This is a genomic window from Aeromonas sp. TW 6 (genome assembly GCF_013168745.1).
GTDB classification, from domain to species: domain Bacteria; phylum Pseudomonadota; class Gammaproteobacteria; order Enterobacterales; family Aeromonadaceae; genus Aeromonas; species Aeromonas caviae.
Map to the genome: position 1 here is coordinate 1 of NZ_JABERS010000019.1, position 57,081 is coordinate 57,081.

Below are 57,081 nucleotides of genomic sequence, written 5' to 3' on the forward strand. Positions count from 1 at the left end.
AGCAGTTCAAGTTACCCGCCCGCCGAGAACGAAGTTACCCAAGGTGCATCAAAGCCAAACCACAGAAGTATGCGACGAGAAAACCTAGTAAAAACAATGCCAGTCAGGCTTAACTGACTGGCATTACCCCGAGGCTCCTCTTTTTCTGCGTGTTGCGGGCCCGTTTGGCTAGAACCAGAAGCCGATGATGAAGGAGCCCGCCAGGGTCAGCATGACGTTGGCCACCGCATAGGTGCCGGCATAGCCGAGCGCCGGGATGGAGCTGTTGGCCGCTTCGTTCACCACGTCCATGGCCGGGGCGCAGGTACGTGCGCCCGTGATGGCGCCGAGCAGCAGGGCTGGGTTCATTTTGAGCACCCAGACACCGAACAGGTAGCCTACCAGCACCGGCAAGGTGGTCACCAGCATGCCGGAGAAGAGCACCACCATCCCCACTTCGCTCAGGTGATCAAGGATGCCGCCCCCCGCCTTGAGGCCGGTACTCACCATGAAGACAGCGAGCCCGAGATCCTTGGCAAGGCGCAGGGCCCCCGGCGGCACATAGCCCACCGTGGGGTGGTTGGCCCGCAGGTAGCCCATCAGGATCCCCGCCAGCAGCAGGCCGACGGCATTGCCGAGGCCGAACTCTATCTGGCCGAACACCAGGGAGACGGAGCCGATGAGCAGCCCCAGCACGAAGAAGGTGGCAAAGGCCACCAGATCCGTGGTCTGGCTGTGGATGCTGATGAAGCCGATCTTGTTGGCCAGCAGCTTGACCCGCTGCTTCTCGCCGCTGATCTGCAGCACGTCACCCTTTTGCAGCATGATATTGCGATCGAACGGCATCTCGATCTGGGAGCGCACCACCCGGTTCAGGAAGCACCCCTTCTCGGTGAGGTTGAGCTCCACCAGGTGGCGACCCACCACGGCATCGTTCTTCACCACGATCTCTTCGGTGACGATCTGGAGGTCAAGCAGGTTGCGATCGAACACCTCTTTGCCGTTGCGGTAGTTGACGTCGAGCTTCTCGTGGCTCTCGGGGTAGCCCACCAGAGCTATCTCGTCCCCTTCCTGAATGACGGCATCACCGTCGGGGCTCGCCAGGATGCCGTTGCGGCGAATGCGCTCCACATAGCAGCCGGTGTGGGGATAGATGCCGGTCTCCCGCAGGGTACGCCCCCCGATCCAGGCGGCGAGCTCTGGGCCGACCCGATAGGCGCGGATGATGGGCAGATAGGTCTTGCGGCTCTCGCTGTCGGACAGCCCCCGCTCGCGCGCAATCTTCTGCGCTTCGGTATTGAGATCCAGCCTGGCCAGGGAGGGGAGGTAGCGCACCACCAGCATCAGCCCCACCAGCCCCACCAGGTAGGTCAGGGCGTAGCCGATGCCCATGTTGTCCAGCACCGACTGCATGTCGGTCTGGTGGGGCAGGTTGAGCAATCCGCTTCGCAGGGCGTCCTGCGCCCCCACCAGGGCCGGCGTGGAGGTGAGGGAACCTGCCAGAATGCCGGCGGCCATGCCGGGCCCCAGATTAAAGAACTTGGCGAGCCCCACGGTCAGCAGCAGGGCCGACAGCAGGATCACCAGGGTCAGGGTGATGTAGTGGATGCCGTCGCGAAGGAAGACGCTGAAAAAGTGCGGCCCCGCTTCAATTCCCACACAGAAGATGAACAGCATGAAGCCGACGTTTTCAGTGGAGGTGGAAAACTGGAATCCCATCTGGCCAAACAGCAGGGCGGTGAAGAGCACGCCTATGGTGTTGCCTATCTGGAAGTTGCCGATGCGTACCTTGCCCAGCAGCAGCCCGAAGGCTAGTACCACGAACAGCAGCAGGGAGTCGCTTTGATGTAGCAGTGTCACGAAATCTATGGTCATGCCCGGAAAAACCGAGGATAAAAGTGAGGCCGATATTGTGCCGGATCCTGTATCAAGAAAGAAGCGCCAAAGCGGATTAACAGCCAGTTAAGTGCTGGTCTCTTCGATGAAGATAGGGATGCGAGGGGGGGGCTGGGGAAAACACCTCTATTTTACGCTGCAAGGCCCGCTGTCAATGAGTGAAATATGCTGTTGAGCAGAGAGGGGATGACGCTCCTGTGGACAATTTATTACCTGCTGCATGGGGAGCAAACGGGCATGTTTTTCAGCATTTTCCACTGAGGAAATTGAAGGGTAACAAAAGAGACTCATGACTCATCCGGCGAGGGCTGACCCGCAGGACGCGGCATAGCGAAAAAAAATCCCCCACAGGCAGCACCGCGAGTCGATTCATCCCATTTAGGGGGGAAGGGAAAAACAGCAGAAAATGGGGAAGAGCGGGGGCAGCCATCGCAAACCGGGGACAATGGCTGCCAGCCCAGATGAACCGTGGCTTTGGTCAAGTTACCCACAGAAACTGTGGATAACCCTGTTTATGAAACTTGGCGATCAGGCTGAAAGCCGCGCCAATACTGGGCTGCAAGGACTGTTCAAAAAATACCTGCAATAAATTGTTTCTATAAAAATCAAATAGTTATACGCAGCAGAACAAAACGCTGCTGGTCAGTAACGGGAGATCAAAAGGGAGTCAGGCCGCAGGGGAGGGCTTGTGCATTAAAATTGGAAGAGGAAAGCACTAAAGTGGATAACTTGCACCGAGATGGTGAGGAATTGGCTCCCCCGACTGGACTTGAACCAGTGACATACGGATTAACAGTCCGCCGTTCTACCGACTGAACTACGGGGGAACATCAGGCAAGGAGGTGCATCATACAGAGGTCGTATTTCAGGGTCAATAGCCATCAGGGAGGGTGAGCGGATACCCAGCTCCTTCAACTCGGGGTACACTGCTCCCTTGCCGTTTTTTGCCGGGAGTCGTCATGAGCAAGTTATTCCAGTTGGCCAGCCAGTTTCAACCCGCCGGGGATCAGCCGAGGGCCATCGCCCAGCTGCTCGATGGCATCGAGTCGGGACTGGCCCACCAGACCCTGCTCGGGGTGACCGGTTCGGGCAAGACCTTTACCATGGCCAACGTCATCGCGACTCTTAATCGTCCCACCATGATCCTGGCCCCCAACAAGACCCTGGCGGCCCAGCTCTATGGGGAGATGAAGGAGTTCTTCCCCGACAACGCGGTGGAGTATTTCGTCTCTTATTACGATTACTACCAGCCCGAAGCCTATGTGCCGACCACGGACACCTTCATCGAGAAGGATGCCTCCATCAACGATCACATCGAGCAGATGCGGCTGTCAGCCACCAAGGCGCTGCTGGAGCGGCGCGACGTGGTGATCGTCGCCTCGGTATCGGCCATCTATGGTCTGGGGGATCCCCAGGCCTACCTCAGCATGATGCTGCACCTCAAAGTGGGGGACGTGATCAATCAGCGGGATATCCTGCGCCGCCTCGCCGAACTGCAGTACACCCGCAACGACATGGCCTTCCAGCGCGGCACCTTCCGGGTGCGGGGGGAGGTGATCGACATCTACCCCGCCGAATCGGACAAGCTGGCCCTGCGGGTGGAGCTGTTTGATGAAGAGGTAGAACGCCTCTCCCTGTTCGATCCCTTGACCGGCGCCATCGAGCAGACGGTGGTGCGTTACACCATCTACCCCAAGACCCACTACGCCACCCCGCGGGAGACCATTCTGGGTGCCATCGAGCACATCAAGGAGGAGCTCAAGGGGCGGCGCGAGCAGCTGATGAACCTCAACAAGCTGGTGGAGGAGCAGCGCATCAGCCAACGCACCCAGTTCGACATGGAGATGATGCAGGAGCTGGGTTACTGCTCCGGTATAGAGAACTACAGCCGCTACCTCTCCGGCCGCGCACCGGGTGAGCCGCCGCCCACCCTGTTTGACTACCTGCCGGGGGACGGCCTGCTCATCATCGACGAATCCCACGTCACGGTGCCGCAGATCGGCGCCATGTTCAAAGGGGACAGATCCCGCAAGGAGACCCTGGTGGAGTACGGCTTCCGCCTTCCCTCGGCGCTGGACAACCGGCCCCTCAAGTTCGACGAGTTCGAGGCGCTGATGCCCCAGACGGTGTTCGTCTCGGCGACCCCCGGCCCCTACGAGCTGGAGAAGTCAGGCGGTGACGTGGTGCAGCAGGTGGTGCGTCCCACCGGCCTGCTCGATCCTGAGGTGGAAGTGCGGCCGGTCAGCACCCAGGTGGACGATCTGCTCTCCGAGATCCGCAAGCGGGTGGCGGTGGAGGAGCGGGTGCTGGTCACGACACTGACCAAGCGGATGGCGGAGGACTTGACCGAATACCTGGCGGATCACGAGGTACGGGTGCGCTATCTGCACTCGGATATTGATACCGTGGAGCGGGTGGAAATCATCCGCGACCTGCGCCTTGGCAAGTTCGACGTCTTGGTGGGCATCAACCTGCTGCGCGAAGGACTCGACATGCCGGAAGTCTCCCTGGTGGCCATTCTGGATGCGGATAAAGAGGGCTTCCTGCGTTCCACCCGCTCCCTCATCCAGACCATCGGCCGGGCAGCGCGCAACCTCAACGGCAAGGTGATCCTTTACGGGGATACCATCACCAACTCCATGAAGGTTGCGATCGAAGAGACCGAGCGGCGCCGCGCCCTGCAACACGCCCACAACCTGGAACACGGCATCGTGCCGAAGGGGCTCAACAAGGCCATCGGCGATGTGATGGACATGGGGGGCAGCCGCACGGCGGGCAAGGCGGGCAAGGGGAGTCGCAAGGCTGCCGAACCGCAAGGGGAGTACCATGCCCGCTCTGCCAGCGAGATCAGCAAGGAGATCAAGCGGATGGAAGAGCAGATGTTCCAGCATGCGCGGGATCTGGAGTTCGAACAGGCGGCGGCGCTGCGGGATCAGATCCAGCGGCTGCGCGGCGAGCTGATCGAGTCATGAGCACCAGACGCTGGCTCATCTGGCGGCGTTTGCGCCGCCTCTATCAAGGCTTTCGCCACCCAGGCACGCCCTGGTGGGCGAAGGGGCTGGTGATCCTTATTCTGCTCTATGGCATCAGCCCGGTGGACGTTGTCCCCGATGTGGTGCCTCTCCTTGGCTGGCTTGACGACGCTACCTTGTTGCTGCTCCTCTTGTGGGGCTGGGAGAAATGCTTGCCCGGCGAGGTGCTGGCCGCTCTGGACAAGGCCGAGTGAGCAGAAGCCTACGTTCAGGGAGAGGGGAAAAGAAGGGGGGACTGAATGACTCCCTTCATGGGATTCGAAAAAGGGGACCATGGGGAGATTGTGAGCCAGGTCTCATTGGCGTAGACTCCACGCCGTTCACTTCATGGGTACCAAAAAATGGATCTGATCCTCTTTGCCATCGACTTTATTCTGCACGTTGACGTGCATCTGAAAGAGCTGTTCGAGAACTATGGCGTCTGGGTATACGCCATCCTGTTTCTCATCATCTTCTGTGAAACCGGGCTGGTGGTGACTCCCTTCCTGCCGGGGGACTCCCTGTTGTTTGCTGCAGGTGCCCTCACCGTGGGCAGCGTGTTGGACGTGCACACCCTAGCCGCCGTGCTGATCATCGCCGCGGTGCTCGGCAACGTGGTGAACTACACCATAGGCCACTTCTTCGGTGAGCAGCTGTTTCGCAACCCCGATTCCAAAATCTTTCGCCGGGACTATCTGGTCAAGACCCATGCCTTCTATGCCAAGCATGGCGGCAAGACCATCATCATCACCCGCTTCCTGCCCATAGTGCGCACCTTCGCCCCCTTCGTGGCGGGCATGGGGGCCATGACCTATCCCCGCTTCCTGGCGTTCAACCTGGTGGGGGGGCTCTTGTGGGTGCTCTCCTTCGTCTATGCCGGCCACTTCTTTGGCAATCTGCCGGTAGTGCGCCACAACTTTACCCTGCTCATCTTCGGCATCATCGCGGTCTCCTTGTTGCCCATGGTGATCGGCATGGTGAAGGCCAGGAGAAGTGCCAGCAAGGCTACCTCCGAAGGCGCGTGACATCGCCGTGCACGACATGAAAGAAGGGAGCCGATGGCTCCCTTCTTGTTGGTAGGCCGAGTGGCAGGTCGCTGCTGCGCCCTTTGACCCGCTTGTGGCCTGTTACGATGATGCACACCCGCAGGCAGCCACTTCATTGGCAGAACAGGGAGAAGGAGATCCGGCCCTCTGGGCATGGGGTCGTGAGGCGATAAAGAGGAAATAAGAAGGGAGCCATGGGCTCCCTTCTTAGGGTCGAGTGACGAACTAGTTGCAGCAGCGCCCTTTTATCAGGTTGCCAGCAGCCACGATGACGAACACCAGCAGATAGGCGGCAAAGATGACCACGAGCCACTGCGGCATGGAGAAACCGAGGAACTGCCAGCTGATCTCGCTGCAGTCGCCGTCCGGGTAGAACATCCAGGGAACCCACTTATCCAGTGGTGCCCAGGCAGGGAAGTCAACAAATCCCTCGCATACGTTGAAGGGGGAGGGGTTCATCTGGTAATCCACATGCTTGAGCGCCAGTTTCAGGCCCCAGAAGGCGCTGTAACCCCACAGGAGCATGGCACTCCAGCGCAGGTACCAGCGCTCTGGCGCGACCATGCCGAGGAGGCCGGCCGTGAGTACGCCGAGGAGGGCGATACGTTCATAAATGCACATCACGCAAGGGTGCAAACCCAACACGTGCTGGAAGAAGAGGGCGCAGAGTTCCAGCGCGAAAGCGGAGGCTGCCAGCAATCCCCAGGCCAGACGATGACTGGCAATGCGGCGAAGATACTCGATCATATGATTGATCTCTCAGAGAAAAATAGTGGCTGAATTAGAGCAGAGCCCCATCTGAAAAGAAAGGGGCCGAACAGCCCCTTTCATGATCAGTGTGTGGACGGGGTGGGCAGTGGCAGTGCCCCATGATCCAGCAACCACCCTGCCTGATAGAACCATTCGGTTGCAGGACCGAGGAGCAGTTCCACGGAGAAAAAGCCGACAAGCCCCAGCACCAGGGTATAGGGCAGCGCCATCCAGACCATACGGCCATAAGAGAGGCGCAGCAGGGGAGCGAGGGCCGAGGTGAGCATGAACAGGAATGCGGCCTGGCCATTGGGGGTGGCGACCGACGGCAGGTTGGTGCCCGTGTTGATGGCCACGGCCAGCAGATCAAAATGCTCCCGGTTGATGGCGCCGTTGATCAGGGCGGTCTTCACCTCGTTGATGTAGACGGTGCCGACGAAGACGTTGTCACTGACCATGGAGAGCAGACCGTTTGCTAGGTAGAAGAGGGCAAGCTGATCCTCCGGCTTGGCCGCCAGTACCCACTGGATCACCGGCTTGAACAGCTGTTGATCGATGATGACCGCCACCACGCTGAAAAAGACGGTGAGCAGGGCGGTGAATGGCAAAGCCTCCTGGAATGCCTTGCCAAGCGCGTGTTCTTCAGTCACGCCGGTGAACGCCGTCGCGAGCACGATGACCGTCAGGCCGATCAGCCCAACTGCAGCCAGATGGAGGGCAAGACCCGTGATAAGCCAGGTGGCAATCAGCGCCTGGACGATCAGCTTGGCCTTGTCCTGCGGGGTACGTTGTGCGTCTTCGTCGCGCTCGTAGGATTCCATGATGTGACGCACGGGCTCGGGCAAGCGGGCGCCATAACCGAACCAGCGGAATTTTTCGACCAGGATGCAGGTCAGCAGGCCGCAGATGAAGACCGGAATGGTGACTGGTGCCATGCGAATGGCAAATTCACCGAAGTGCCACCCGGCCTGTTCACCGATGATGAGGTTCTGGGGTTCGCCGACCAGGGTGCAGACGCCCCCCAGGGCGGTACCGATGGCGGCGTGCATCATCAGGCTGCGCAGGAAAGCACGAAACTCGTTCAGATGCTGGCGGGAGAGCTCGTCAATCTCTTCGTCATCATGATGCAGATTGCCGGACTCATCCCGGGAGGCCACCTTGTGGTAGATGGCGTAGAAGCCGGTGGCGACGCTGATGACCACGGCGATCACGGTCAGGGCATCAAGGAACGCGGAGAGGAAGGCAGACACCAGGCAGAAGGCGAGAGAAAGCAACGTTTTGGAGTGGATGCGCACCAGCATCTTGGTAAAGACGTAGAGCAGCAACTGCTTCATGAAGTAGATGCCGGCCACCATGAAGACCAGCAGCAGAAGCACTTCGATATTGGCCACCAGCTCATGCTTTATCTGGTTGGCGGAGGTCATGCCGATGAGCACGGCTTCGATGGCCAGGAGTCCGCCCGGTTGCAGCGGATAGCACTTGAGGGCCATGGCCAGGGTGAAAATGAACTCGACAACCAGCAGCCAGCCGGCCAGGAAGGGATCAACGTAGAAAATGACCGGGTTGATCAGCAGGAATAGAACGATGGCAATTTTGTACCATCGCGGAGCATTGCCCAAAAAGTTCTTTGTAAACGCGCGCCCTAGGCTGATTGGCATAATGATGGTTCTCTGTTCTGTTGTTGATATCTGCGTCTATGCAGTCGAGCCCGACCCGAGCCGAACATCCGGATATTCACCTGTATCAGATTGATTGCACATGATTTTAATCAAGGGAGCGATAACTATAAATAAGCTCGCCGAACTTGCCCAGCGAGCAAACGCTTATATCCCCATCATTTGGTGTTGGTTGACTCCCCACTTGTTGCTGTATACATATTTTTAACAAAAAGATCGGGGTAATGTGAGCAGAGGACCGACCTTCTGCTTGCCAGCATGACCGGCTTTGCTATTATTCGGGGGCCTTTTTACGCACTACAACAGAGTCATTACATGGTCATTAAAGCGCAAAGCCCTGCCGGGTTTGCCGAGGAATACATCATCGAGTCCATCTGGAACAATCGCTTTCCTCCTGGATCCATTCTGCCGGCGGAGCGCGAGCTGTCCGAATTGATCGGCGTGACTCGCACTACCTTGCGTGAAGTGTTGCAGCGCCTTGCCCGTGATGGCTGGCTCACCATCCAGCATGGCAAACCGACCAAGGTCAACAATTTCTGGGAAACCTCCGGTCTCAACATTCTGGAGACACTGGCACGTCTCGATCAGGACAAGGTGCCGGATCTGGTGGCACAGCTGCTCTCCGCCCGGACCAACATCTGCACCATCTTCATCCGTGGCGCCATTCGCAACAACCCGGAACAGGCCGCCGAGATCTTGCGGGGTGCCGATGATGTGGAGAACACGGCCGAGGCCTATGCGGACTTCGACTACCGTTTGCATCACCAGCTTTCATTTGCCTCGGGCAACCCCATCTATGCCTTGATTCTCAACGGTTTCAAGGGCTTGTACAGCCGGGTTGGCCGCTACTACTTCTCGGACAAACAGGCGCGGGAAACCGCAGATGCCTACTACAAGACGCTGCGCAAGCTGGCCGAAACCAAGGATCACGAAGCCGTGTTCATGACTGTACGCCAGTACGGCATCGAGTCTGGCAAGCTTTGGACCCGTCTGCGTCAGGACATGCCAAGCAACCTGTGTGACAACTGATTGCCCTGATCCAAGAAAAACGCGCCTGATGGCGCGTTTTTTTATGCCCGGCACTGACGTCAGGTCATGCTCTTGCGGTCCGGACAACGGCCGATGATATCTGCGGATAGCTCGCCATTGTCCTGCTCCAGCACCACATCGAAGCCCCACAGCTGATGCAGATGCTTGAGCACCTCGTGGCGTGACTCGCCAAGGGGGATGCGGTTGTGGGGAACATAGCGCAGGGTCAGGGAGCGATCGCCTTTCACTGCCACGTTGTAGACCTGAATGTTGGGCTCCAGGTTGCTCAGGTTGTATTGAGCGGACAGGGTGCTACGCACCAGCCGGTAGCCCTCTTCATTGTGAATGGCGGACACCTTGAGGTAGTTCTTCAGATCGTCGTCATCGATGGCAAAGAGCTTCATGTCGCGCATCACCTTGGGACTGAGGAACTGGCTGATGAAGCTTTCGTCCTTGAAGTTCTGCATGGCGAAATGCAATGTCTCGACCCAGTTGGTGCCAGCGTAATCGGGGAACCAGTATCTGTCCTCCTCGGTCGGGTGTTCGCAGATGCGACGCAGGTCCGTGAACATGGCAAAGCCAAGGGCGTAGGGGTTGATCCCCGAGTAATACCGGCTGTTGTAGGGGGGCTGATAGACCACGTTGGTGTGGCTGTGCAGCACCTCCAGCATGAAGCGATCGCTGATTTTTCCCTCGTCATAGAGGTGGTTGAGAATGGTGTAGTGCCAGAAGGTGGCCCAGCCCTCGTTCATCACCTGCGTCTGCTTCTGCGGGTAGAAGTACTGACTGATCTTGCGCACGATACGTACCACCTCGCGCTGCCAGGGCTCGAGCAGGGGGGCATTCTTTTCGATGAAATAGAGGATGTTCTCCTGAGGCTCGGCAGGATAGCGCCTGTCTTCCACCCCGGCAATCTTGTGCTGCTTGGGCAGGGTACGCCACAGCTCATTGACCTGGGTTTGCAGATAATCTTCCCGCGCCTTCTGGCGTCGCTTCTCCTCGGCCAGAGAAATCTTCTGGGGCCGCTTGTAACGATCCACCCCGAAGTTCATCAGGGCATGGCAGGAGTCGAGCAGTTTCTCCACCGCATCGATGCCGTGTTTTTCCTCGCACTCGGTGATGTAGTTCTTGGCAAACAACAGGTAGTCGATGATGGAGGAGGCATCGGTCCAGGCCTTGAACAGATAGTTGTTCTTGAAGAAGGAGTTGTGACCATAGCAGGCGTGGGCCATGACCAGCGCCTGCATCGGCATGGTGTTCTCTTCCATCAGATAGGCGATGCAGGGGTCCGAGTTGATGACGATCTCGTAGGCCAGTCCCATTTGGCCGCGCTTGTAGTTGCGTTCGGTGTGGATAAAGCGCTTGCCGAATGACCAGTGTTGATAACCGATGGGCATGCCGACACTGGAGTAGGCATCCATCATCTGCTCTGCAGTGATCACCTCGATCTGGTTGGGATAGGTGTCGAGCCGATAGAATTTGGCGACCCGGGCTATCTCCTGGTGATAAAGCTCCAGCAGATCGAAGTTCCAGTCAGGACCATCGTCCAGCGGCGCTATCTTTCTTGCGGTTTCTACCATATGTGATCCCTCAAGCCGCTTGCTTCTTGAACAATTCCCGGAACACCGGATAAATGTCCTCGACCTTGCGAATGTGCTCCATGGCGAAGTGGGCGTATTGCTCTGCCACCGCCTCATATTCGTGCCACAGGGTCTGGTGGGCGCGGGTAGTGATCTCGATGTAGGAGTAGTAACGCACCCGCGGCATGATGTCGCGCATCAGGATCTCCCTGCACTGGGGTGAGTCATCGGCCCAGTTGTCACCATCAGAGGCCTGCGCCGCATAGATGTTCCACTGGTTGGCGGGATAACGTTCGTTGATGATGTCGTTCATCATCTTGAGCGCACTGGAGACGATGGTGCCGCCGGTCTCCTGGGAGTAGAAGAACTCGTGCTCGTCCACCTCCTTGGCCTGGGTGTGGTGGCGGATGTAGACCACCTCGACATTCTTGTAAGTCCGGCTCAGGAATAGATAAAGCAGGATATAGAAACGCTTGGCCATCTCCTTGGTAGCCTGATCCATGGAACCGGAGACGTCCATCAGGCAGAACATCACCGCCTGGCTCGAGGGGACGGGCCGTTTGACAAAGTTGTTGAATTTGAGGTCGAAGGTGTCGATAAAGGGGACCGCATCGATCCGTCGTTTCAGCTCCCTGATCTCTTTTTCAAGTTGCGCCATTTCGGCGAAATGGTCGTTGGGCTCGCAAGCCAGCTGGGCCAGGCGCTCCTCCAGTTCACGCAACTGACGTTTCTTGCCTGCCTGCAGCGCCATGCGCCGCGCCAGCGAATTTTGCAGGGAGCGCACCACGTTGATGTTGGCAGGCACCCCGTTGGAGGTGTAGCCGGCCCGGTAGGTCTTCATCTCCATCAGCTGGTTGAGCTGGGTCTTTTGCAGCCGCGGCAGTTCCAGATCCTCGAACAACAAGTCCAGATACTCGTCCTTGGAGATCTGGAAGACGAAATCATCGACGCCCTCTCCTTGATCCGAGGCCTGGCCCTCGCCACTCCCCTGGCCGCCGCCACCCCCTTTGGGCCGGTCAATCTTGTCACCGGAGACAAACTGGTCGTTGCCCGGATGCACCATCTCCCGTTTACCGCCATGACCCTGATGAAAATGGGGTTCCCCGATGTCCTTGGTCGGGATGCTGATGCTCTCGCCCTTGTCCACGTCCTGAATGCTGCGCTTGGAGACAGCATCCGAGACCGCTTGTTTTATCTGCTTCTTGTAGCGGCGGATGAAGCGCTGCCGATTGACAGCGCTTTTGTTTTTGCCGTTGAGCCTGCGGTCGATAAAATGCGCCATAACTCCCCCTTGAACACGGCAGGGTCAGGATGACTTGCGTACCCTGAGATACCACTCGGAGAGCAGCCGCACCTGTTTGCGTGTGTAGCCTTTCTCCATCATCCGTTCGACAAAGTTATCGTGCTTCTTCTGCTCCTCAGCCGAGGTTTTGCTGTTGAAGGAGATAACCGGCAGCAGCTCTTCCGTGTTGGAGAACATCTTCTTCTCGATCACGGTGCGCAGCTTCTCGTAACTGGTCCAGTTGGGGTTACGGCCTGCATTGTTGGCCCGGGCACGCAGCACGAAGTTGACGATTTCGTTGCGGAAATCTTTCGGGTTGCTGATCCCGGCAGGTTTTTCAATTTTCTCCAGCTCGCTGTTGAGAGACGCTCTGTCAAACAGCTGGCCGGTTTCTGGGTCACGATACTCCTGATCCTGGATCCAGAAGTCGGCGTAGGTGACGTAGCGATCGAAGATGTTCTGACCGTACTCTGAATACGACTCGAGGTAGGCGGTCTGGATCTCCTTGCCGATGAACTCGACGTAGCGCGGAGTCAGGTAACCCTTGATGAACTCCAGATAGCGATCGTGCAGCTCTTGCGGGAACTGCTCGCGCTCTATCTGCTGCTCCAGCACATAGAAGAGGTGCACCGGGTTGGCTGCCACTTCCGCGTGGTCGAAGTTGAAGACACGGGAGAGGATCTTGAACGCGAAACGGGTGGAGAGGCCGTTCATGCCCTCGTCAACCCCCGCATAATCCCGGTACTCCTGATAGCTTTTCGCCTTGGGATCCGTGTCCTTGAGACTCTCGCCGTCATAGACTCGCATCTTGGAGTAGAGGCTGGAGTTTTCCGGCTCTTTGAGTCGCGACAGCACCGAGAACTGGCCCAGCAGCTCCAGAGTACCCGGTGCGCATTTGGCCTCGGTCAGCTCGCTGTTGAACAGCAGTTTTTCGTAGATCTTCACCTCTTCCGACACCCGCAGGCAGTAGGGCACCTTGACGATGTAAACCCGGTCGAGGAAGGCCTCGTTGTTCTTGTTGTTGCGGAACTGCTGCCACTCGGATTCGTTGGAGTGGGCCAGCAGGATGCCGTCGAAGGGGAGGGCGGAGAGTCCCTCGGTACCGTTGTAGTTCCCCTCTTGTGTCGCCGTCAGCAGCGGGTGCAGCACCTTGATGGGGGCCTTGAACATCTCGACGAACTCCATCATCCCCTGGTTTGCCTTGCACAGCGCACCGGAGTAGGAGTAAGCATCGGCATCATCCTGGGCGAAGTGTTCCAGCATGCGGATATCGACCTTGCCGACCAGGGAGGAGATGTCCTGGTTGTTGTCGTCCCCCGGTTCGGTCTTGGCGATGGCGATCTGATCGAGGATGGAGGGGTTCACCTTTTCCACCTTGAACTTGGTGATGTCGCCACCAAACTCGTGAAGGCGCTTGGCGACCCAGGGAGACATGATGGGACGCAGATAACGGCGAGGGATGCCGTACTCCTTCTCGAGGATTTCGCCATCTTCGTCGATGTCAAACAGGCAGAAGGGGTGATCGTTCACCGGTGAGCCCTTGATGCGATAGATGGGCACTTTTTGCATCAGGGATTTGAGTTTCTCTGCCAGCGAGGATTTACCGCCGCCAACCGGTCCGAGCAGATAGAGGATCTGTTTCTTCTCTTCCAGACCCTGAGCGGAATGTTTGAGATAGGAGACAATCTGTTCGATGGCTTCTTCCATGCCATAGAAGTCTTTGAAAGCGGGATAACGCGCGACGACGCGGTTGGAAAAGAGACGGCTGAGACGTGGATTGGTCGAGGTGTCGATCATTTCCGGCTCGCCGATGGCGGTCAGCAGACGTTCGGCGGCAGAGGCGTAGCAGGATTTGTCCTGTTTGCACATATCCAGAAACTCCTGGATGCTGTACTCCTCCTCTCTGGCCTTCTCATACCGCTGTTGATAGTGCTCGAAGATGCCCATAACTTAGCCCTCGTTATAGTCGCTTGCCCTGAAAAAGAGTGGATCACTACTTTTGTTCTGTTTACCTCTTAAGCCTAGTCAACAGCCCCCAGTAATCCATCGCCATCATTGGTTTAAGTTTGTGCGGGAGCTTCCCGATCCTCATGCGGGAAGAAGCAGTAAGTGACATACCTATGTTACTGACTGTTAAATTATTTTTGCCACGACAGTGATGCAAATGTCAAAGACATAAAAAATAAATCTTTGTGTGCCAGAGGGAGAAAATGGTGACGCTCTGTTTTGTCAGGGGGCGGTGCCAGCAAGGGCAAGGGCGGCAGGGAATAGAGGGTGAAAAAACATGTCGCTTACGTCAACGTAATGCTATTTGTTTGGTGTTTTTGCTCTAATTTTTACATTGACGCTACATTCTGACTGCTCTAGATTGGCCCTGTGTCGAGCAGTCATCGCTTTAGCAAGAGAGTGGGTGATTGTGCAGATACTAAGCTCTGTTTAAGCACGTTTCCGTTGGCTTGACCCTCGCATCCGCGAGGGTCTTATTTTTTCAGCGCCTGAACGGCGCCAAACCTGCAAGCTCAGGATTCGGCGGGATAGAGGGCTGACACCGCCGCCAGCACCTCGGCGAAGGGATGGTTCGCCAACTGGCCAAAACCGGCCAGATCCCTGGCCTTGAGACGGGTGGTCAGCGGGGTGGCGATGCCACACAGGAAACGGGTCAGGATCCTGGGATGGCGCTGATGGCAGAGGGCGATCAGCGGGTCGCACCAGGTGCGCAGACCGTGCTCGTTGGGCAAGCCCGGTGATGGTAACGGCGGCAACACGGCGATCTCTCCCCGGCAGACGGAACAGTGCCCGCACCGCTCGGGGGCCGCGTCGTCGGCAAAATAGCGGGCAAGCTCATGGCTGAGGCAGGTGGTCGAGGTGAAAAAGGCCAGCAGCGCCTGAAGGCGGGCCAGTTCGCTCTGCTCTTTCTTTTCAAACAATCCATGCAGCTCTTCGGCCAGGGTCGCGGTATCGATTTGCTGGCTCAGCACCCGATAGACCTCGGTCATCTGCTTGCTTTCAAGCTCGATCCAACCCTGCTGCTGCAGGTAGTCCAGCGCCGCCGCGGCGCGCTGGCGTTCTCCCTGATATCCCTGCCACAGCGCTTCGAAGTCCATGGTGCACCAGGTGCGCGCCTGGGGGGCGCAGGCAAAGACCTGCTCCAGGAACTGGCGGCGTTCGGAATTGAAACGAGCGAGGATCGCCTGTTTTTCCAGTACGAACCTGAAACGGTACTCGGCAAAGTAGCTGTAGGCCGGTGCAATGACCCCCGCCATCTCCAGATAGACCAGCAGGGTCTTGAGGGGCAGTTGGCGAATGTTGGTCTCGTTGGAGAGGCGCAGCAGGCTGAATTCCCACTCGGCGCCGCTCTGGCGCACGATATCGAGTAAGTGCGCGATGGCGTCCCTGTCCGGTGTATCCCCATAGACGAAGTTTTCCAGTACCGGCAACTGGGCGCGGCTCGCCAGCACGGTGCAGCGGGAGGGAAGCCCGTCACGTCCGGCGCGGCCTATCTCCTGGCTGTAGTTCTCGATGGACTTGGGCAGGTCGTAGTGAATGACCCGGCGAATGTCGGCCTTGTCGATGCCCATGCCAAAGGCGATGGTGGCCACGATGCAGTCGAGTCTGCCAGCCATGAAGTCGCGCTGGATCTGGCTGCGCAGGGCGGGATCGAGCCCCGCATGGTAGGCGCATGCCCGGATGCCGCTGGCCTGTAGCTGCGCGGCGCACTGTTCTGCGCTGTGTTGCAGAGTCACGTAGACGATGGTGGGGGCGACCGGATCCCGGTGCAGCTCCTCGCGCAGCCAGGTATCGCGGGCACTGCCGGCCAGCGGGAGGACGGCCAGCTCCAGATTGGGTCTGTAGAAACCGGTGACCACCAGATCGTCCCGGTCGATGGCAAATTTTGCCTGCATGTCCGCCATGACGGCCGGGGTGGCGGTGGCGGTCAGCAACAGCACCTGGGGAATGGCCAGTTCACGGCGATGATCCGGCAGCTTAAGGTAGTCGGGGCGAAAGTTGTGGCCCCACTCCGAGATGCAGTGGGCCTCGTCCACTACCAGCAGTGACAGGGGGATGTGGGCGATGAAGCGGCGAAAGCGCTCATTTTTGAGGCGCTCCACCGAGATCATCAGGATCTTGAGCTGGCCATCGCTGGCCTGCTGCATCACGCGCCGGCTCTCTTCCGCTGTCTGGCTGGAATCCAGAGTGGCGGCGGCGATCCCCTTGCTGCGCAAAAAGGCGAGCTGATCGTGCATCAGGGCCAGCAGGGGAGAGATGACCAGGGTCAGGTGGGGCAGTGCGAGGGCGGGCAATTGATAACAGAGGGATTTCCCCGCGCCAGTCGGGAAGATGGCTGCGGCGCTCTTGCCGGCCAGCAGACGACTGATCACTGCTTCCTGCCCGGGCCGCAAGCGATCAAAGCCGAAGTGTCGGGTCAATAAAGAGGTGATCATGGCAAGGCTCCCTGAAAAAGGGCGTCATCATATCACTTCTGGCCCAGTGGTGGCCGATGATCGGGCTGGTTTGGTGACATTTTGACCGTGGTTGATATTGTGTTATCACATTGTTGTAGATTTTTTGTGAGGTAACCCTGATATTTTTCAGTGATTATGTGGAAAAAAACCATGGCAGATGGGATATTCCTGTCCGCAACCCCACGCGAACGGGACAGATCCACCAGAAGAGCTGCCCACGGCGTCACCGTCAACGGACCGGTGCCAATGCGCGGGGCTGGTTGCCAACAGGACTAATGATTCACGCACCATGAGTGCACAGGGACTACTTGATGACACAACAACACCCCCTCATTCGACTGGTCAACAGCACCAGTCTGGTTAGCCAGATCCTGGTCGGTCTGGTATTCGGTATCCTTCTTGCGATGTTCATGCCCGAGTGGGCCAAGGCGGCGGGTCTGCTCGGCAGCCTGTTCGTCGGCGCCCTGAAGGCCGTGGCGCCGCTGCTGGTCTTCGTGCTGGTGATGTCGGCGATCATCGGCCACAAGCAGGGCCAGAAGACCAACATGAAGCCGATCCTGCTGCTCTATGTGCTGGGTACCTTCCTGGCGGCTGCCGTGGCAGTGGTGGCGAGCTTCCTCTTCCCCTCCAACCTGCATCTGGTGGCAGGCGCTACCGAGATCACGCCGCCGGGGGGCATCACGGAAGTGTTGCAGACCCTGCTGTTCAACGTGGTGACCAACCCGGTGAAAGCACTGCTGGAAGCCAACTATATCGGCATCCTGGCCTGGGCCATCGGCCTTGGTATCGCCATGCGTCACGCCAATGAGAGCACCAAATCACTGATTTCCGATGTGTCTCACGGGGTTTCCGCCATCGTCAAGGCCGTGATCCGTTGCGCTCCGCTCGGCATCCTGGGTCTGGTTGCCTCCACCCTGGCTGAAACCGGCTTCGATGCGCTGTTTGGCTATGCCCAGCTGCTGGTGGTACTGATCGGCTGCATGCTGTTCATCGCCTTCGTGGTCAATCCGCTCATCGTCTTCTGGAAGATCAAGCGCAACCCCTATCCCCTGGTGCTGACCTGCCTGAAAGAGAGCGGTGTGACCGCCTTCTTCACCCGCAGCTCCGCCGCCAACATTCCGGTCAACATAGCTCTGGCCGAGAGGCTGCGCCTGCCGGAAGACACCTATGCGGTCTCCATCCCGCTGGGGGCCACCATCAACATGGCCGGCGCCGCCATCACCATTACCGTGCTCTCCATGGCGGCGGTGCATACCCTGGGGATGGAAGTGGACATGGCGACCGCCATTCTGCTCTCCGTCGTCGCCACCATCAGTGCCTGTGGCGCTTCCGGTGTGGCGGGCGGCTCCCTGCTGCTGATCCCGCTGGCGTGCAGCCTGTTCGGTATCAGCAACGACATCGCCATGCAGGTGGTGGCCGTTGGCTTCATCATCGGGGTGTTGCAGGATTCCGCCGAAACGGCCCTCAACAGCTCCACCGACGTGCTGTTCACTGCGGCGGCCTGCATGGCCGAGGATGAGAGCCTGCTGGATGCCGCCCCGGTCCCCAGCCGCGAAGCCTGATCCCCTCAGACGTTCCGCTCTGCACAGGCGCCCTCTTCGGAGGGCGCTTTTTATTTGCGCGCGCGTCAGGCGCCCTGCACCTTCTCGCCGTGTCATGGCACTGACAGTGCTCGGATCCCCCTGTGTGATTTCCCGGGAGGGGCCCGTTGGCCGCCTTACGTGTTCTCGCCACCGCCAACAAGCCATTCCCTGTACCCGCGTGCCCGGCACTGCATTAGGCAGGGCATATCGGGCTGTTTGTGCTGTCAGCATGGCGGCCTGTGGCATCCCCTCTGGTGACCGAAGGGGTCATCTGCTCTTCGGACGCTGTACGGGAAGCCCGGTCAAGGCCCTCTCGGCGGTTTGCCTGCGCCCTGTGGCCGGTACTTTCCCTGAGTGCCTCGAAGAAAGGCTCCATTGGGTGGGGGTGTCGGCTCTCTGGGCTAAACCCCGAAGAGCGGGCGTTCCTGGCAAGGACAAGGGCTCTGGTGTTCTGCCTGGCAAGGCCGATGGCGTGCGGCAGATGACGGGATAACGCAGCACGCCTTGGTCGTGTGCCATGGGGAAAGGAATATGAGCGGCAAGCTGTCACCAAGGGGAAAGAGAGTGGGTGAAAGGGCTGTCTCTGATCTGAGGACTCTGATCATCTGAGCTCAGTGCCTGATGATCATAACGAACACAGCCCGGCAGAGAAGATCTGCCGGGCTGTGGGAGGCGTCGGGCCAGATGCTGGTCCGACGGTATCGCAGGAAGGCTTAGCCGACCAGTTGATAGAGGATGGCGGAGATGGCGATGAGGCCCATGGTCGCCACGAAGATGTTGCTGATCTGGCCCTGGTATTTCGCCATGGCCGGAACGCGCTTGATGGCGTACATGGGCATGAGGAACAGGATGGTGGCGATGATGGGGCCACCCAGGGATTCGATCATCCCGAGGATGGAGGGGTTGATCACGGCCACGCCCCACAGGGTCAGGATGAAGAAGGCGATGATGAACAGCTCCACCTTCTTGTGGTTCGGTGCCTTGCCGGAGTTGCGCATGTTCTGGACGATCATCCCTTTCAGACCTTCACGGGCACCCAGATAGTGGCCGAAGAAGGAGGAGACGATGGCCACGAAGGCAACCAGCGGACCGAAGTAGGAGATGATGGGGCTCGCATGCTGGTTGGCCAGGTAGGAGAGCACGGCGATGTTCTGGGACTTGGCTTCTGCCAGCTGGGCCGGCGTCAGGCTCATCACGCAGGAGAAGACGAAGAACATCACGAAGCCCAGCAGAATGATGGCGGTGCGTTTGAGGATGGCGTCGGACTTGGCGACGGCATGCTCACCGTGATCACGGCGCTGAGCCAGGGCGAAGCTGGAGATGGCCGGGCTGTGGTTGAAGGAGAAGACCAGCACCGGGATGGTCAGCCACAGGGTGGTGGCGAAATCCTTGGTGCTCGGCATTTCATTCAGGGCCGCACCGGTCCAGTCCGGGATCAGGTACAGGGAGATGCCCGCCAGAATGGCGATGAGCGGATAGACCAGGAACTCGGTCACTTTCAGCATCAGCTTCTCGCCAGCCAGCATCACGGACATCATGGCCATGATGAGCACGATGGAGAGGATCCAGCGCGGGGGCGGCGTCATCTGCAACTGGTTTACGAGGAAGCTTTCCACCGTGTTGGTGATGCCCACGCCGTAGATCAGCACGATGGGGTAGATGGCGAAGAAATAGAGCAGGGTGATCAATTTACCGGCACCCACGCCGAAGTGCTCTTCCACCACCTGGGTGATGTCGGCATTGGGCTGCTTGGAGGAGAGCACGAAGCGCGCCAGACCACGGTGGGCCAGGTAGGTCATGGGGCCGACCAGCAGCGCCATCACCACCAGCGGCCAGAAGCCACCCATGCCAGCGTTGATGGGCAGGAACAGGATGCCTGCACCGACGGCGGTACCGAACAGGCTGATCACCCAGGTGGTGTCTTGTTTACTCCAACCGCGAGATTGGACCGAGCTGATTCCTTGCTCCTGTGCGGCTGCAACATCCTGTGCGCCAGTGACAGTATTGGACATGTGTCTCACCCCGAATGTGTGGTTTTAATTAGTCGGCGCAAGAATACTTTCTTTTTAATCAAAAATGTTGATCAAATTCACCTTTGTGCGGCTGAAACCCGTACTTTCTTGTAGAAATGTGATCAAAAGAATAAAAAATCAAAATTTATTTATCAAATGCAGTGTTATTTGAATGTTAACTGGATAATTTCCCACCTTATCATGTTGTCGAAATGTTATTTCGAGATGTGCTGGGCAAGCTGGCGTATCATGCTGGCAGTGGCTCCCCAGATGAAAGATTGCTCCCAAGGGATCCAATAGATGGTGTGACGTCCGTCCGCCCTTGGCAGGCTCAGGGCTATGTGCTGCCCCGGATCCAGCACGTGGGCGAGGGGGACTTCGAAGGCCTGGGCCACCTCGTCCTGGCTCAGGGTCAGCCCGTAGCCTGGGTCGAGCATGGCGAGGACCGGCAGCACATCGTAGCGCGAGACGGTATTGAGAGGGGTGAGGCTGCCGATGATCCTGATCTGGGAGGGGGGAATGCCAAGCTCCTCCTCGGTTTCCCTGAGCGCGGTGTGAATGAGGTCCCGGTCTTCCGGGTCCTGACGCCCGCCGGGAAAGCTGATCTGCCCCGGGTGGTGGCGCAGGGCGGCGCTGCGGCGCGTCAGCAGCAGGTGCAGGCCCTCGGGGCGCTCCACCAGGGGGATCAACACGGCGGCAGGTTTGAGCCCGGCCAGTGCCAGGCGATGGGCGGGGGCGGGGCGCTGCAGCAAAAAGCGGGTCAGCAGCTCGGCACTCGTCATCTCCATGGGTCTCCTTGTGTCGGCCCCGCAGGGCCGGATGGGATCAAAGGGCATCGAGCAGTGGCAGGATGCGGGCCACCTTGTCGTAGGTTTCCTGATATTCGGCGTCGGGATCGGAGTCGGCGATGATGCCGCCCCCCGCCCAGCAGTGCAGCTGACCGGCTTCGGCGATCAGGGTACGGATGCAGATGCTGGTATCCATCCTTCCGTGCTGACTCAGATAACCGATGCTGCCGCAGTAGGCATTGCGCCGCACCGGCTCCAGCTCCTCGATGATCTCCATCGCCCGGATCTTGGGAGCCCCTGTGATGGAGCCGCCGGGGAAGCAGGCCCGCAGCAGATCCACTTCTTGCCAGCGCGCATCCAGCTCTCCGTGAATGGTAGAGACCAGGTGATGCACCGCCGGGAAGGATTCCACGGCAAAGAGATGCGGCACAGTGACCGATCCCGGCCGGCTCACCCGGCCGATGTCGTTGCGCAGCAGATCGACGATCATCAGGTTCTCCGATCTGTCCTTGTCGGCGTTGGCGAGTGACTCGGCCACCCTGGCATCCTGGGCGGGATCCGGGTGGCGAGGCCGGGTGCCCTTGATGGGCTTGGTCTCGATATGGCGCTTGTCGAGCAGCAGGAAACGCTCCGGGGAGAGGCTCAGAATGGCGCTTTGCGGCAGGCGGACAAAGGCGGAGAACGGCGCCTTGTTGGCGGCGCTCAGGGCGAGATAGGCGGACCATTCATCCCCCTGATAAGGGGCGCTGAAGCGCTGGGTCAGGTTGATCTGGTAACAATCCCCCGCCGCCAGATAGGCCTGGATACGGGCAAACTTGTCTCCGTATTCGGCCCGCGTCATGTTGCTCTGCCAGGGGCCGGTCAGGCGAAGGGGGAGGGGGGGTCGTTCGCGCTGCGCCATCAGCCAGTCGAGCCTGCGGGCGAGGCCGGCTTCATCACCCCAGTGGGCCAGTTGCCAGTGTCCCGTCGCGACATTTCGCAGCAGCGCCCAGTCGTAGATCCCGACCGCCATGTCGGGCACCTGGATGTCCTGTTGCGCCACTGCGGGCAGACGCTCGAATCGTCGGCCCAGATCGTAGCCAAAGAGTCCCAGGGCTCCCCCGATGAACGGCAATCCCGAGTCATCCTCAACGCGCTCCCCAAGCAGGGCTTGCTGGGTCTTGGCGAGCAGGGCGAGGGGATCGCCGTCATGATGGTGCTGGTGGTTATCCTGGGTGAGGCAGGTGCTGGTACCCCGGGTTTCCAGGGTGGCAAGCGGATCGGCGCTGATGATGTCAAAACCGTTGTCAGCCCCCAGGGGGCCGGCGGATTCCAGCAGGATGGCCCAGGGTTGGTGTTGCAGGCAGGCAAACCAGGTGTGGAGCGAGGCCTGCGGGTCGAAATGGTGGATATGCAGTCTTGGTTTCATTTTTTGTTACATAGGCAACAGTTTGCGCCCGGCTCCCTAGCCGGTTCGGGTGGTCAAGCGTATCATGGCCGCCGGCATTTTTAAGAAAAACACCGTTATAAAAACACGCCGCAGTCTGCCGGCTCCAGGTGCATTTGCCACCTGCCGAAGGCCCGGCTCATATGGAAGCCCTTGCTCGCGCAAGCGATAACAAGGACCAGTGAGGATGATATGAGCATCATTAGAAAACAGGACTTTATCGATTCCATTGCTGACGCCCTGCAGTACATCTCCTTCTACCACCCCCTCGATTTCGTGCAGGCCGCCAAGGCCGCCTATGACCGCGAGATCAACCCGGCCGCCAAAGATGCCCTGGCCCAGATTCTGATCAACTCCCGCATGTCTGCCGAAGGTCATCGCCCGCTCTGTCAGGACACCGGTATCGTCACCTGCTTCGTCAAGATCGGCATGCAGGTACAGTGGGACAGCGACATGACGGTCCAGGAGATGGTGGATGAGGGCACCCGCCGCGCCTATACCAATCCGGACAACCCGCTGCGCGCCTCCGTGCTGGCGGATCCGGCCGGCAGCCGCAAGAACACCAAAGACAATGCCCCCGCTGTCGTGCACATCGACATGATCCCGGGCAACAAGGTGGAAGTGAGTATCGCGGCCAAGGGCGGCGGCTCCGAAAACAAATCGAAGATGGTGATGCTCAATCCCTCCGACGACATCGTGGAGTGGGTGCTCAAGACGGTGCCGACCATGGGGGCTGGCTGGTGCCCGCCCGGCATGCTCGGCATCGGCATCGGCGGCACCGCCGAGAAGGCGGCGGTGCTCGCCAAGGAAGCTCTGATGGAGCACATAGACATCCAGGAGCTGATTGCCCGTGGTCCCGAGACCACCGAAGAGAAGCTGAGGGTCGAGCTCTATGACAAGGTCAACAAGCTCGGGATCGGTGCCCAGGGGCTGGGCGGCCTGACCACGGTGCTGGATGTGAAGGTGAAATCCGCACCGACCCACGCCGCCTCCAAGCCCGTGGTGATGATCCCCAACTGCGCCGCCACCCGTCACGTGCATTTCGAACTCGATGGCTCCGGCCCGGCGGAGCTGACACCCCCCAGGCTGGAAGACTGGCCGGAGATCACCCGTGAGTCCGGTGGCAATGTGCGCCGGGTCAACGTGGATGGCATCACCAAGGCAGAGCTTGCCAGCTGGAAGAGCGGTGATACCGTGCTGCTCTCCGGCAAGATCCTGACCGGCCGCGACGCCGCCCACAAGCGCATCGCCGACATGCTGAAAAAAGGTGAAGGACTGCCGGAAGGGGTCGATTTCACCAACCGCTTCATCTATTACGTGGGCCCGGTCGATGCGGTGCGTGACGAGGTGGTCGGCCCGGCTGGCCCCACCACGTCCACCCGGATGGACAAATTCACCGACATGATGCTGGGAGAAACCGGCCTTATCGGCATGATCGGCAAGTCCGAGCGCGGCCCCAAGACGGTCGAGAGCATCAAGCAGCACCAGGCTGTCTACCTGATGGCGGTGGGCGGCGCCGCCTATCTGGTAGCGAAAGCCATCAAGAAGGCGCGCGTGGTGGCCTTTGCCGATCTGGGGATGGAGGCCATCTACGAGTTCGAGGTGGAAGACATGCCGGTCACCGTGGCGGTCGACTCCCAGGGCAACAACATCCACGAGACCGGCCCGGCCTACTGGTCCGCCAAAATTGCCGAGCTGGAGACCAAGCTGGCTTGATCAATCGGACTTCGATGCAAACGGAGGGCGATTAGCCCCCGTACAGCAGCATGTTGAAAGGCGACCCTCGGGTCGCCTTTTTTTGCGGGCCCCATTTGACGGTCTGGGCCTGAGCAAATTTACTGCTGCTGTGCTGCTGTGCTGCTGTGCTGCTGTGCTGCTGTGCTGCTGTGCTGCTGTGCTGCTGTGCTGCTGTGCTGCTGTGCTGCTGTGCTGCTGTGCTGCTGTGCTGCTGTGCTGCTGTGCTGCTTTGTCTTTGTCGCCATGGCATCCCGGGTCGGAAGCCTGGATAACCCGGTGGGCAATGCCGGCGCATTGGCTGTCACGCCGAAGGGGCGATCAGTGGTTCAGGTAGATATCCTGGCCGCCGTAGCTCAGTGCCCCACCCAGAGGGGTTGCGGGCTCGAAGAAGCGGGTCAGGACACCGGCACGCTGGCCCAGGGTGCTCAATGTGCTCCGGTCCAGGGCGACCTGTTCGGGCAGCCAGGTCAGCACGGCGGCGCAGTGACCATTGATCAGGCTCTGCTCCAGCAGGCGCTGCCAATTCTTGATCTTGGGGGCGTGCACGACAAGCACCCTGGCAGGATTGATCCCTCTGGCCTGCAATTGCGCGGCGGCGGGCAGACCGGGCGGGGCGACGAGCAGGATCCAGCCACTGTCAGACTGACTCAGTTGCCCCAGGGCATCCAGCAGCGGCGCTTCCTGATGGAGAGGGCCGCGCCGCTGCTCTTGTCCCATCTTGCTCTGATGACGAGTGGGCCAGGTGGTGATCAGACCGGCAGAGGAGGAGGGGGGGCAAAGATTCAGGGGCTGGCTCATATGTCGTTCCTGTATGAATAACCATGCTGTATGCGCATACAGTAGTTCTGTTCGCAAGGAGTGACAAGTCATTTGTGGCTAAAAGTGTGAGCCGATTAACAGGAGATGACTTTAACTACATGATTAAAAAGGATATTTATATCTTCCTTATACAGGGTGTTTTTTAACCTGTAGACAAACTTCGGGTCGGCGCTCATGGTTATACAGTCCTGTATAGGGAGAGGAGGGAGCGAGATGGACGTTAGTACCTTGCAACGACTGGATGCGAACATTCTGCTCGGGATCATCAACGAGAAGCTGCGGCTGGAGTGTGATGGTCTGGAAGAGCTGCTGGCTTACTACGACATGACAGAAGATCAGCTGGCTACCCGTCTGCAACAGATCGGGTATCACTACGACCCTATGAGCAATCAGTTCAAGGCACATGGTTAATTGAAATCAAAGGGTGCTCCGATTGGGGCATCCTTTTTATTACCTGACGAGGGGGTGTGAATTGAAAGCGCTTTCAATTTCTCCCTAGTCGGCGGTTATTTTCACGTATTTTCAGTCACAGGCAATCATTGAAAACCTATTCATGAAACTATCTTTTTTGTTTTCTTATATCACTATGATTTAAAACGAAATTTATATTTCATTCAGGCTGGCTCAAGGAAAGGGTTTTCATGGTGAAACTGTCATTTTTATGCGTTAAAGTGTGACTCACGTTAACTTTTAAACCCTTGGCTTTAGCTAGTATGCCCCCGCCGGAGCATATTCTGAGATAACAACAGCGCCGGTCCACCCGATGGGATGACATTTTTTATTTGTAACGAAGGAAAATGGTTTATGGCTACCAAGAAGAAGACAGACCAGGATCTCCAACTGGATAAAGATCAGCTCAAGGCGAGTATCGTGCGTCACCTGCGTTCTACCTTGGGTACAAGCGAACAGAAAGCCTCTCCGGATGCCTGGTGGAAAGCGACCGCTGCCGCCGTCAATGAACAGGTGTACGAGCGCCTGACCCGTACTCAGCAGGCTCACTTCAAGAAAGATACTCGTGCGATTCACTATCTCTCTGCTGAATTTTTGATGGGGCGTTTGACCTCCAACAACCTGCACAACCTCTCCCTCTACAAAGTCTGTGAAGAGGCGCTGGGTGAACTTGGTCTGGAACTGACCGATCTGTGTGAACAAGAGCCTGACATGGCCCTTGGCAACGGCGGCCTGGGTCGTCTGGCTGCCTGCTTCATCGATTCCCTGGCCACTCTGAACTACCCGGCGGTGGGCTATGGCATCCACTACGAGCACGGCCTGTTCCGTCAGGAAATTCAGGATGGCCGTCAGATCGAGCGTCCGGACTCCTGGCGCGAATATGGCAACCCCTGGGAGATCTGCCGCCCGGAATCGGTGCAGGAGATCCCGCTCTACGGCTACGTGGAGACCGTCTTTGGTGACAAGGGTGGCCTGAAGAAGGTGTGGCACGCCGGTCGCAAGATCAAAGGGGTGCCCTGGGACATTCCGGTGGTCGGCTTCGGTGGTCACACCGTCAACATCCTGCGTCTGTGGGAATCCCGCGCCTCCGAGTTCTTCGACTGGGACGTGTTCAACGCCGGTGGTTATATCGACTCCCAGGCCGAGAAGGCCCAGGCCGAGACCATCTCCAAGGTGCTCTACCCGAACGATGAGACCGACGCCGGCAAGGAGCTGCGCCTGATCCAGCAGTACTTCTTCTGCGCCTGCTCCATCAAGGACATCATGCGTCGCTACAAGCGGGTGCATGGCAGTGACTTCAGCAACTTTGCCGCGCAAATCGCCATCCAGCTCAACGATACCCACCCCACCGTGGCCATCCCCGAGCTGATGCGCGTGCTGGTGGACGAAGAGGGGCTGAACTGGGATACCGCCTGGGGCATCTGCTATCAGGTCTTCTCCTACACCAACCACACCCTGCTGCCGGAAGCGCTGGAGAAGTGGTCCGTCAGCCTGTTCGAGAAGGTACTGCCCCGTCACCTCGAGATCATTTATGAAATCAACGCCCGCTTCCTGAACGAGCTGGTGGAGCCCAAGTGGCCGGGCAACGATGCCATCAAGGCCAAGCTCTCCATCATCGAAGAGGGTGACGTGCGCAAGGTGCGTATGGGCAACCTGTGCGTCATCGGCTCCTCCAAGGTGAACGGCGTGGCCGAGATCCACTCCAAGCTGGTGAAGGAAGATCTCTTCCCCGAGTATGCCGAGCTGTGGCCCGAGAAGATGTGCAACGTCACCAATGGTGTGACTCCCCGTCGCTGGCTGCTGGCCTGCAACCCGGAACTGGCCGAACTCTACAACGAGGTGGTGGGCAAGGAGTGGCCGCTGCAACTGGACAAGCTGCGCAGCGTGGTGAAGTTTGCCGACGACAAGGCGTTCCAGCAGCAGTTCATGACCATCAAGCGCCACAACAAGGAGAAGCTGGTCAAGGTCATCAAGGCGGAAACCGGCATCGACGTGAGCGCGGAGGCGATCTTCGACGTCCAGATCAAGCGTCTGCACGAGTACAAGCGCCAGCAGCTGAACCTCATCCACATCATGGCGCTCTACCGTCGCCTGCTGGCGAACCCGGACTATGACATGCATCCGCGGGTGTTCATCTTCGGCTCCAAGGCGGCGCCCGGCTACAAGCTGGCCAAGGACATCATCTACGCCATCAACAAGCTGGCGGAGCGGGTCAACAACGACGCCCGTATCCAGGGCAAGCTGAAAGTGGTGTTCATGCCGAACTACCGCGTGAGCCTTGCCGAGAAGCTGATCCCGGCGGCGGATGTCTCCGAGCAGATCTCCACCGCAGGTTACGAAGCATCCGGTACCGGCAACATGAAGATGGCGCTGAACGGTGCCATCACCATCGGGACGCTGGATGGAGCCAACATCGAGATCGCCGAAGAGGCGGGTGCCGAAAACTGCGCCATCTTCGGTCTGAATGTGGACGAGGTGAAGTCCCTGAAGGCGCGCGGCTACAACCCGTATGACTTCTACTACGCCAACTCCGAACTGAAAGCCGTGCTGGACTGGTTTGATACCGACTACTTCACGCCGGGTCGCCCGGGGGAACTCTCCTCTATCAAGCGTTCCCTGCTGGAAGGGGGAGACCCTTACCTGACCCTGGCGGATTTCGAGTCCTACTCCGAGGCGCACAAGCTGATCGACGCCTGGTACCGGGATCCGGCCCTGTGGGCGAAGAAGGCCATCATCAACTCGGCCACCATGGGCAAGTTCAACTCCGACCGCTCCATCCAGGATTACGTAGACCGGATCTGGAAACTGACGAGCTGCAGCGTCGGCTGATGTCTGCTCCAGTGAAAAACCCCGCGATGCGGGGTTTTTTTTCATCTGTCGGGTTGAGAGAGGCTCAGGGCCTGTCGACCACCCGGGTGTCCGCCGGCACCCGTTTCTTGCCGGTGATCATCGCCCTGACGAGATCGCCCCGTACCAGGCGATCCAGGGCGATGACGGCCAGTACATGGACGAAGATGGTCACCTGCAGCCCCTTGGCAAAGAACTCGTGGATCTCTTCCATGCGATGGGTGCCGGAGAGCGGCCCGTATTCGGTCATGATCCCGCTGGCGGCGGTGCCGACAAGGCAGGTCAACAGCAGCAGTATCATCAAGGACCCCAAAGGATTGTGACCGGCATAGTAGGGGTGGCGCCCCTTGATCGTCTCCTTGAGATAGGTGATGACGCCGGTCGGTGTCGGCAGCCACTGGGCGAAGCGGGCATGATAGGAGCCGATGAATCCCCATACGATGCGCAGTGCCAGCAGTCCGGCCAGCGCATATCCCGCATAGCGGTGGTTGCGCGCCCCCTCTTCAAGGATGAAGAGATTCAGCACGCACAACAGCACAGTGGCCCAGTGAAATCCCCTGACCACCGGATCCCATACCATGATTTCACGGTTGTTCTGCATCGTCTTTCCCATGAGGTGATCCCCTTGTCGTGATGTCCATGATCATCGCCATCGTCAGCCATGGCTGCGTGATGGCCGTTGTCAGCATCATGGAGGTGATTTCTTAAGTGCGAGTTAATGTCGCCGTGATGTCACGGGTAGGGAGTGCGGTGGTTTCGGGGCGAGAAAAAGCCCCGGCGATGCGGGGCTTGGAGGGGCATTAGGGGGCGAACCTCAGTGGAGGATATCCCCCATGAAATAGGCCAGCATGGTCAGGATGACGGTGAACACCAGGTTCAGTACCAGGCCGGCCCGCATCATCTCCCGCTGCTGGATATGGCCGCTGGCGAAGACGATGGCGTTGGGGGGCGTGGCCACCGGCAGCATGAAGGCACAGGAGGCGCCGACGGCGATCAGCACGGAGACCACGATGGGGGAGACCCCCAGAGCCTCGGCCACCCCGGCGAACAGCGGCACCAGCAGCGCGGCGGTGGCGGTGTTGGAGACCAGCTCGGTCAGGAACACCACGAAGGCGGCCAGGCAGAGCAGGATCACGAAGATGGGCATGGAGGAGAGGCCGCTGGAGAGGTGCTCCGCCAGGAAGGCGTTGGCCCCGGTCTGCTTGAGGATGGCGCTCAAGGTGAGACCACCCCCGAACAGCAGCAGCACGCCCCAGTCGGTGTTCTGGTTGATGTCATCCCAGCTGGCGACCCGGCTGACGGCGATGGCCAGGATGGCGCCCATGGCGATCAGGGTATCGAACTGGGGAATGCCGCCCAGTGCCTTGGCAAGAGGCTGGGATCCAATCCACAGCAGCACCGTGGTCAGGAAGATGGCCAGGGTCACCTTGCGCTGGCCTGTCCACTCGATGGTGACCTGCTCGGTGCTGACCTGGTGGGAGAGATTAGGACGGGTGACCAGATAGAGCAGGCCGATGCCTACCGGCATGAAGATGATCACCACGGGGATGCCGAACTCCAGCCAGTCGGTGAAGCCCAAGCCCATCTGAGCGGCGGCGATGGCATTGGGGGGGCTGCCCACCAGTGTGCCGATGCCACCGATGCTGGCGCTATAGGCGACGCCAAGCAGCACGAAGACCAGGGTGCGGCGCTCCTTGTGAACGTCCAGCCCCTTCAGCATGCCGAGTGCCAGCGGCATCATCATGGCCGCGGTGGCGGTGTTGCTGATCCACATGGAGAGGGCGGCCGTGATGGTGAAGAGCACGATGGAAGCCCAGCCCAGGTGTCCCTTGGCGAGCTGCATCACCTTGCCGGCGATCTGGGTGTCGAGTCCCTGCTTGGAGAGGGCTGCCGCGAGGGCAAAGCCGCCAAAGAAGAGGAACAGGACGGGGTTGGCAAAGTCGGTCAGCGACTTGCTCATGTCGAACACCCCGAGCAGGGTGGCGAGCACCGGGATGGAGATGGCAGTGATGGTGATGTTCACTGCCTCGGTCAGCCAGAGGATGGCGATGAAGATCAGGATGGCCAGCCCCTTGTTGACCATGGGGTCAAACGGGAGCCATGCCAGCATGGCGCAGAGCAGGAGCAGATCCAGGATGACGATCCCGGACTTGATGTCCAGCCAGCGTGAGGGGGGAGTCGGAGGTACAGCCGATGTGTGCATAACGTTCTCTCGGTTAATTTATGGTTGTTGTTGTGATGCCGAGGTTACATATATCCCCCTGTTTGAAACAGGGGGATATGGTCAAATCATGTGGCGACTCACAGAGTCAAGTGAAAATGGATCTTCAATCAAACAGAAATGAAACATTTCATTTTCATTTGACGGGGGAGGTGAAGGAGAGCAGCCACTCCTTGAACAGGCTCTTGGGCAGGGAGCCGCTGCGCTGTGCCAGGATCTCCCCCCGCTGGAAGACCATCAGGGTAGGAATGCTGCGAATGCCATAGCGACCTGCGATGGCGGCCTCCTGCTCGGTATCGAGTTTCACGAAGCGAAGGCGGGGCTCAAGCTCCCGGGCGACCTCCTGAAAGACGGGGGCAAACTGCAGGCAGGGGCCACACCAGCTTGCCCAAAAGTCCACCACCACCGGGATGTCGGACTGGATCAGGGCATCGAAGCTGGCCTGACGCCCCGCCACCGGGGTTTGTTCGAAGAGGGCGTGACGACAGCGGCCACACTTCGCGTTTGAGTCTGCTTTTTCGACAGGCAGGCGGTTGCGGGTAAAGCATTGGCTACAATAGGTGGTGACAAGTGACATAATTGCTTCCTTATTTCATGGCCCGGCAACATCTTTATTGCAATCAGAGCGCCGACTAACGGTAACATAGCACTCAGTGGTTTTTCACAGTTGGCCTCCGGCCGTGACCTGATGTCACCGGATGGCCGACCATGACATGAGAATCGAGACGGGATGAAGAGTGTTGCACGGGGCAATCGTGTTGTCTTTGGCCTTATCATCGTATCGCTGGTGGGCTTTTCTGCCTATTGCTGGCAGTTGCTCAGCCAGCAGCAGCGTGCCTTCGATTTGAGCGTGGCGGCTGAGATGGTGCTCAATCGGGTCAATACCGATACCGTCTATCTGCTGGGGCGCGAGAAGGCCAGCGATGGCAGCGTACAGCAACGCCTGAGCCTGCTTTCCAGTCACCTGGACAGGTTCGTCAGGCTGGTGCACGAGGATCCGGAGTCGGTGGACGACCCCGGCTCCCAGGCGTTGCAGCGGGACATCGACGGTTATCTGCTGGATCTCGCCAGGCTCTACACCATGGAGATGACCATCGAGTATCTGGCTCCCCGCTTCCAGGGCCAGCTCAAGGCGTTGCAAGGCACCCTGCCGGTCGGTGAGGCGCAGTACCGCGACCTGACCGAACTCATGCGCCTGCACCACTACCTCAGACGTAGCTGGGATCAGAACGAGCAGCGACAACTGTTGCAACTCCAGCAGCACCTGCTTGACCGCTATGGCGAGCAGCCGAGGGTCGCGGCCCTCGTCCGGCTGGGCCAGGAGTTCAATCAGCAGGTGATGGAGTACCATCGCCTGCGCAATCAGGTGGTGGAGATGAAGGGGCTGAGCTCACTGCCCGCCTGGAAGCAGAGCAAGCTGGAGCGGGCCTCCTCCCTCAAGAGCCGCTTCTACCTGATGGTGCTGGGGGGGGCGCTGCTCTGCTTCTCGCTAGTGGCCGCGACCCTGTGGCGTCGCAACCAGAAGCTGAGCGAGCTCTCTCGCCATGCCGCGCTGCTGGCCCAGGCCAAGAGCGACTTCCTGGCCAACATGAGCCACGAGATCCGCACCCCCATGAATGCCATCATCGGCTTCAGCGCCCTGGCACTGCAAACCAGTCTGGATCCCCAGCAGCGGGACTATCTCAACAAGATCAAATCCTCGTCGGACACCTTGCTGCTGCTCATCAACGACATTCTGGATCTCACCAAGGTGGAGTCCGGCAAGTTGACCTTGGAGGAGATCGACTTCGATCTCAGCGAGCAGCTCGACTCCCTCGCCGCCATGTTCGCGGATCTGGCGGAGCGCAAGCACATCGAGGTCATCATCAACAAGTCTCCCGCCGTGCCCGACTTTCTGCGCGGGGATCCGCTGCGCCTCGGTCAGGTACTGGTCAACCTGGTGAACAATGCCATCAAGTTCACCGAGCGGGGCGAGGTGGAGGTGGCCATCACCCTCACCAGCCAGCATCCCATGCGGGTCTGTTTCAGCGTGCGGGATACCGGCATCGGCATCGCCCCGGAGAAGCAGGCCCAGCTGTTCCAGCCCTTTACCCAGCTGGAGGCGGGCAATACCCGCAAATATGGCGGCTCCGGGCTTGGCCTCAACATCTCCCAGCGCCTGGTGGGGCTGATGGGCGGGGAGATCACCGTGCAGAGCAAACCCGGGGTGGGCTCCACCTTCCTGTTCGAGATCCCCATCTCCCAAGCGGTGTACGGGGTCTCGGGGCGCCGGGTCTTCTTCGATCACCAGCCCCTGATCCTGATGATGGATGACAATGAGCTGGTGCTGGAACTGGCCAAGGACATCCTGGGGCGGGCGGGGGCGTCCGTCATCACGGTCAACAGCCTCTCCCGCGCCCGTCAGGTGCTGCGTGAAGAGGGGCATCACATCCGCCTCGCCATCCTCGACTGGCGCATGGGTCAGGAGGATGGCCTGGACTTGGCCCTCGAGATGTACCAGCACAGCCAGTGGCGGCGCCTGCCTGTCCTGATGACCAGCGCCTGGTCCAGGGAGGGGCTGCACGGGCGGATGGAAAGCATGGGACTGACCCACTTCCTGGCCAAGCCCATGACCGAAAACGCCTTGCTGGCCAAGGTGGACGAACTGCTCAACGGCAGCTCCCATGACAGCAAGGTCCGCCAGGCGGAGGCACAGGGGGATCAGCAGCAGTTCCGGGAGCTGCTGCGTGGTACCCGGGTGCTGCTGGCCGAGGACAACCGGGTCAACCAGCAGCTCATTCTGGAGTACCTGCGCCGGGTGGAGGCCAAGGTCACCGTGGTGGACAACGGCCGCGAGGCGGTGGAGCAGGTGGCGGAGCAGCCGTTCGACGTCATCCTGATGGATCTGCAGATGCCGGTGCTGGACGGGCTGGATGCCACCCGCCAGATCCGCAAGATGGTGGACAAGCATGATGTGCCCATCATCGCCCTCACCGCCAGCGCCATGCCGGGGGACAGGGAGCGCTGCCTTGGCGTCGGCATGAACGGCTATGTCACCAAGCCGGTGAGCAAGCTCGATCTCTACAACAACCTGCTGCAATGGGTGAAGAGCAGCGGCGGGGAGCCCAAGGTGCCCATCGAGGTCAAGCCGCCGGCCCTCATGGGCGTGCTGGATCTGGAGGATGCCCTGCGCCGGCTGGAGCATGACAGGGAGGCGCTGCAGATCCTCTTCAAGCTGTTCCTCTCCGAGCACAAGGACGATCTGTGGGACATCCGCACCGCCCTGCGTCGCCAGCAGCCCGAAGTGGCGTGCCGCTTGCTGCATACCCTGAAGGGGGTCTCGGCCAACATCTCCGCTTCCCGCCTGCAACTGCTGGCCGGGGAACTGGAGTGGCGGCTGCGGCTGCAGGAGGAGCTGAGCGAGGGGGAGCTCAACCAGTTGCAGCAGGTCTTTACCCAGACCCGGGAGGAGGTCTCCCACTTCCTGCTCACCGGGGAGCAGCAGGAGTCGGTCGCTTTCCCGTTTTCGCCCCCCGACAAGCGGCTCTGAGGGAGGGCAAGATAGCAATCGTTCTCAAGTCACCCGCTTCAGGCTATGATGACCCACTCGTTCGCCCCCGCCAGGGGGCGATTGTATTGAGCTTCTCTTCATGATCACGCGGCAGCGCGCCGCGACCAAGGACTTCTCTGTGAGCGTATTTTTGCGGCTTGGCTGGTTTTTCAAGGATCAGTGGCGGCGTTATCTGGTGGCCATCTCCCTGCTGATGCTGGTGGCCCTGTTTACCGTGATCCCCCCCAAGGTGGTGGGCTGGGTGGTGGATGGCATCGCCAAGGGTGACCTGGACAGCGGCACCCTGACCGGCTATCTGGCGGGGCTTTTTGGCCTGGGACTGCTTATCTACCTGCTGCGCTACGTGTGGCGGGTCATGCTGTTCGGTGCCTCCTACCGGCTCGCCTACGTGCTGCGCAACCGGCTGTTCAGCCACTTCACCCGCATGAGCCCGGATTTCTACCAGCGCCACCGCACCGGTGATCTGATGGCCCACGCCACCAACGACATCCAGGCGGTGGAGATGACCGCAGGGGAAGGGGTACTGACCCTGGTGGACTCCTTCATCGTCGGCATCCTGGTGCTCTCCATCATGTGCAGCCAGTACTCCTGGCAGCTGACCCTGCTCTCCCTGCTGCCCCTGCCGGTGATGGCCTTCTTCATGAACCGCTTCGGGACCCAGATCTACAAGGAGTTCAAGGCGGCTCAGGGGGCCTTCTCCCGCCTCAACAACAAGACCCAGGAGGCCCTCTCCGGGGTGCGGGTGCTCAAATCCTACGCGGTCGAATCCCTAGAGGACGAGGGCTTTGCCGAGCTGACCCGTCAGGCGGGGGAGCGCAACATGGCGGTGGCCCGCATCGACGCCAAGTTCGACCCCGTGATTTACCTGTGCATCGGCTGCTCCTATTTTCTGGCTGTCGCAGGGGGCAGCGCCCTGGTGCTGCAAGACAAGCTGACTCTGGGGGAGCTCACCAGCTTCACCATGTACCTCGGCCAGCTCATCTGGCCCATGTTCGCCATCGCCTGGCTGTTCAACATCATCGAGCGGGGCAGCGCCGCCTACTCGCGCATCGAAAGCCTGCTGGGGGAGCACAGCGACATCGAGGAGCCGGCCCATCCCATGGCGCTGGCCTCGGCCTTTCCCCTGCGGGTGCTGGGGCTGGGCTACCGGCTGGAGCAGCGCACCCTGTTGCAGGGGGTGGATGTCACCCTGCAGGCTGGCGCCATGCTGGGGATAGTGGGACGCACCGGGGCAGGCAAGAGCTCCCTGCTCAAGCTGCTGATGCGCCTGGCCAACCCCACGGCCGGGGAGATCCGCATGGGGGAGGTGCCCATCTCGCAACTGTCGCTGGGTGAGCTGCGCAGCCAGTTTGCCTATGTGCCCCAGGAGCCGTTTCTGTTCTCCACCACCATCGCGGCCAACATCGCCCTGGGCCGCCCCGAGGCGAGCCGGGAGGAGATTGAGCGGGTGGCGCGCATCGCCTGCGTTCACGACGACATCAGTCGCTTCCCCAAAGGGTATGAAACCGAGGTGGGAGAGAAGGGGGTGACCCTCTCCGGCGGTCAGAAGCAGCGTCTGGCCATCGCCCGCGCCCTGCTGCTGGATGCCCCTATCCTGGTGCTGGATGACGCCCTCTCGGCGGTGGATGCCCACACCGAGCAGCAGATCCTGCTGGCCCTCAAGGTCCACAAGCGCACCCTGGTGCTGGTGAGCCACCGCATGACGGCGGTGGAGCAGGCGGACGAGATCCTGGTGCTGGAACAGGGCGCGATCAGCGAGCGGGGCCGTCACGAGACCCTGATGGCCAGGAACGGCTGGTACGCGGACATGGTCCGCTACCAGCGCCTGGAGCAGGACGTGGAGGAGAGCCTGTGAACAGGATGACAAGGCCCCTGGTTTCCTTCACCCCCCGCCCGGCTCCCGCGAGCGGAGAGGGGAGCAAAGAGAGTCAATTCCCGTGGAACGTTGCGCTGGAGGCAAGTCTGTGAATCCAACCATCAAACGGCTGCTCGCCTACTGCGCCAGCTACCCCCGCTGGCTGGTGCAGGCGGGCATCTGCCTGCTGCTCGCCACCGGCGCCGAGGTGGCGGGTCCCTTGCTCATCAAGCTCTTCATCGATGACTACCTGGCGCCGCGCCGGCTGGAGTGGGGCATCATCGCCGCCCTTGCCGCCGGTTATCTGGGGTTGCAGGTGTTGTCGGCGGCCGGCTTCTACCTGCAATCCCTGCGCTTCAACCGCATCGCCCAGGCGGTGGTGCAGCGTCTGCGCGAGCAGGTGTTCGCCACCGCCATCCGCCTGCCTGCCCGCTATTTCGACAAGCACCGCTCGGGCTCCCTCATCTCCCGCATCACCAACGACACCGAGGCGATCATGAACCTCTATGTCCAGGTGATAGGGCTCCTGGTGCAAAAAGTGGTGCTCCTGTGCGGCATCCTGCTCTCCATGGCGCTGCTGGACTTTCACCTGATGCTGGTGTGCGCCACCCTGCTGCCGGCGGTGGGGGCCGTGATGTGGCTCTACCAGAAACTGAGCGTGCCCGTGGTGCGGGCGACCCGATCCTTGCTCTCCGACATCAACAGCCGTCTCAACGAGTCGTTGCAGGGGATGCCGGTGATCCAGGCCATGGTGCAGGAGCGCCACTTCGCCATTGCTTTTGCGGGGGTGAACCAGCAGCACTGGCAGGCGCGGATCAAGAGCCTCAAGATCAACGGCATCCTGCTGCGCCCCCTCATCGATCTCTTCTACATGATGGTGCTCATCGGTCTGCTGGCCCTGTTTGCCCACGAGGGGCTGAGCACGGCGGGGGCCATTCAGGTGGGGGTGCTTTACGCCTTCATCAGCTATCTGGGGCGGATGATCGAGCCCCTCATCGAGATGACCAACCAGCTCAACCAGTTGCAGCAGGCCATGGTGGCGGGGGAGCGGGTATTCGCCCTGCTCGATGAAACCCGCGAGAGCACCGACGGGGAGGTGCGCCCCCTGGAGGGACGGGTACGCTTCGACGGGGTGGGCTTCTCCTACGACGGGGAGCAGCAGGTGCTGCAAGATGTGAGCTTTGCCACCCGGCCGGGCCAGATGCTGGCGCTGGTGGGCCACACCGGCAGCGGCAAGTCCACCATCATCAGCCTGCTGATGGGTTTCTACCCCCTGGATCGGGGGAGCATCCACTTCGATGATCACCCCATGAACGGCCTGGCTCTCTCGGCGGTGCGCCGCAGCATCGGCCTGGTGCAGCAGGATCCTTTCATCTTCGTCGGCACCCTGGCCGAGAACCTGCGCCTTGGGCGTGACGGCATCGAGGATGGGCGGCTCTGGCAGGCCCTGGAGGAGGTGCAGCTGGCCGATTTCGTGCGCCGCCTGCCCGATGGCCTGGCCACCCTGATGGAGGAGGGGGGCAAGAACCTCTCCGCTGGCCAGCGCCAGCTGCTCTCCTTTGCTCGCGCCCTGGTGGGGGATCCGCGCATCCTCATCCTGGACGAGGCGACCGCGAGCGTGGACTCCCAGACCGAGCTCGCCCTCTCCCAGGCGCTCTCGGCGGCACGCCGTGGCCGCACCACCATCGCCATCGCCCACCGTCTCTCCACCATTGTGGATGCCGATGAAATCCTGCTGCTCTCCCGCGGGTGGGTGAGCGAGCGCGGCACCCACGGCGAGCTGATGGCGCTGGGGGGGCATTATGCCCAGCTGTTCGAGATGCAGAGCCAGGGGGCCTGGCTTGAAGAGAAACGGGCCTGAGGCCCACCTAAAAAAACAGCCGGCATCTGCCGGCTGTTTTTTTTGACAGGCAGGGTTACACCGTGACCTTGCTGCGGCTGACCAGCTTGGGCTCCAGGGGCGGGAAGTCATCGTTGAAGAAGGTATCCGCTTCTTCAATTTGTGCCTTGCGCTGCTTCTGGATGAAGTTGTCGAAGTCGCGCTTGATCTCGGGGTCCTTGAGGGCCTCGTAGTCGAACACGTTGGCGGCATAGAGGTAGTTGAAGTAGATGTCGACGAACTCGGCGCTGGCACAGGCGGAGGTGAACTTGCTGTTCTGGCGGTCGAAGTTGACGCGGTACTGCTTGATCTTCGGCACATAGACCAGCTCGTTGCCCACCTTGAACACTTCCACTGTGACCCCCACCGTGATGGTCTTGTGAAGTCCTTGTTGTTCTCCACCCCGAAGCGGATGGCATCCCCCTGCTTTTGCAGGAACTTGTTGAAGCTGGCCAGCGCCGTGGTGCCCTGGCTCACCACCACGTCCATGATGAAGTTGATGAAGTCGGTGGCGATGCTGAGCCCCTTGATGTGGCGGCTGTAGCTCTGCTGATCGATCTTGCTCGGCCCCATCAGGGGGATCTTGGAGAGGGCCCTGGCCCAGAGATCCGCGTCCGTCTTGTACTGCTCGCCATAGGCTTCGGCGTAACGGTTGATGTAGGCGGTGACCACGGAGGTGATGGCGATGAGGTAGGCCTTCTGTTCCGCCAGCTTGGCCATGACTGCGGGATCGTCCAGCAGCTCGTTGGCCACGATGAACTCCACCAGGCCGTCCTTGTCGGCATAGGGATCACTGCCCACCGCCCGGACGGTGTCGGGCAGATTGACGTCGTTGAAGAAGGCCTCGGCCTCGGCGAACTGATCATGGTTGCTCAGGCGGTTGGCCGGTGCCTCGCGCACCAGCTGGCAGAGCACCAGCTACGGCCTCGTAGTCCGACTCGCGCCACAGGGGGGCCTGCAACTGGTTGCCGAAGGTCTTCTTGTAGGCGAGGTTGAAGTCAAACAGCACCGAACTGCAGCCGCAATCCATGGCGAAGTCGACGGTGTAGCTCAGCGGCCCGGTGGGCAGGGGCTTGCTCATCTTCCCCTTGGCGCTGAGGTTGGCATAGCACTTGAGGTACTCCCGGCCAAACAGCTCGTAGGCACGGTTGTTGTTGAAGTTGAGCTGGAAAGTACCGGCGCTCTCGCCCCCGTTGAACAACTGTTGCACGTGACTCATCTCTCTATCCTTATGGTGAGATTGGTAGACGGGTTGACCCGGTGCCGAGTGGCTACTTCCTGGCCAGCAACAGCCTAGGCTGTGTTCTTAAAGTGATGAAGATATAATCTCACATCTTCTCAACAGCTTAAGATCCATTCCGTGTCCCACCGTTATCAGCTGACTGATGCACAATGGGGGCTTATCGAGCCCCAGTTTTCTTCTCGAAGCCTGATCGGGCGCCCTACCCATGAACCGCGCCAAGTGCTCGATGGCATTCTCTGGATACTCCACACCGGAGCTCCTTGGCGAGACCTTCCAGAACGTTTCGGACCATGGAATTCGGTCTACAACACCTTCCGGCGTTGGCAGGATGCAGGCCGGATTGATGCCATTCTGGAAGCGCTGCAACTCAAGCTCAATGAAGAAGGGCTCATCGATTTCGACCTGTGGTGCCTGGACGGCTCCAATGTCAGGGCATCCAAAGATGCTGCCGGAGCGCGTAAAAAAACACTCCGGTGAATCAAGCACTTGGTCGCTCTCGTGGTGGTTTTGGCAGCAAAATTCACTTGGTCACTGATGGTAATGGTTTACCGCTGGGGTTCTGCCTTTCGCCGGGGCAATCAGCGGAAATCAGATATGCGACAAGTGCGTTGGCCATGGCAAGGATCCCGACTTCATCAGGCCGTTATCGCACGTGACCAACGCATCTTGCCGCAGATAAGGCCTATAGCAGCAGGGCTTTGCGGGCCGAACTCCGGCGCAGAGGGATAAAAGCAGTCATCCCGCAGCGCAGCGACCAGCAGCGGCACCATAAGGGACGACCTCTAGTATTAGACAAAGCTCGTTATCGCAGGCGAAATGTGGTCGAGCGGTGCTTCGGATGGCTGAAGAAGTTTCGCCGATTCTCAACGAGATATGAAAAGCTGGCGGGAAGTTTTGCTGCTTTTATCAAGCTGGCTTTCTGCCTTCGTTACTTACGAGAGCTATTGGTGGACAGAAAACCAGCATTTTGAGAACACAGCCTAGCGAGGGAGAGGGGGTTTGGTTACTGCGAATAATCCCAGTGGCGGGGGCGGGATCCTGGGCTAGCCCCCAGACGGGGAGTATTTCTCGTTGTGTTTCATTCGGATATGGCCGTCATGGTCCCGTCATCCGGGGCGGGACCTTGAAAAAAATCGGAAAAAGGGAAAAGAGAGGGGCGACCCGGGGTCAGGAAAGGCCGGTTTTATCATTTGCCAGGCAAATAGAACCTGGCCATTGCATGAATTTTGCAAATACCCTTTGGGGGGCCGCTCACAGGGATGGCACGGGAGGCTTGTCTATCGGGAAGCAGACTGGCAACATTTGTATCACATTTACTCATCGGATCAGTTTGCAATGGACCTGCAACGCCTCAAAGCCAACCTCGCCCTGCGTCTGTTCGCCTGGCGCTACATTCCCGTCATTGGTTTTTGTGCCCCCGTCATCGAGCAGATGGACGCCAGGGCGCTGCGCATCCGCATTCCGCTGGGCTGGCGCACCCGCAACCACCTGGGCAGCATGTATTTCGGGGCGCTCGCCACCGGTGCCGACCTGGTGGGGGGGCTCCTGGTCATGGAGAAGGGGCGGGCGCGGCGCAAGAAGGTGCATTTTGCCTTCAAGGATGTGCAGGGGGAGTTTTTGAAGCGCCCGGAGGGGGACGTGCAGTTTGATTGCGCGGCGGGGGAGCTTATCGACGCCATGATCGACGAGTCCCTGGCGAGCGGTCAGCGCATCAACCGCCCCATCCAGGTGGTGGCCACCTGCCCGTCTCGCAACGGCGACGAGGCCATGGCCCGCTTCGTGCTGACCCTCTCCATCAAGGCCAGCTGAAGGCCAGAGGGCGCGCTGGCGCCCTTGTTCAAGCCGGGATCAGAGGATCTCGGGACTGCTCCCTTCCTTCACCACGGCCTTCATGCCGTTGAAGTTGACCACCTGCTCGGCCACTGTGCTGGGTAGTGCTGGCGTGGCAGGGCGTCAGGATCAGGGGATCTCGGGACTGCTCCCTTCCTTCACCACGGCCTTCATGCCGCTGAAGTTGACCACCTACTCGGCGACTGTGCTGGGTAGCGCTTACGTGGCAGGGCGTCAGGATCAGAGGATCTCGGGGCTGACGCCTTCCTTCACCACGACCTTCATGCCGTTGAAGTTGACCACCTGCTCGGCGACTATCTTGCAGCGTTTGCGGGTCTCGACCTGACCGTCCACTTCCACCAGGCCCTCGGCGACCAGCGCCTTGGCGGCACCGCCGCAATCGGCCCAACCCTGATGCTTGATCAGGTCACACAAGGCAACGAAGGGGTGACCTTCGAGCAGAAACGTCTCCATGGGAAATCCTCTAGCTGGATGAATGGCTGAAACAGCGGGGGCTCATTCTAGGCAGTTAGGCGGGGCAGGGAAAGGGCCCGGGCCGAATTGCCCCGAAAAAGGGGCGAGCACAGGCAAAAAAACCAGCCCGACCGGGCTGGTTGTGTCTCTGGGGGCCACTGGCGCTCAAGGGAGTTTCACCACCGCTTCCCCCGTCACGGCGAGGGCGCCGCCCTGGGTGAAGATGCGGGTGGCCAGGGTGGCGATGGGCTTGTCGTCCCGCAGGGCGATGATCTCCACCTCCGCCGTCACCTCGTCCCCCACGAACACCGGCAGTTTGAAGCCGAGGCTCTGGCCCAGGTAGATGCTCCCCTTGCCTGGCAACTGCTGACCGAGCAGCCCGGAGAAGAGGCTCGCCAGCAACATGCCGTGGACGATGGGGCGCTCGAACACCGTCGTGGCGGCGAAGTCCGGGTCCAGGTGCAGGGGATTGAAATCCTCCGAGAGGCCGGCGAAGGCCGCCACCTCGGCCGGGCCGAAGCGCTTGGTCAGGCGAGCCTTCTGGCCCACGGCAAGGGTTTGTGTACTCATACGAGCCCCTCTTCTTGCTTCCTGACGCCGGCAAACACCGGATTGAGCCGTACCTTGACGTAGCTGCCGGGGGCCGCCTCCAGCCCCTCGACAGGCTGCCGGGCGGGGACGGGCTCTGCCTCGTCACGGTCTTTGATAAAGCGCATCATCTCGGGCCACCAGGAGCCGCTCTGGTGGGTCGCCCCCGCCAGCCACTGCGCCGGGCTGTCCGCCTCGGCCTCGCTCTGCCAGAAGCCGTATTTGTTGGCATCCGGCGGATTGATGATGCCGGCGATGTGCCCGGATTCGGCCAGAATGAAGCGCCGCTCGCCCCCGAACAGCGCCATGCCCTGCCAGGTCCCCTGCCAGAGGGCGATGTGATCGTCCGCGGCGGACACCAGCAGCACCGGGGTCTTCACCTTGGCGAGATCGATGCGGGTGTGGCGGATCTTGAGCTCCCCCTTCACCAGCTGGTTTTCCAGGTAGAGTCGGCGCAGCAGGCTGTTGTGGGTCTTGCCCGCCACGTTGGTGCTGTCGCTGTTCCAGTGCAGCAGATCGAACGCCACCGGGCTCTGGCCCTTGAGGTAGCTGTCGATGTAGTAGTTCCAGTAGAGGCTGTTCTCCCGCAGCAGACTGAAGGAGACCGCCAGCTGGCGCCCGTCCATGATGCCCCTGGCCTCGTTCTGGGCCTCCAGCGCCGCGATGATGGGCTCGTGGATGAAGATGCCAAGCTCCCCGGGCTGGGAGAAGTCCAGCAGGGTGGTGAACAGGGTGGCGCTGCGTACCCGCTGTTTCTGGCGCCGCGCCGCCAGCCAGCCCATGGCGAGTGACAATGCAGTGCCACCGATGCAGTAGCCGATGCCGTGCACCTCCCGCTCGCCGGTGGCCGCCTCCACGGCGTCCAGGGCGGCGATGACCCCGTCCACCACGTAGTCGTCGAGATCGACCTGCCCCTGTGCCACCCCCGGGTTGCGCCAGGAGATCATGAAGACCGTCTGCCCCTGGGCGACCAGCCAGGCCACCAGGGAGTTCTGGGGGCGCATGTCCATGATGTAGTACGGGGGCACGACCAGCACCGGGGTCTTGCCCACCGTCGCTGTGGTCGGGCTGTACTGGATGAGCTCAAAGAGCTCGGTGCGCAGCACTACCCGGCCCGGGGTGGTCGCCAGATCCCGGCCGAGCTCGAAGGCGGACTCGTCGGTCAGGCGGATGTTGAGGTGATCGGCGCTGCGCTCCAGATCTTCGGCCAGGAGCGCAAGGCCGCGCACCAGATTCTGGCCGTCGGACTCCAGGGTGAGCTTGAGCAGCTCCGGGTTGGTGGCCAGGAAGTTGCTGGGAGCCATGGCGTTGACGTACTGGCGGGTGAAAAAGCGCAGTCGCTCCCGGCTCTTCTCGGGCACGCCCTCCAGGGCATCCACCGCCGCCAGCAGGTGTCTTGCGGTCAGCAGATAGGATTGCTTGAGGTAGTCATAGAGGGGTTGCTCGCTCCAGGCGTCGGCCTTGAAGCGGCGATCGCTGCGATCCGGGGTGATCACCGGCTCGCTCGGCTGGCCTGCACTCTTGAGCAGGGTGTGCTGCATCAGCTTGAGCTGATCCTGCCACCAGTTCATCTGGGACTGGATCAGCTGCCAGGGCTGCTGGCTGCCCTGCTCCAGCACCTGGCCCAGATCGTCCAGACTGGTCTGCAGCAGGGCCTGGGCGGTGCGCTCGGTCTGGGCTCTGGCCTGGCCAGCAGCTTGTCGTTGTAGTGGGCCAGGGCCTCGAACAGCGGGCCGTAAGATGATTGGCTCATGTGTTCTCCTTCACCCACGCCCGGGGCGGGCACTTGCCCGTTCTGTCGAGTCGTGGGGAGATGTGGCTGCCCGCAAGACGGGCAGCCAGGGGTTATCAGGCCTTGCCCGTGCTCTTCTTGATGCCATCTGCGGTCAGGGCATCCAGTTCTTCCTTGAACTGCTGGCCGAGGGTGCTGAGCTTCTGGATGTCATCCAGCATCTGGCGGGAGAGCTGGCTGGCGCTCTCCAGCTGCACGGTGCCGAGGGCCGCCAGGCTCTGGGCATCCTGCACCTTGCCGACGGCCTGCAACTGGTTGAGCCCCAGTTCGGCGTAGGCATTGGCGGACGCCAGTTGCAACCGGGTCAGCTGTTCGATGTTGCTGGCCAGCAGCTGGTTGTAGCGGGTGAGGGGAGCGGCAAAGCCTTGCATCTGCTCGGTAAAGCTCTTGATCACGTCCATATTCATCATGGGTCTCCGGTTCGGCAGAACACTGTTTTTGCGGGTCAATCGACCCTTCTTGCGGGTACAGCACGTCATCCCTGTGTTACGTGTTGTTTGCTCTGTTCAAACACACGTTTGAGCATTCTGCAACCAATCCACCTTTGGTATAAATGTTAGTTTCTGTTTGAATTTTCCAATCCGCCGAGAGAGCCATCCCCGGGTTCAGACGAGAGGTGACGCAGGGCAGGGGGCGGGGTCTCGTTCCCCGGGGCCTGCGCTGGTACCCTTGAGCCACACCCTCTTCACAAGGAATCCCCGATGAAACCGTTCGCCCTGCTGCTCGGCTGTGGTGCCCTGACCCTCGCCGGTGTCGCCCAGGCCAGCACGCCGGTCCAGATCTCCCTGCCCGGTGTCAACCTGCCCTCGTCCAATCAGGTGGAAGGGGCAAGGGCTTCCTTCCTCTACGGCCGCACCGGCCAGGTGAAGGGGATCGATCTGCCGGTGTTCGCCCTCTCCGACGTGGATCAGTTCACCGGCCTGCAGCTTGGTGTGTTCTTTGGCGCGAGCCGGGTGCGCCATCAGTTTGGCGGGGTCGCCATCAACGCCGTCAACTGGCACGAAGGGCAGGATACCGGCCTCAATCTGGGCTTCGTCAACCTGACCAACAATGTGAAGGGGCTCAACTGGGGGGCGGTCAACATCGCCCAGGGCAATGCCCTGGCCAACGTCGGCTTCGTCAACTATGCCGAACGCACCACGTTCCAGCTGGGATTCGTCAATGCCACCAAGCACCTGGACGGCTTGCAGATTGGCCTGGCCAACTACGCCGAGAACGGCATCTTCCCCATTCTGCCCCTGATCAACTTCAAGAAATCCTTCTAGGGACCAACTTGCCCTTGCTTTAGGAGGGGCAGCCATTACCCTGTGCTCCATCAAGGCTGCACAGAGGTAACAGGGGCATGACAACGGAACACATGGACGCCATCGGCATCGGCTGGGACGTGAGGGGCTGGCAGGGCAATGCCCAGGCGGTGGCGGTGGTGGGTTGGCAGGCCCGGGAGTCGCGTCTGCACTGGCTCGGGATCTCCCCCCTGTTTCGCCTGAGCTCCCGGGTCGCGCCGGATCTGGATGCCCTGCTGCGCCCGGCCCTGCAAGACGAGGTGGCGCTGATGCAGGTGCTGGCCTGCCCGCGCCTTGCTCTCGGCATCGATGCGCCCCTGGCCTTTCCCCGCGCCCTCGCCGATCTGCTGGCGGGGTGGGGGAGCGGCTTTCCCGTGCCCCAGCGGGAGATTGACAACCCTTACGCCTACCGGGATTGCGAGCGCTGGCTCTATCAGCACTATGGCAAGAAGCCCCTCTCCGCCACCTTCGACAGGCTCGGCAACAACGCCACCCTGGCCCTCTCCATGCTGCCGCGCCTCGGGGATCTGCAACTGGTGCCAAAACGGGCGAGGGCTGCCGGGCGCGCGGTGCTGGAGGTCTATCCCGCCCTGGCCAAAATGGGGGGCAAAGCCTCTGCTGTGCGGCCCGAGCTGCAACCCCACCTGCCAGCAATCCTCATCCCTGGAACGGATCCCTATGATGCCGCGCTCTGCGCCCTGATGGCCCTGCAATATGCGGCCGAAGGGGCCGTCACCTCGCTGCCTGCTCTGGTGGACCTGCCGGAGGAGATGGCACCGGACGAAGGCTGGGTCTACCACTTCGCCCGGGATTGAGACGCCCAAGCACCGCGCTCCCTCTGACGACTGCTGGCGACTCGCTGCAGTCACGGCACTGGTGACGTGACTTGCTGTCGCCACTGCGTATGGCTTGCCGTTGCCACGGTGTCAGGCAAGGGGAGGCCGCCTTTGTCCTGTGATCTTCCGACGTCTCCTTGACCCTTGCCCTTGTTGCCTTACTTTGCGACTGCCGACTGCCGACTGCCGACTGCCGACTGCCGACTGCCGACTGCCGACTGCCGACTGCCGACTGCCGACTGCCGACTGCCGACTGGCGCCTTTTCATCGGACCTCATCCTTGATCCCGACTGTTCATGGCTGGTTTAAAAATCACCTTGTATGCCATCAGACAAGAGACGTACAAGTACATTTATCACCCCGCAGCAGCGGGGAGATGGCTCCAGGGTTGTACAGAAACAGGGTAGCGGGGGTCAAATATGCGGCAGGTTAAGCCTGCAGAAGCATAAATAGGGAGTCAGGGCGTTAATTGCTGGAAGAGCCGTCTCTTCATCCGATATATTGCCTCTTTTCCTCAGGCTTCTTGTCCGGTGGTGTCGATGAAACGCATTCTCTCTATCCAGTCCCACGTGGTGTTTGGCTGTGCCGGCAACAGCGCCGCCGTGTTCCCCATGCGCCGTCTCGGCATGGAGGTGTGGCCCATCAATACGGTGCAGTTCTCCAACCACACCCAGTACGAGGCGGGTTGGCAGGGAATGGCAATGCCGGCGGGCCACATTGCCGCCTTGTGCCAGGGGCTTTGCAATATCGAGGTGCTGGCGCGCTGCGATGCGGTGCTAAGTGGCTATCTGGGCTCGGCGGAGCAGGGGGACGAGATCCTGGCGGTGGTGGCGGCGGTGAAACGAGCCAATCCGGCGGCCCTCTATTTCTGCGATCCCGTGATGGGGCATCCGGAGAAGGGGTGCATCGTCGCCCCGGGCGTCACCCGCTTTCTCACCGAGCAGGCCCTGCCGGTGGCGGACATCATGGCCCCCAATCTGCTGGAGCTGGAGACCCTGTGCGATGTCCATCTGACAACCCTGGCCCAGACCCGGGTCGCCGCACGCCAGTTGCTGGAGAAGGGGGTGAAGATGGTGCTGGTCAAGCACCTGGGTCGCGCCGCCAGCGTCCCCGGCCGCTTCGAGATGCTGCTTGCCACCCCCGAGGGAGACTATCTGATCGCCCGTCCCCTTTACGATTTCGCGCGCCAACCGGTGGGCGTGGGGGATCTCATCAGCGCCCTGATGTTGGCCAACCTGCAGGCGGGATATGATGGGGTGAGCGCCTTCGAGCGCACCAACGCCGCGGTGGATGCGGTGCTGAGACAGACCTGGGAGGCGAATGCCTACGAGCTGCAGCTCATCGCGGCCCAGAGCGCCTTTGCCGAGCCGCAGATTGCCCACAGGGCCGAGCGCCTGGCCTGACGCCATTGATCAGCCCGTGACGGGACGAGCTGATCAAGGTTCAGCTTGCGGCACTGATCGGTGTTGCATCCTGAAAATGTTCGACCCTGGGGAAGGGGTCGTAGAAGTGGTGCAGCAGGGCCTTCCACTCCTGGTACCGGGGGGAGCCCCTGAACCCCCGGGTGTGATCTTCCAGCCGCGCCCACTGCACCAGCAGCAGGTAGTGATGGGGATCGTCCAGGGCACGCTGCAACTGGTGGCCCAGGTAGCCGGGCATGGCGCTGATGATGTGCTGGGCTCGGGCGAAGGCCTGCTCGAAGTCAGTGGCCTTGCCGGGAATGATCTGCAGATGGGCGACTTCCAATATCATGATGGCTCCTTGCCGATGAGTCTGATTGAACCAAAAACCTATGTACGCCGAGCCTTGGAGGGGGCAAGACCGGCACGCTGTCCGGTCTTGCCAGGCCGTCTGCCTCAGAGCTGCTTGTAGAAGAACTGGGTGGCGGCGAGGGTGCCGTCCCCATTGCGGGCGAAGTCCGGGATCTGGCCGGCCTCCTGATAGCCGAGCTGGCGATAGAGGCTGGAGGCCACGTCGCCGACCCGGGTATCCAGCACCAGCAAGGTACGCCTGGCGTCCCGGGCCCCTTGCTCCATGGCGTTCATCAGGGCGCGGCCCACCCCCTTGCCACGGGCCTGGCTGTGGACCATCAGCTTTTCCACTTCGGCCCTGTGGCCCCCGTTGGCCTTTGTGCACAGGGAGAGCTGCAGGGCGCCCACCAGATGGTGCTGATCAAACGCCACCCAGAGCTTGCGCACTCCATCCGCCAGCTCCCCCTCGATGCCTTGCCAGTACGCCAGCCCCTGCTCTTCCTGCAGGGGAGGCAGAAAGCCCACCGAGGCACCGCTGGCCACGCAATCTTGCAGCAGGGCGATCAGCGCCGGTTTGATGCCTCTGGTGCTCTCGACCTCAAGGATCTCCATTGAATGTCCTCATCTTCTCTCTTGGCCCACGTGGGGGATTAACGTCTCGGGCGCGGACTCTCCTGCCGGTGCTATTATCATCCGGTCAGGTGCGCCGTCTCTTAATGGATCAGTCCCTGCGCTGCCAGCCACTGGAACAGCAGGCGGGAGACGGGGGAGACTTCGGCCAGGTGGCGGCTGTCCAGCCAGCGCAGCTCGGCGATCTCCGCCGAGGCGACGGGCGTGCCGTCGGCGTCCCCCGTGTAGCAACGCAGATTGACATTCACCCCTTGCGGCTTGCCGTCCGCCTGGGCGCTGAACTCGCAGGCGAACGCCAGGGTGTCGGGTTTCAGGATGACCGCGAGCTCTTCCTCGATTTCACGAACGAGGGCCGCCTCGTCGCTCTCGCCCGGCTCGCGCTTGCCCCCCGGAATGTAGTAGATGTCCTTGCCGTGGGAGCGGGCGCACAGCAGTTGTCCCTCCTTGAAGGTCAGCCAGGCGAGTTTGTCGATCATGGGCAGATTCCTCTTGTTGCCGCTTGTCAAAGGGGGGGGCTCGCTGCTCGCACAGGGTGCGATAGGAGCGGGTTTCCCGCATCTCGGGCGCCAGTCCCAGCCGGCTAGCCAGCGCCAGCAACTGCGCGCGGTAGGCGGGCAGGGCGGTCTCGTCGTCAGTCATGATGGCGAGCTCGGCAAAATCACCGACGCCTGCCAGGTGATCCACCGTGACGTGGAAGGCCCCCAGAAAATAGATGCTGCGCCGCTTGTCGATGGTCAGCACCGGCTGGTAGCCCAGGGTGCGCACCATGCTGGCCGCCTTGTCCGCATCGGTGATGTTGACCGCCTCGCAGCGATCGGGTCCGGGTCCTTTGACTATCCAGAGCCGGATGCCGCTGGGGGCCATGGTGCGGATGATCAGGCTCTTCTCTGCCCGGGCCAGGGCGCCATCTGCCGTGTCGAAGTAGCAGTCCTGCTCATGATTGTCCGCCACCATCACCTCGGGGCTGAGGGCCGTGAGGGTATGCACAAAGGCGGCGCTGTCCGTCAGGCGGTATTTGAACTCCACCTCGAAGCGCCCCTGAAAGTGGGTGGCCATGGCCTTGCGACGGCTCCCGAACGGCAAATGAATAGGGCAGCCTAGCAAAAGTGCCGGGCTCTCCCAAGCATCGGGATCACAGCTTCGCATCGACTGCCGACTTTATGACCAGATGGTGAGGGGAAATCCGCCCTGGTGCACAGCTTGTGGCCCGGTGGCTGGGCGCCGTACGGGGGCTGTGCTCTAATAAGCTCCCTCTTTGGCGGTATTTCCGCCCTGAACAACGACAACGAGGCGGCGGCCCCGGCCGCGCCAGTGGAGCCACAGATGCAGATCACCTCACAGCCCCCCTTTATCGGACTGGGCGTGGCGGGCAACTTCGCCGGTCACCTGGAGCAGGCAGGGGAGGCGGCGGACTTCGTCGCCGTCAAGGTTGACGACAAGGTCGCCCCCAAGGCGCTGTTCCCCTTCTATGTGCCGAACCATCCCGGCCAGCTCGGGGTCTTTCCCCTGAGCGGCGATGCCATCTTCCTGCCGGAGGCGGCGGTGAGCGGGGACGAGAAGGTGCAGATTGAACCCGAGGTGGCACTGTGGTGCGAGCTGGAGTACGCGGGGGAGCAGGTGGTGGCCATCCATCCCAAGGCGTTTGGCGCCTACAACGACTGCTCCATCCGTCGCCCCAATGCCAACAAGATCAGCGAGAAGAAGAACTGGGGTGAAGAGAGCAAGGGGCTGGCCGCGAACCTGCTGCCCCTGACCCACTTTGCCGCAGGATGCGAGCTCGATGACTACCGCATCGCCTGCTATCTGGAGCGGGACGGGGAGCTGCACCCCTACGGGATCGACAGCGCGGCGGTGGACTACAGCTACTTCCACGGTCAGTTGCTGGCGTGGGCCATCGACAAGTTCAACCATCAGCAGGACGAAGGCCCGGCCGAGCATATCCAGGGGCTGCTGGCCCAGGCGGGGCGCCCGGCCCATGCGCTCATCAGCATTGGCGCCACCCGCTACACCCCCTTTGGCGAGACACACTTCCTCGCTCCCGGTGACACCGCCTGCGTGGTGGTCTACCCCGCCAGTCGCTACAGCGAGAGCGACATTCGCGAAGCCATCGCGACCCGCCGCGTTGGCGCCGATGTCTCTGTCCTGCTCCAGGCGGTCAAGACCCGTTGATCGCGATGCCTTCCCAACCTGGGGAGGCATCTTCTTTCTCTATTATGCCTGCGCACACTCCATGCTGGCGTCATGCATGATCAGCCGAAAGAGGAGTGGCAGATCAGGTGGGTTGCCATGGTGGTGATCAGAGAGTGCAGGGAGCAGGATCTGGCGGCTTGCTCAGCCTTTACGCCGAGCTCAGACCACGGGATCCCGTGATGCCGCTTTCCATGGCGAGGGAGACGCTCGCGAGCCTGCTGGCCAGGCCCGAGGTGCGGATCATCGTGGCGAAGGTGGGCGGTGAGCTCGCCGCCACCTGCCAGCTCGGGGTGATCCCGACCCTGAGCAACGGCGGCAGGCCCTTTGGCATCATAGAGCACGTGGTAACGGCCTCTGCGTTCCGACGCCAGGGGCTGAGCCAGAAGGTGCTTGAACAGGCGCTCTCCCTGGCCTGGGGGCTGGATGGCTACAAGGTGATGCTGCTCTCGGGGGAAGGGCGCGATGAAGCCCATCGCCTCTATGAGAAGCTGGGCTTCAAGGCGGGCATCGAGAAGGGGTTTGTCATCAAGCAGGCAGAGGCCCAGGGCTGCACCTTGACGAGGTTCGGCCCCAAGGCTTAGCATCGGCGCTTTTGCCATAAATTGAGCCAACAATTCATGAAGATAGAACCAGCACAAACCGAGGATTACCCGGCCCTGATCGCTCTCTGGGAGGCCTCGGTACGCGCTACCCATCACTTCCTGCAAGAGGAAGACATCGCCACCCTCAAGCCTCTCATCCTCGAACACTATTTCGATGCCGTGCGCCTTTATTGCGCCAGGCAGGATGGCGTGATCGTCGGTTTTATCGGGGTGGCTGAGGGCAATATCGAGATGCTGTTCATCGCTCCCGAGGCGAGAGGGGGCGGGGTCGGCCGCCAGCTGGTGGACCACGCCATCCGTTGTCTGGGGGCGACTCGCGTGGACGTCAACGAACAGAATGCCCAGGCTGTCGGCTTCTACCAGCACCTGGGCTTCGAGGTGACGGGGCGCTCCCCCCTGGATGGCCAGGGCAAGCCCTATCCCCTGCTGCACATGGCCTTGGCCGCCGGTTAAGGGCGCCAGAGCATAAAAAAACCGCCCTCGGGCGGTTTTTTGTTGTTCAGGACGCAGTGCTCGCGCCGCCTCACTCCTCGTTGGAGTTGTCCTGATAGTCGCCCCGCTGGGCCTTGGGCAGGCGGCGCATGGGGGCGAAACCGATGTCCTCGCCCACCACTTCCCGCTTGCGGGACTTGTTTTGCGCAGGCTGGGCCGGCTTCTTGGCGCCATCCCCCTTGCCTTTCCCGGCGGCGGGTTTGCCCTTGGCGTTGGCATGGCCACGGGCGCGGGGCGGGTTTTGCACCGGCTTGCTGCCCGGCAGGGTCTGGCGGCTCGGCTTGCCGCTCGGCTCGTACCCTTCCAGGATCTCCACGGTCAGGGATTGGCCGATCAGCGCCTCGATCTCCTTGAGCTGACCCAGCTCGTCCTGGCTCACCAGGGAGATGGCCTCGCCGCCGCGCCCGGCACGGCCGGTGCGGCCGATGCGGTGGATGTAATCCTCCGCCATCTGGGGCAGCTCGAAGTTGATCACGTGGGGCAGCTGATCGATGTCCAGACCCCGTGCGGCGATATCGGTGGCAACCAGCACCCGCACCTTGCCTTCACGAAAATCCGCCAGCGCCCGGTTGCGGGCCCCCTGGCTCTTGTCACCGTGGATGGCGACCGTATCCAGGCCATCTTTCTGCATCTGCTGGGCGAGCCTGTCGGCAATCTGCTTGGTGCGCACGAACACCAGCACCCGCTGCCAGTTGCCACGGCCAATCATGTGGGAGAGCATCTCCCGGCGGCGTTCCCGATCGACCTGGATGATGCGCTGGCTTACCTGCTCGGCGGCGGTGTTGCTGGGATCCACCTCGATGAGGGTGGGATCCTTGAGCAGATCGTCCGCCAGCGCCTTGATGTCATTGGAGAAGGTGGCGGAGAAGAGCAGGGTCTGACGCTCCTCCGGCAGGGCCTTCATGATGCGGCGAATGTCGGTGATGAACCCCATGTCGAGCATTCTGTCCGCTTCATCCAGCACCAGCACCTCGAGGGCGCTCAGGGTCAGGGCGCCCTGGGTCAGCAGATCCAGCAGGCGGCCCGGGGTGGCGACCAGGATGTCGACCCCGAGCTTGATGGCGTCCAGGTTCGGCTTGATGCTGACGCCGCCATAGGCGATCAGGGTACGAAACGGCAGGTGGTGGGCATATTTGATGATGCTCTCGCCCACCTGGGCGGCCAGCTCCCGGGTCGGGGTCAGCACCAGGGCTCGCACCTGGCGACGACCGCCACGGCCGTGGTTGGCCAGCAGTCGATGAAGCATGGGCAGGGTGAAACCGGCCGTCTTGCCCGTGCCTGTCTGGGCGCCGCCCAGCACGTCCTGCCCGGCCAGGATGGCGGGAATGGCTTGCTGCTGGATGGGGGTGGGTTGTTCGTAACCCAGCTCCTTGACGGCCCGCAGGATGTGCGGTGACAGACCCAGTTCATTGAATGACATGTTCGAGGGACACTCCGAGCCTTGGGCTCAACGGGTGACGGCAGCCTTGGTCCGTCACGACATGGAAAATAGGGTGGGCCGCCATCGAGGCTGGGCCTGAGCCCGGCAAAGCGACCGCACAAGAGACAGTGGGCGCGTAATATAGCAGATGCGAGGCGCACGCGCAGCAGCCGTGTCGCGAGCAGGGTTGCCACGGCCATCCCGGCAGGGAAAGGCCAGGGGGCGCTAAGAGGGGCCCCCCTGGCCTCGGCGCACGCCCGTCAGAGCAGTCCCTCGATGGCCTGCACCAGATCCTCCGGCCTGGTCTGGGGGGCGAAGCGGTCCATCACCCGGCCTTCACGGTCAATCAGGAACTTGGTGAAGTTCCACTTGATGGCCTCGCTGCCAAGGAGTCCGGGCTTTTGCTCCTTGAGCCAGCGATAGAGGGGGTGGGCCCCGGCGCCGTTGACCTCGCACTTGGCCATCAGGGGGAAGCTGACAGGGTAGTCGAGCGAGCAGAAGCGGGCGATCTCCTCGGCATCGCCCGGCTCCTGATGGCCGAACTGATCGCAGGGAAAGCCCAGGATCTCGAAGCCTTGGGGGCCGAACTGGCGATAGAGGGCCTCAAGCCCGGTGTATTGGGGGGTAAAACCGCAGCGGCTTGCCACGTTGACCACTAGCACGACACGGCCCTGCAGATCGGCGGTGGACCAGGCCGTGCCATCGAGTCGTTGCAGGGGGATGAGGGGCAGGGGCATGGTTTCTCCTGATGCAAGAGGGGCGACAAGGCGCCCGGGGACAATCCTTGCACGTTAACGGGCCGAGGGCCGGGGAGCAAGGGGGAGGGCGTCTGTTCCCCCCAGACTCCTATTGATGGCGGGACTTCTCAAGAGAAGCAATCCGGTTTGTGCCGATGGTCCGAAGTCGCTACAAAGCGCACTCTCTCCCCTCGCTGCGAGCCTATCTTGGATTATCAAGCCGTCATGGATGCCATCTACACCCGGGGTTGGGTGATAGTGGATGATTTTTTAACCGCCGCCGAGGTGGATGCCCTCAAGGCCTGCCTGCCGGACGAGTGGCGACCGGCGGGGATCGGGCGCGAGACCCTGCATCAGGACAACCGCGATATCCGTCGGGATCAGATCCACTGGCTCGACGCCTCCCTCGGCGCGCCGGTGGCCGACTATCTGGCCCGGATGGAGTCCCTGCGTCTGGCCGCCAATCGCAGCCTGATGCTGGGGCTGTTCGACTACGAGGCCCACTTTGCCCGCTACCGTCAGGGGGACTTCTACGTCACCCATCGCGACGCCTTCGCCGGGCGATCCAACCGCCGGCTCACCTCGGTGTTCTACCTGAACAACGACTGGCAGCCAGAGGCGGGGGGAATATTGCGGGTCTATGACGACAGCGAGCAGTTTCTGATGGATGTCTCCCCCCGGGGCGGGCGGCTGGTGCTCTTCCTGTCTGAAGAGTTTCCCCACGAGGTGCTGCCCGCAAGCCGGGAGCGCTACAGCATTGCCGGCTGGTTTCGGGTCAACGGCAATGGCGCCGGGCGGGTCGATCCCCCCCGCTGAGCGCATTTCATCCTGTTTCTGACACAGGAAGAGACTTTTATCTGTCCGGGCAGGGGGAGGTGCGCCCCATCGGCTGACAAGGCTTCCCCTCCCTTGCTACACTGCCCGCACTTATGTTCGTTTCTGGCTTCGTCCGGTTTTCATGCGGTTGGGTTTGACATGGTGATGACGAAGCCGCTTCTCCCAAGGGATCACATCTAATGAAGAACATGCATGTCTTGCTGCTGTGCGGCGGTGGCGGCTCCGAGCACGAAGTCTCGCTGCGCAGCGCCAATTTCCTCGAAAAACAGCTCGGGCTCCTGCCCGGTATCGAAGTGACCCGGGTCGAGATGTTTGCCGACCGCTGGCTCTCCGCCGACGGTCGCGAGTGCAAGCTGGGGCTGGACAAGCTGCTCTCGTTCGACAGCGTGGCCCGTCCGGTGGACTACGTGGTGCCCTGCATCCACGGCTATCCCGGTGAGACCGGCGATCTGCAATCCTTCCTCGAGCTGGCCGGCCTGCCTTATCTGGGTTGTGACGCCGAGGCGAGCAAGGTGTGCTTCAACAAGATCACCACCAAGCTGTGGCTCACCGCCATCGGCATCCCCAATACCCCCTACCTGTTCCTGACCGAGCAAGGCGAGGCGAGCCTGATCGAGGCGAAAGCGGCGCTGGCCAAGTGGGGCAAGGTCTTCATCAAGGCGGCCTCCCAGGGCTCTTCCGTGGGTTGCTACTCCGCCAGCAACGAGGCAGACCTGGTGAAGGGTATTGCCGATGCCTTCGGTTACTCCGAGCAGGTATTGATCGAAAAAGCGGTCAAGCCCCGCGAGCTGGAAGTGGCGGTCTACCAGTATGGTGACGAGCTGGTGGCCACCTATCCGGGGGAGATCTGCGTACCCCAGGACAAGTTCTACACCTATGAAGAGAAGTACAGCAGTGCCAGTCACACCGAGACCGCGCTCAAGGCCGAGGGACTGACTCAGGCGCAGGCTGACGCCATTCACGAGTACGCGCTCAAGGCGTTCCGTCAGCTCAAGCTGACCCACCTGTCGCGCATCGACTTCTTCCTGACCGAAGAGGGGGAGATTTTGCTCAACGAGATCAACACCTTCCCGGGCATGACCTCCATCTCCATGTTCCCGAAACTGCTGGAGCACCACGGCCACAGCTTCGCGCACTATCTGGAGCAGATCCTGCGAAAGGCGGTCTGATGTCGCCAGACCCGGTTGCAACGGATGGTGAGTAGGGGCCTCAGGGCCCCTTTTTTCATGGGGGCGAGGCGGGCAGAACGCGGGGAGGGAAGGGGGCAGGGCGCCGCCTGGCAAGCCTTGCCGCCAGGAGGGCGCGCCGTTACAATCAGCCCCCTTTTGTCCCGCCACAGGCACCGTCAGAGCCGCGTTCCATGAAGCCCATCCCCGATCACGCCGTCAACCGCCTGCGCATCTGGCGCAAGAGCGTCTCGACCCGACCCTTTCTTGCCCGTGGCGGCAGCGTGCCAAGCTGTGATGCCTGCCAGCTGCGCCACGACTGGTGTGCCTGCGACTGGCGCCCGGCGCTCAAGGCCGAGGCCGGGTTCTGCCTCATGATGTATGACAGCGAGCCCATGAAGCCCTCCAACACCGGGCGCCTCATCGCCGACGTGCTGCCGGACTCCACCTGGGCCTTTCTCTGGTCGCGTACCGAACCCCATCCCGAGCTGCTGGCCCTGCTGGCGGATCCCGCCTGGCAGCCCTACGTGGTCTTTCCCGCCTGCGAGAAAGCGCCCGACCGCCTGACCGGCGAGGTGGTACTGGCCCCCGGCAAGAAGCCGCTGTTCATCCTGCTGGACGGCACCTGGCCCGAGGCGCGCAAGATGTTCAACAAGAGTCCCTATCTGGACGGCTTCCCTGTGCTCGCCATCAAGCCGGATGCGCTCTCCACCTACGGCATGCGGGTCGCCCACAGCGACGAGCACCTGTGCACCGCCGAGGTGGCCGCCTGCGTGCTGGAAGTGGCCGGGGAGCTGCGGGCGGGACAGGCGCTGCAGCTCTGGTTCAATCTCTTTAGCAGCCGCTACATGGCTGGTCGGGTGAGCCGTGCGCCCGGTGCGGATGAAGCACCCCTGCTGGAGGGGCTGGAGGCCATCAAAGCCCAGAGCCGCGCTCTGGATTAATCCTCTTCAGCAGCCGCTACATGGCTGGCCGGGTAAGCCGTGCGCCAGGTGCGGATGAAGCGCCCCTGCTGGAGGGGCTGGAGGCCATCAAAGCCCAGAGCCGCGCTCTGGATTAATCCTCATCAGCAGCCGCTAGATGGCTGGCCGGGTAAGCCGTGCGCCCGGTGCGGATGAAGCGCCCCTGCTGGAGGGACTGGCGGTTATCAAAGCACAGACCCTCTCGCACGCTGATTGATGAAAATAAGGAATCAGTTGGCTGCCATTGTTTCGTTGGCTTCATGAGCCCGCCCTCGCTAGGATAGCGACCTGTTGACTCCTTCAGGCTCCAGGCCATGCCGGGCGCCGCCAATCACACGAGGTCTATGGATGGAACTGGAACTGCTCACC

General features: G+C 61.0%; 45 protein-coding genes, 1 tRNA gene and 6 pseudogenes (1 of these 52 only partly in view). 23 read left to right on the plus strand and 29 right to left on the minus strand.

Going from position 1 to position 57,081, the window contains the following annotated elements; all coding sequences use genetic code 11:
• Positions 1-168: 168 nt before the first annotated feature.
• Entirely contained in the window at positions 169-1,854 is a 1,686-nt protein-coding gene (locus HKD46_RS11035) for an aspartate:alanine antiporter (protein WP_029314601.1), read from the minus strand.
• A 772-nt stretch (positions 1,855-2,626) separates the two neighbouring features.
• Positions 2,627-2,702: transfer RNA gene (locus HKD46_RS11040), tRNA-Asn, on the minus strand.
• A 132-nt stretch (positions 2,703-2,834) separates the two neighbouring features.
• Between HKD46_RS11040 and uvrB the strand changes: the two genes are divergently transcribed.
• The 3 genes from uvrB to HKD46_RS11055 all read left to right on the plus strand — a co-directional run bounded on the left by uvrB (position 2,835) and on the right by HKD46_RS11055 (position 5,911).
• The gene (gene uvrB, locus HKD46_RS11045; RefSeq protein ID WP_052814371.1) at positions 2,835-4,847 is read left to right on the plus strand and encodes an excinuclease ABC subunit UvrB; all 2,013 of its coding nucleotides are present in this window, start codon (positions 2,835-2,837) and stop codon (positions 4,845-4,847) included.
• Entirely contained in the window at positions 4,844-5,101 is a 258-nt protein-coding gene (locus tag HKD46_RS11050; RefSeq protein ID WP_041215068.1) for a DUF1232 domain-containing protein, read from the plus strand. Before uvrB ends, HKD46_RS11050 begins: the two co-directional genes overlap by 4 nt.
• A gap of 147 nt (positions 5,102-5,248) precedes the next feature.
• Positions 5,249-5,911 (plus strand): DedA family protein, encoded by a 663-nt coding sequence (locus HKD46_RS11055; protein ID WP_010674909.1) that lies wholly within the window; start codon positions 5,249-5,251, stop codon positions 5,909-5,911.
• Between the two features lie 246 nt (positions 5,912-6,157).
• Here HKD46_RS11055 and dsbB read toward each other — a convergent pair whose 3' ends face one another.
• On the minus strand, positions 6,158-6,679 hold the full coding sequence (dsbB, locus tag HKD46_RS11060; protein WP_010674908.1) for a disulfide bond formation protein DsbB: 522 nt from the start codon (positions 6,677-6,679) through the stop codon (positions 6,158-6,160).
• An 86-nt stretch (positions 6,680-6,765) separates the two neighbouring features.
• A complete protein-coding gene (nhaB, locus tag HKD46_RS11065; RefSeq protein WP_052814370.1) occupies positions 6,766-8,340 on the minus strand; it encodes a Na(+)/H(+) antiporter NhaB in 1,575 nt (524 codons plus the stop codon).
• Between the two features lie 333 nt (positions 8,341-8,673).
• Here nhaB and fadR point away from each other — a divergent pair, with 333 nt between their 5' ends.
• Positions 8,674-9,387, plus strand: a complete 714-nt coding sequence (fadR, locus tag HKD46_RS11070; protein WP_010674906.1) for a fatty acid metabolism transcriptional regulator FadR — start codon at positions 8,674-8,676, stop codon at positions 9,385-9,387.
• Positions 9,388-9,446: 59 nt separating this feature from the next.
• Here fadR and HKD46_RS11075 read toward each other — a convergent pair whose 3' ends face one another.
• The 4 genes from HKD46_RS11075 to HKD46_RS11090 form a co-directional block, all read right to left on the minus strand.
• Positions 9,447-10,967, minus strand: coding sequence for a SpoVR family protein (locus tag HKD46_RS11075; protein ID WP_039040868.1), 1,521 nt, complete (start codon positions 10,965-10,967; stop codon positions 9,447-9,449).
• Positions 10,968-10,977: 10 nt separating this feature from the next.
• A complete protein-coding gene (locus HKD46_RS11080) occupies positions 10,978-12,249 on the minus strand; it encodes a YeaH/YhbH family protein (protein WP_010674904.1) in 1,272 nt (423 codons plus the stop codon).
• Positions 12,250-12,273: 24 nt separating this feature from the next.
• The gene (locus tag HKD46_RS11085) at positions 12,274-14,196 is read right to left on the minus strand and encodes a PrkA family serine protein kinase (RefSeq protein ID WP_010674903.1); all 1,923 of its coding nucleotides are present in this window, start codon (positions 14,194-14,196) and stop codon (positions 12,274-12,276) included.
• A gap of 572 nt (positions 14,197-14,768) precedes the next feature.
• The gene (locus HKD46_RS11090) at positions 14,769-16,691 is read right to left on the minus strand and encodes an ATP-dependent DNA helicase RecQ (protein WP_161469929.1); all 1,923 of its coding nucleotides are present in this window, start codon (positions 16,689-16,691) and stop codon (positions 14,769-14,771) included.
• 332 nt (positions 16,692-17,023) lie between these two features.
• On the opposite strand from HKD46_RS11090, the gene sstT reads away from it, so the two are divergent.
• Positions 17,024-18,274, plus strand: a complete 1,251-nt coding sequence (gene sstT / locus HKD46_RS11095) for a serine/threonine transporter SstT (RefSeq protein ID WP_161469930.1) — start codon at positions 17,024-17,026, stop codon at positions 18,272-18,274.
• A gap of 734 nt (positions 18,275-19,008) precedes the next feature.
• On the opposite strand, the gene HKD46_RS11100 is transcribed toward sstT, so the two are convergent.
• The 3 genes from HKD46_RS11100 to pabB form a co-directional block, all read right to left on the minus strand.
• The gene (locus HKD46_RS11100) at positions 19,009-20,307 is read right to left on the minus strand and encodes a serine/threonine transporter (RefSeq protein ID WP_161469931.1); all 1,299 of its coding nucleotides are present in this window, start codon (positions 20,305-20,307) and stop codon (positions 19,009-19,011) included.
• Between the two features lie 215 nt (positions 20,308-20,522).
• Entirely contained in the window at positions 20,523-21,089 is a 567-nt protein-coding gene (locus tag HKD46_RS11105; protein ID WP_161469939.1) for a CoA pyrophosphatase, read from the minus strand.
• Between the two features lie 43 nt (positions 21,090-21,132).
• Positions 21,133-22,503, minus strand: coding sequence for an aminodeoxychorismate synthase component I (pabB, locus tag HKD46_RS11110; RefSeq protein WP_161469932.1), 1,371 nt, complete (start codon positions 22,501-22,503; stop codon positions 21,133-21,135).
• A 210-nt stretch (positions 22,504-22,713) separates the two neighbouring features.
• Here pabB and HKD46_RS11115 point away from each other — a divergent pair, with 210 nt between their 5' ends.
• A complete protein-coding gene (locus HKD46_RS11115; protein WP_010674897.1) occupies positions 22,714-24,237 on the plus strand; it encodes a fumarate hydratase in 1,524 nt (507 codons plus the stop codon).
• Between the two features lie 119 nt (positions 24,238-24,356).
• On the opposite strand, the gene HKD46_RS11120 is transcribed toward HKD46_RS11115, so the two are convergent.
• Together HKD46_RS11120 and HKD46_RS11125 are read right to left on the minus strand one after the other, a co-directional pair.
• Positions 24,357-24,503, minus strand: a complete 147-nt coding sequence (locus tag HKD46_RS11120) for a hypothetical protein (protein WP_171865436.1) — start codon at positions 24,501-24,503, stop codon at positions 24,357-24,359.
• A 73-nt stretch (positions 24,504-24,576) separates the two neighbouring features.
• On the minus strand, positions 24,577-25,056 hold the full coding sequence (locus HKD46_RS11125) for a cell division inhibitor (RefSeq protein ID WP_010674896.1): 480 nt from the start codon (positions 25,054-25,056) through the stop codon (positions 24,577-24,579).
• 234 nt (positions 25,057-25,290) lie between these two features.
• On the opposite strand from HKD46_RS11125, the gene HKD46_RS11130 reads away from it, so the two are divergent.
• Both HKD46_RS11130 and HKD46_RS11135 read left to right on the plus strand, forming a co-directional pair.
• Positions 25,291-25,488: a DUF4250 domain-containing protein gene (locus tag HKD46_RS11130; RefSeq protein ID WP_005323525.1), complete on the plus strand. Its 198-nt coding sequence runs from the start codon at positions 25,291-25,293 to the stop codon at positions 25,486-25,488.
• Between the two features lie 393 nt (positions 25,489-25,881).
• Complete coding sequence (locus tag HKD46_RS11135) at positions 25,882-28,356, plus strand: glycogen/starch/alpha-glucan phosphorylase (RefSeq protein WP_043155186.1); 2,475 nt, start codon at positions 25,882-25,884, stop codon at positions 28,354-28,356.
• Between the two features lie 64 nt (positions 28,357-28,420).
• On the opposite strand, the gene HKD46_RS11140 is transcribed toward HKD46_RS11135, so the two are convergent.
• The 3 genes from HKD46_RS11140 to trxC all read right to left on the minus strand — a co-directional run bounded on the left by HKD46_RS11140 (position 28,421) and on the right by trxC (position 31,172).
• A complete protein-coding gene (locus HKD46_RS11140; RefSeq protein ID WP_081844077.1) occupies positions 28,421-28,987 on the minus strand; it encodes a cytochrome b/b6 domain-containing protein in 567 nt (188 codons plus the stop codon).
• Between the two features lie 201 nt (positions 28,988-29,188).
• Positions 29,189-30,577, minus strand: coding sequence for a DASS family sodium-coupled anion symporter (locus HKD46_RS11145; protein WP_043155181.1), 1,389 nt, complete (start codon positions 30,575-30,577; stop codon positions 29,189-29,191).
• A gap of 154 nt (positions 30,578-30,731) precedes the next feature.
• Positions 30,732-31,172, minus strand: coding sequence for a thioredoxin TrxC (trxC, locus tag HKD46_RS11150; RefSeq protein WP_010674892.1), 441 nt, complete (start codon positions 31,170-31,172; stop codon positions 30,732-30,734).
• A 153-nt stretch (positions 31,173-31,325) separates the two neighbouring features.
• Between trxC and HKD46_RS11155 the strand changes: the two genes are divergently transcribed.
• The 3 genes from HKD46_RS11155 (at position 31,326) to HKD46_RS11165 (ending at position 37,861) form a co-directional block, all read left to right on the plus strand.
• Positions 31,326-34,124 (plus strand): response regulator, encoded by a 2,799-nt coding sequence (locus tag HKD46_RS11155; protein WP_045524566.1) that lies wholly within the window; start codon positions 31,326-31,328, stop codon positions 34,122-34,124.
• A gap of 139 nt (positions 34,125-34,263) precedes the next feature.
• Positions 34,264-36,000 (plus strand): ABC transporter transmembrane domain-containing protein, encoded by a 1,737-nt coding sequence (locus tag HKD46_RS11160; RefSeq protein WP_029314593.1) that lies wholly within the window; start codon positions 34,264-34,266, stop codon positions 35,998-36,000.
• A 109-nt stretch (positions 36,001-36,109) separates the two neighbouring features.
• On the plus strand, positions 36,110-37,861 hold the full coding sequence (locus HKD46_RS11165; protein WP_049636011.1) for an ABC transporter transmembrane domain-containing protein: 1,752 nt from the start codon (positions 36,110-36,112) through the stop codon (positions 37,859-37,861).
• Between the two features lie 55 nt (positions 37,862-37,916).
• Here the strand turns inward: HKD46_RS11165 and HKD46_RS21625 are convergent.
• Both HKD46_RS21625 and HKD46_RS21375 read right to left on the minus strand, forming a co-directional pair.
• Positions 37,917-38,794, minus strand: a pseudogene (locus HKD46_RS21625) (hypothetical protein).
• Positions 38,742-39,098 carry a hypothetical protein gene (locus HKD46_RS21375; RefSeq protein WP_010674886.1) on the minus strand — a complete coding sequence of 119 codons (357 nt, stop codon included), beginning with the start codon at positions 39,096-39,098 and terminating at the stop codon, positions 38,742-38,744. The pseudogene HKD46_RS21625 and the gene HKD46_RS21375 overlap by 53 nt, the downstream one beginning before the upstream one ends.
• A gap of 141 nt (positions 39,099-39,239) precedes the next feature.
• Between HKD46_RS21375 and HKD46_RS11175 the strand changes: the two are divergent.
• Both HKD46_RS11175 and HKD46_RS11180 read left to right on the plus strand, forming a co-directional pair.
• A pseudogene (locus tag HKD46_RS11175) lies at positions 39,240-40,093 on the plus strand (IS5 family transposase).
• 364 nt (positions 40,094-40,457) lie between these two features.
• Entirely contained in the window at positions 40,458-40,931 is a 474-nt protein-coding gene (locus tag HKD46_RS11180) for a DUF4442 domain-containing protein (protein WP_010674883.1), read from the plus strand.
• A 39-nt stretch (positions 40,932-40,970) separates the two neighbouring features.
• Here the strand turns inward: HKD46_RS11180 and HKD46_RS11185 are convergent.
• The 5 genes and pseudogenes from HKD46_RS11185 to HKD46_RS11205 all read right to left on the minus strand — a co-directional run.
• Positions 40,971-41,045: pseudogene (locus HKD46_RS11185) on the minus strand (ribosome-associated protein); the annotation flags it as partial.
• A 147-nt stretch (positions 41,046-41,192) separates the two neighbouring features.
• The gene (gene ybcJ / locus HKD46_RS11190; protein WP_010674882.1) at positions 41,193-41,426 is read right to left on the minus strand and encodes a ribosome-associated protein YbcJ; all 234 of its coding nucleotides are present in this window, start codon (positions 41,424-41,426) and stop codon (positions 41,193-41,195) included.
• Between the two features lie 165 nt (positions 41,427-41,591).
• On the minus strand, positions 41,592-41,996 hold the full coding sequence (locus HKD46_RS11195; protein WP_042863938.1) for a MaoC family dehydratase: 405 nt from the start codon (positions 41,994-41,996) through the stop codon (positions 41,592-41,594).
• Positions 41,993-43,767, minus strand: a pseudogene (locus HKD46_RS11200) (class I poly(R)-hydroxyalkanoic acid synthase). The gene HKD46_RS11195 and the pseudogene HKD46_RS11200 overlap by 4 nt, the downstream one beginning before the upstream one ends.
• Before the next feature lie 95 nt (positions 43,768-43,862).
• Positions 43,863-44,213, minus strand: coding sequence for a phasin family protein (locus HKD46_RS11205; protein WP_041211496.1), 351 nt, complete (start codon positions 44,211-44,213; stop codon positions 43,863-43,865).
• 294 nt (positions 44,214-44,507) lie between these two features.
• On the opposite strand from HKD46_RS11205, the gene HKD46_RS11210 reads away from it, so the two are divergent.
• The 3 genes from HKD46_RS11210 (at position 44,508) to pdxY (ending at position 47,328) form a co-directional block, all read left to right on the plus strand.
• Positions 44,508-45,071 (plus strand): VC2662 family protein, encoded by a 564-nt coding sequence (locus tag HKD46_RS11210; RefSeq protein WP_010674879.1) that lies wholly within the window; start codon positions 44,508-44,510, stop codon positions 45,069-45,071.
• A gap of 77 nt (positions 45,072-45,148) precedes the next feature.
• Complete coding sequence (locus HKD46_RS11215; RefSeq protein WP_029314586.1) at positions 45,149-45,904, plus strand: DUF429 domain-containing protein; 756 nt, start codon at positions 45,149-45,151, stop codon at positions 45,902-45,904.
• 560 nt (positions 45,905-46,464) lie between these two features.
• Complete coding sequence (pdxY, locus tag HKD46_RS11220; protein ID WP_010674877.1) at positions 46,465-47,328, plus strand: pyridoxal kinase PdxY; 864 nt, start codon at positions 46,465-46,467, stop codon at positions 47,326-47,328.
• 40 nt (positions 47,329-47,368) lie between these two features.
• Here pdxY and HKD46_RS11225 read toward each other — a convergent pair whose 3' ends face one another.
• From HKD46_RS11225 to HKD46_RS11240, 4 genes and pseudogenes are all read right to left on the minus strand, one after another.
• Entirely contained in the window at positions 47,369-47,677 is a 309-nt protein-coding gene (locus tag HKD46_RS11225) for an antibiotic biosynthesis monooxygenase (RefSeq protein WP_010674876.1), read from the minus strand.
• Positions 47,678-47,781: 104 nt separating this feature from the next.
• Positions 47,782-48,288 carry a GNAT family N-acetyltransferase gene (locus HKD46_RS11230; protein WP_010674875.1) on the minus strand — a complete coding sequence of 169 codons (507 nt, stop codon included), beginning with the start codon at positions 48,286-48,288 and terminating at the stop codon, positions 47,782-47,784.
• Positions 48,289-48,389: 101 nt separating this feature from the next.
• On the minus strand, positions 48,390-48,782 hold the full coding sequence (locus HKD46_RS11235; protein ID WP_010674874.1) for an NUDIX domain-containing protein: 393 nt from the start codon (positions 48,780-48,782) through the stop codon (positions 48,390-48,392).
• A gap of 16 nt (positions 48,783-48,798) precedes the next feature.
• Positions 48,799-49,362, minus strand: a pseudogene (locus HKD46_RS11240) (class IV adenylate cyclase); the annotation flags it as partial.
• A 267-nt stretch (positions 49,363-49,629) separates the two neighbouring features.
• Between HKD46_RS11240 and HKD46_RS11245 the strand changes: the two are divergent.
• The 3 genes and pseudogenes from HKD46_RS11245 to HKD46_RS11255 all read left to right on the plus strand — a co-directional run bounded on the left by HKD46_RS11245 (position 49,630) and on the right by HKD46_RS11255 (position 51,551).
• Complete coding sequence (locus HKD46_RS11245) at positions 49,630-50,475, plus strand: DUF5718 family protein (RefSeq protein ID WP_010674872.1); 846 nt, start codon at positions 49,630-49,632, stop codon at positions 50,473-50,475.
• A 117-nt stretch (positions 50,476-50,592) separates the two neighbouring features.
• Positions 50,593-51,077 (plus strand): annotated as a pseudogene (locus HKD46_RS11250) (GNAT family N-acetyltransferase).
• A gap of 36 nt (positions 51,078-51,113) precedes the next feature.
• Positions 51,114-51,551, plus strand: coding sequence for an acetyltransferase (locus tag HKD46_RS11255; RefSeq protein ID WP_010674870.1), 438 nt, complete (start codon positions 51,114-51,116; stop codon positions 51,549-51,551).
• A gap of 70 nt (positions 51,552-51,621) precedes the next feature.
• Here HKD46_RS11255 and HKD46_RS11260 read toward each other — a convergent pair whose 3' ends face one another.
• Together HKD46_RS11260 and HKD46_RS11265 are read right to left on the minus strand one after the other, a co-directional pair.
• Positions 51,622-53,010 carry a DEAD/DEAH box helicase gene (locus tag HKD46_RS11260; RefSeq protein WP_010674869.1) on the minus strand — a complete coding sequence of 463 codons (1,389 nt, stop codon included), beginning with the start codon at positions 53,008-53,010 and terminating at the stop codon, positions 51,622-51,624.
• A gap of 260 nt (positions 53,011-53,270) precedes the next feature.
• Positions 53,271-53,747 carry a glutathione peroxidase gene (locus HKD46_RS11265; RefSeq protein WP_010674868.1) on the minus strand — a complete coding sequence of 159 codons (477 nt, stop codon included), beginning with the start codon at positions 53,745-53,747 and terminating at the stop codon, positions 53,271-53,273.
• Positions 53,748-53,954: 207 nt separating this feature from the next.
• On the opposite strand from HKD46_RS11265, the gene HKD46_RS11270 reads away from it, so the two are divergent.
• The 4 genes from HKD46_RS11270 to HKD46_RS11285 all read left to right on the plus strand — a co-directional run.
• Positions 53,955-54,563, plus strand: coding sequence for a 2OG-Fe(II) oxygenase (locus HKD46_RS11270; protein WP_029314582.1), 609 nt, complete (start codon positions 53,955-53,957; stop codon positions 54,561-54,563).
• Positions 54,564-54,763: 200 nt separating this feature from the next.
• Positions 54,764-55,753, plus strand: a complete 990-nt coding sequence (locus tag HKD46_RS11275; protein WP_010674866.1) for a D-alanine--D-alanine ligase — start codon at positions 54,764-54,766, stop codon at positions 55,751-55,753.
• A 191-nt stretch (positions 55,754-55,944) separates the two neighbouring features.
• A complete protein-coding gene (locus HKD46_RS11280; RefSeq protein WP_171865437.1) occupies positions 55,945-56,694 on the plus strand; it encodes a tRNA-uridine aminocarboxypropyltransferase in 750 nt (249 codons plus the stop codon).
• Between the two features lie 366 nt (positions 56,695-57,060).
• Positions 57,061-57,081, plus strand: partial view of a TSUP family transporter gene (locus HKD46_RS11285; protein WP_102948517.1) — the beginning only. It continues 759 nt past the right edge of the window; only the first 21 of its 780 coding nucleotides appear in the window; its start codon is at positions 57,061-57,063; its stop codon lies off the right edge, out of view.

What these genes read in the sequence shown, in the direction of transcription:
- HKD46_RS11035 (WP_029314601.1), bottom strand. Translation starts at nt 1,854, where the DNA reads ATGACCATAGATTTCGTGACACTGCTACATCAAAGCGACTCCCTGCTG.
- uvrB (WP_052814371.1), top strand. Translation starts at nt 2,835, where the DNA reads ATGAGCAAGTTATTCCAGTTGGCCAGCCAGTTTCAACCCGCCGGGGAT.
- HKD46_RS11050 (WP_041215068.1), top strand. Translation starts at nt 4,844, where the DNA reads ATGAGCACCAGACGCTGGCTCATCTGGCGGCGTTTGCGCCGCCTCTAT.
- HKD46_RS11055 (WP_010674909.1), top strand. Translation starts at nt 5,249, where the DNA reads ATGGATCTGATCCTCTTTGCCATCGACTTTATTCTGCACGTTGACGTG.
- dsbB (WP_010674908.1), bottom strand. Translation starts at nt 6,679, where the DNA reads ATGATCGAGTATCTTCGCCGCATTGCCAGTCATCGTCTGGCCTGGGGA.
- nhaB (WP_052814370.1), bottom strand. Translation starts at nt 8,340, where the DNA reads ATGCCAATCAGCCTAGGGCGCGCGTTTACAAAGAACTTTTTGGGCAAT.
- fadR (WP_010674906.1), top strand. Translation starts at nt 8,674, where the DNA reads ATGGTCATTAAAGCGCAAAGCCCTGCCGGGTTTGCCGAGGAATACATC.
- HKD46_RS11075 (WP_039040868.1), bottom strand. Translation starts at nt 10,967, where the DNA reads ATGGTAGAAACCGCAAGAAAGATAGCGCCGCTGGACGATGGTCCTGAC.
- HKD46_RS11080 (WP_010674904.1), bottom strand. Translation starts at nt 12,249, where the DNA reads ATGGCGCATTTTATCGACCGCAGGCTCAACGGCAAAAACAAAAGCGCT.
- HKD46_RS11085 (WP_010674903.1), bottom strand. Translation starts at nt 14,196, where the DNA reads ATGGGCATCTTCGAGCACTATCAACAGCGGTATGAGAAGGCCAGAGAG.
- HKD46_RS11090 (WP_161469929.1), bottom strand. Translation starts at nt 16,691, where the DNA reads ATGATCACCTCTTTATTGACCCGACACTTCGGCTTTGATCGCTTGCGG.
- sstT (WP_161469930.1), top strand. Translation starts at nt 17,024, where the DNA reads ATGACACAACAACACCCCCTCATTCGACTGGTCAACAGCACCAGTCTG.
- HKD46_RS11100 (WP_161469931.1), bottom strand. Translation starts at nt 20,307, where the DNA reads ATGTCCAATACTGTCACTGGCGCACAGGATGTTGCAGCCGCACAGGAG.
- HKD46_RS11105 (WP_161469939.1), bottom strand. Translation starts at nt 21,089, where the DNA reads ATGACGAGTGCCGAGCTGCTGACCCGCTTTTTGCTGCAGCGCCCCGCC.
- pabB (WP_161469932.1), bottom strand. Translation starts at nt 22,503, where the DNA reads ATGAAACCAAGACTGCATATCCACCATTTCGACCCGCAGGCCTCGCTC.
- HKD46_RS11115 (WP_010674897.1), top strand. Translation starts at nt 22,714, where the DNA reads ATGAGCATCATTAGAAAACAGGACTTTATCGATTCCATTGCTGACGCC.
- HKD46_RS11120 (WP_171865436.1), bottom strand. Translation starts at nt 24,503, where the DNA reads ATGGCGACAAAGACAAAGCAGCACAGCAGCACAGCAGCACAGCAGCAC.
- HKD46_RS11125 (WP_010674896.1), bottom strand. Translation starts at nt 25,056, where the DNA reads ATGAGCCAGCCCCTGAATCTTTGCCCCCCCTCCTCCTCTGCCGGTCTG.
- HKD46_RS11130 (WP_005323525.1), top strand. Translation starts at nt 25,291, where the DNA reads ATGGACGTTAGTACCTTGCAACGACTGGATGCGAACATTCTGCTCGGG.
- HKD46_RS11135 (WP_043155186.1), top strand. Translation starts at nt 25,882, where the DNA reads ATGGCTACCAAGAAGAAGACAGACCAGGATCTCCAACTGGATAAAGAT.
- HKD46_RS11140 (WP_081844077.1), bottom strand. Translation starts at nt 28,987, where the DNA reads ATGGGAAAGACGATGCAGAACAACCGTGAAATCATGGTATGGGATCCG.
- HKD46_RS11145 (WP_043155181.1), bottom strand. Translation starts at nt 30,577, where the DNA reads ATGCACACATCGGCTGTACCTCCGACTCCCCCCTCACGCTGGCTGGAC.
- trxC (WP_010674892.1), bottom strand. Translation starts at nt 31,172, where the DNA reads ATGTCACTTGTCACCACCTATTGTAGCCAATGCTTTACCCGCAACCGC.
- HKD46_RS11155 (WP_045524566.1), top strand. Translation starts at nt 31,326, where the DNA reads ATGAAGAGTGTTGCACGGGGCAATCGTGTTGTCTTTGGCCTTATCATC.
- HKD46_RS21375 (WP_010674886.1), bottom strand. Translation starts at nt 39,098, where the DNA reads ATGAGTCACGTGCAACAGTTGTTCAACGGGGGCGAGAGCGCCGGTACT.
- HKD46_RS11180 (WP_010674883.1), top strand. Translation starts at nt 40,458, where the DNA reads ATGGACCTGCAACGCCTCAAAGCCAACCTCGCCCTGCGTCTGTTCGCC.
- ybcJ (WP_010674882.1), bottom strand. Translation starts at nt 41,426, where the DNA reads ATGGAGACGTTTCTGCTCGAAGGTCACCCCTTCGTTGCCTTGTGTGAC.
- HKD46_RS11195 (WP_042863938.1), bottom strand. Translation starts at nt 41,996, where the DNA reads ATGAGTACACAAACCCTTGCCGTGGGCCAGAAGGCTCGCCTGACCAAG.
- HKD46_RS11205 (WP_041211496.1), bottom strand. Translation starts at nt 44,213, where the DNA reads ATGAATATGGACGTGATCAAGAGCTTTACCGAGCAGATGCAAGGCTTT.
- HKD46_RS11210 (WP_010674879.1), top strand. Translation starts at nt 44,508, where the DNA reads ATGAAACCGTTCGCCCTGCTGCTCGGCTGTGGTGCCCTGACCCTCGCC.
- HKD46_RS11215 (WP_029314586.1), top strand. Translation starts at nt 45,149, where the DNA reads ATGACAACGGAACACATGGACGCCATCGGCATCGGCTGGGACGTGAGG.
- pdxY (WP_010674877.1), top strand. Translation starts at nt 46,465, where the DNA reads ATGAAACGCATTCTCTCTATCCAGTCCCACGTGGTGTTTGGCTGTGCC.
- HKD46_RS11225 (WP_010674876.1), bottom strand. Translation starts at nt 47,677, where the DNA reads ATGATATTGGAAGTCGCCCATCTGCAGATCATTCCCGGCAAGGCCACT.
- HKD46_RS11230 (WP_010674875.1), bottom strand. Translation starts at nt 48,288, where the DNA reads ATGGAGATCCTTGAGGTCGAGAGCACCAGAGGCATCAAACCGGCGCTG.
- HKD46_RS11235 (WP_010674874.1), bottom strand. Translation starts at nt 48,782, where the DNA reads ATGATCGACAAACTCGCCTGGCTGACCTTCAAGGAGGGACAACTGCTG.
- HKD46_RS11245 (WP_010674872.1), top strand. Translation starts at nt 49,630, where the DNA reads ATGCAGATCACCTCACAGCCCCCCTTTATCGGACTGGGCGTGGCGGGC.
- HKD46_RS11255 (WP_010674870.1), top strand. Translation starts at nt 51,114, where the DNA reads ATGAAGATAGAACCAGCACAAACCGAGGATTACCCGGCCCTGATCGCT.
- HKD46_RS11260 (WP_010674869.1), bottom strand. Translation starts at nt 53,010, where the DNA reads ATGTCATTCAATGAACTGGGTCTGTCACCGCACATCCTGCGGGCCGTC.
- HKD46_RS11265 (WP_010674868.1), bottom strand. Translation starts at nt 53,747, where the DNA reads ATGCCCCTGCCCCTCATCCCCCTGCAACGACTCGATGGCACGGCCTGG.
- HKD46_RS11275 (WP_010674866.1), top strand. Translation starts at nt 54,764, where the DNA reads ATGAAGAACATGCATGTCTTGCTGCTGTGCGGCGGTGGCGGCTCCGAG.
- HKD46_RS11280 (WP_171865437.1), top strand. Translation starts at nt 55,945, where the DNA reads ATGAAGCCCATCCCCGATCACGCCGTCAACCGCCTGCGCATCTGGCGC.